52 protein-coding genes, 1 tRNA gene and 1 pseudogene (1 of these 54 running past the window's edge) are annotated in these 55,958 nt (G+C 62.8%); 28 read left to right on the top strand and 26 right to left on the bottom strand.

All coding sequences use genetic code 11. From position 1 onward, the window contains the following. The first annotated feature begins 35 nt into the window (after positions 1-35). From KNJ79_RS00005 to KNJ79_RS00040, 7 genes are all read left to right on the top strand, one after another. The gene (locus tag KNJ79_RS00005; RefSeq protein ID WP_317152354.1) at positions 36-920 is read left to right on the top strand and encodes a PglZ domain-containing protein; all 885 of its coding nucleotides are present in this window, start codon (positions 36-38) and stop codon (positions 918-920) included. A 7-nt stretch (positions 921-927) separates the two neighbouring features. Continuing rightward, a complete protein-coding gene (locus KNJ79_RS22560; RefSeq protein ID WP_317152355.1) occupies positions 928-1,614 on the top strand; it encodes an anti-phage BREX system Lon protease BrxL in 687 nt (228 codons plus the stop codon). Next, positions 1,538-3,010, top strand: a complete 1,473-nt coding sequence (gene brxL, locus KNJ79_RS00015) for a BREX system Lon protease-like protein BrxL (RefSeq protein WP_317152356.1) — start codon at positions 1,538-1,540, stop codon at positions 3,008-3,010. The genes KNJ79_RS22560 and brxL overlap by 77 nt, the downstream gene beginning before the upstream one ends. Positions 3,011-3,106: 96 nt before the next feature. Then, positions 3,107-4,462 (top strand): IS1380-like element ISKpn23 family transposase, encoded by a 1,356-nt coding sequence (locus KNJ79_RS00020; protein ID WP_003168745.1) that lies wholly within the window; start codon positions 3,107-3,109, stop codon positions 4,460-4,462. Between the two features lie 388 nt (positions 4,463-4,850). Further along, a complete protein-coding gene (gene sul1, locus KNJ79_RS00030) occupies positions 4,851-5,690 on the top strand; it encodes a sulfonamide-resistant dihydropteroate synthase Sul1 (protein ID WP_032072921.1) in 840 nt (279 codons plus the stop codon). 374 nt (positions 5,691-6,064) lie between these two features. Further along, positions 6,065-7,876 (top strand): ATP-binding protein, encoded by a 1,812-nt coding sequence (locus tag KNJ79_RS00035; RefSeq protein WP_317152357.1) that lies wholly within the window; start codon positions 6,065-6,067, stop codon positions 7,874-7,876. After that, on the top strand, positions 7,782-9,680 hold the full coding sequence (locus tag KNJ79_RS00040) for an ATP-dependent helicase (RefSeq protein ID WP_317152358.1): 1,899 nt from the start codon (positions 7,782-7,784) through the stop codon (positions 9,678-9,680). Before KNJ79_RS00035 ends, KNJ79_RS00040 begins: the two co-directional genes overlap by 95 nt. Before the next feature lie 87 nt (positions 9,681-9,767). Here the strand turns inward: KNJ79_RS00040 and KNJ79_RS00045 are convergent, their stop codons facing one another. Further along, positions 9,768-11,084, bottom strand: coding sequence for a tyrosine-type recombinase/integrase (locus tag KNJ79_RS00045; RefSeq protein WP_317152359.1), 1,317 nt, complete (start codon positions 11,082-11,084; stop codon positions 9,768-9,770). A 131-nt stretch (positions 11,085-11,215) separates the two neighbouring features. Here KNJ79_RS00045 and KNJ79_RS00050 point away from each other — a divergent pair. Further along, positions 11,216-11,309: transfer RNA gene (locus tag KNJ79_RS00050), tRNA-OTHER, on the top strand. A gap of 9 nt (positions 11,310-11,318) precedes the next feature. On the opposite strand, the gene KNJ79_RS00055 is transcribed toward KNJ79_RS00050, so the two are convergent. Further along, positions 11,319-12,284 carry a hypothetical protein gene (locus KNJ79_RS00055; RefSeq protein WP_077031326.1) on the bottom strand — a complete coding sequence of 322 codons (966 nt, stop codon included), beginning with the start codon at positions 12,282-12,284 and terminating at the stop codon, positions 11,319-11,321. A 269-nt stretch (positions 12,285-12,553) separates the two neighbouring features. On the opposite strand from KNJ79_RS00055, the gene KNJ79_RS00060 reads away from it, so the two are divergent. The 4 genes from KNJ79_RS00060 (at position 12,554) to KNJ79_RS00075 (ending at position 16,502) form a co-directional block, all read left to right on the top strand. Then, positions 12,554-13,354: a hypothetical protein gene (locus KNJ79_RS00060; protein WP_156878261.1), complete on the top strand. Its 801-nt coding sequence runs from the start codon at positions 12,554-12,556 to the stop codon at positions 13,352-13,354. 568 nt (positions 13,355-13,922) lie between these two features. Further along, a complete protein-coding gene (locus KNJ79_RS00065; protein WP_198040405.1) occupies positions 13,923-14,066 on the top strand; it encodes a benenodin family lasso peptide in 144 nt (47 codons plus the stop codon). Positions 14,067-14,130: 64 nt separating this feature from the next. Further along, positions 14,131-14,772 (top strand): lasso peptide biosynthesis B2 protein, encoded by a 642-nt coding sequence (locus tag KNJ79_RS00070; RefSeq protein ID WP_067179626.1) that lies wholly within the window; start codon positions 14,131-14,133, stop codon positions 14,770-14,772. A 122-nt stretch (positions 14,773-14,894) separates the two neighbouring features. After that, positions 14,895-16,502, top strand: coding sequence for an asparagine synthase C-terminal domain-containing protein (locus KNJ79_RS00075; protein WP_317152360.1), 1,608 nt, complete (start codon positions 14,895-14,897; stop codon positions 16,500-16,502). On the opposite strand, the gene KNJ79_RS00080 is transcribed toward KNJ79_RS00075, so the two are convergent. From KNJ79_RS00080 to KNJ79_RS00115, 8 genes are all read right to left on the bottom strand, one after another. After that, a complete protein-coding gene (locus KNJ79_RS00080) occupies positions 16,492-18,678 on the bottom strand; it encodes a prolyl oligopeptidase family serine peptidase (RefSeq protein WP_083720954.1) in 2,187 nt (728 codons plus the stop codon). The two genes, KNJ79_RS00075 and KNJ79_RS00080, sit on opposite strands and share 11 nt — an antisense overlap. Before the next feature lie 10 nt (positions 18,679-18,688). After that, entirely contained in the window at positions 18,689-21,217 is a 2,529-nt protein-coding gene (locus KNJ79_RS00085; RefSeq protein WP_317152361.1) for a TonB-dependent receptor, read from the bottom strand. A 98-nt stretch (positions 21,218-21,315) separates the two neighbouring features. Continuing rightward, a complete protein-coding gene (locus tag KNJ79_RS00090) occupies positions 21,316-22,269 on the bottom strand; it encodes a FecR family protein (protein WP_317152362.1) in 954 nt (317 codons plus the stop codon). 56 nt (positions 22,270-22,325) lie between these two features. Continuing rightward, positions 22,326-23,120 (bottom strand): RNA polymerase sigma factor, encoded by a 795-nt coding sequence (locus KNJ79_RS00095; protein WP_082737020.1) that lies wholly within the window; start codon positions 23,118-23,120, stop codon positions 22,326-22,328. Positions 23,121-23,185: 65 nt separating this feature from the next. Continuing rightward, positions 23,186-23,782 (bottom strand): GntR family transcriptional regulator, encoded by a 597-nt coding sequence (locus KNJ79_RS00100; protein WP_077031320.1) that lies wholly within the window; start codon positions 23,780-23,782, stop codon positions 23,186-23,188. Beyond that, a complete protein-coding gene (locus KNJ79_RS00105) occupies positions 23,779-24,645 on the bottom strand; it encodes a phytanoyl-CoA dioxygenase family protein (protein ID WP_077031319.1) in 867 nt (288 codons plus the stop codon). Before KNJ79_RS00105 ends, KNJ79_RS00100 begins: the two co-directional genes overlap by 4 nt. Further along, entirely contained in the window at positions 24,642-25,268 is a 627-nt protein-coding gene (locus tag KNJ79_RS00110; RefSeq protein WP_067186751.1) for an acyl-homoserine-lactone synthase, read from the bottom strand. Before KNJ79_RS00110 ends, KNJ79_RS00105 begins: the two co-directional genes overlap by 4 nt. 147 nt (positions 25,269-25,415) lie before the next feature. Continuing rightward, positions 25,416-25,832, bottom strand: coding sequence for a MerR family transcriptional regulator (locus KNJ79_RS00115; RefSeq protein WP_077031318.1), 417 nt, complete (start codon positions 25,830-25,832; stop codon positions 25,416-25,418). A gap of 77 nt (positions 25,833-25,909) precedes the next feature. Between KNJ79_RS00115 and KNJ79_RS00120 the strand changes: the two genes are divergently transcribed. Both KNJ79_RS00120 and KNJ79_RS00125 read left to right on the top strand, forming a co-directional pair. Continuing rightward, positions 25,910-26,260 carry a mercuric transporter MerT family protein gene (locus KNJ79_RS00120; protein WP_077031317.1) on the top strand — a complete coding sequence of 117 codons (351 nt, stop codon included), beginning with the start codon at positions 25,910-25,912 and terminating at the stop codon, positions 26,258-26,260. Continuing rightward, positions 26,253-26,477, top strand: coding sequence for a GDCCVxC domain-containing (seleno)protein (locus KNJ79_RS00125; protein ID WP_077031316.1), 225 nt, complete (start codon positions 26,253-26,255; stop codon positions 26,475-26,477). Before KNJ79_RS00120 ends, KNJ79_RS00125 begins: the two co-directional genes overlap by 8 nt. 81 nt (positions 26,478-26,558) lie before the next feature. Here the strand turns inward: KNJ79_RS00125 and KNJ79_RS00130 are convergent, their stop codons facing one another. Next, a complete protein-coding gene (locus KNJ79_RS00130) occupies positions 26,559-27,293 on the bottom strand; it encodes a LuxR family transcriptional regulator (RefSeq protein ID WP_077031315.1) in 735 nt (244 codons plus the stop codon). Positions 27,294-27,779: 486 nt separating this feature from the next. Here KNJ79_RS00130 and KNJ79_RS00135 point away from each other — a divergent pair, with 486 nt between their 5' ends. The 7 genes from KNJ79_RS00135 (at position 27,780) to KNJ79_RS00165 (ending at position 37,841) form a co-directional block, all read left to right on the top strand. Continuing rightward, positions 27,780-28,202 carry a DUF2958 domain-containing protein gene (locus tag KNJ79_RS00135; RefSeq protein ID WP_077031314.1) on the top strand — a complete coding sequence of 141 codons (423 nt, stop codon included), beginning with the start codon at positions 27,780-27,782 and terminating at the stop codon, positions 28,200-28,202. A 103-nt stretch (positions 28,203-28,305) separates the two neighbouring features. Beyond that, entirely contained in the window at positions 28,306-30,411 is a 2,106-nt protein-coding gene (locus KNJ79_RS00140) for a ParB/RepB/Spo0J family partition protein (protein WP_089216924.1), read from the top strand. Positions 30,412-30,561: 150 nt separating this feature from the next. Then, the gene (locus KNJ79_RS00145) at positions 30,562-31,053 is read left to right on the top strand and encodes a hypothetical protein (RefSeq protein ID WP_077032458.1); all 492 of its coding nucleotides are present in this window, start codon (positions 30,562-30,564) and stop codon (positions 31,051-31,053) included. Continuing rightward, on the top strand, positions 31,046-31,552 hold the full coding sequence (locus KNJ79_RS00150; protein ID WP_089216923.1) for a hypothetical protein: 507 nt from the start codon (positions 31,046-31,048) through the stop codon (positions 31,550-31,552). The genes KNJ79_RS00145 and KNJ79_RS00150 overlap by 8 nt, the downstream gene beginning before the upstream one ends. A 145-nt stretch (positions 31,553-31,697) precedes the next feature. Continuing rightward, complete coding sequence (locus tag KNJ79_RS00155) at positions 31,698-32,342, top strand: antitoxin of toxin-antitoxin stability system (protein WP_077031312.1); 645 nt, start codon at positions 31,698-31,700, stop codon at positions 32,340-32,342. A gap of 91 nt (positions 32,343-32,433) precedes the next feature. After that, positions 32,434-36,792, top strand: coding sequence for a strawberry notch family protein (locus tag KNJ79_RS00160; RefSeq protein WP_317152363.1), 4,359 nt, complete (start codon positions 32,434-32,436; stop codon positions 36,790-36,792). An 11-nt stretch (positions 36,793-36,803) separates the two neighbouring features. Then, positions 36,804-37,841: a DUF7146 domain-containing protein gene (locus KNJ79_RS00165; protein ID WP_317152364.1), complete on the top strand. Its 1,038-nt coding sequence runs from the start codon at positions 36,804-36,806 to the stop codon at positions 37,839-37,841. Positions 37,842-37,888: 47 nt separating this feature from the next. On the opposite strand, the gene KNJ79_RS00170 is transcribed toward KNJ79_RS00165, so the two are convergent. The 4 genes from KNJ79_RS00170 to KNJ79_RS00185 form a co-directional block, all read right to left on the bottom strand. Next, positions 37,889-38,578, bottom strand: a complete 690-nt coding sequence (locus KNJ79_RS00170) for an RES family NAD+ phosphorylase (protein WP_317153967.1) — start codon at positions 38,576-38,578, stop codon at positions 37,889-37,891. A gap of 4 nt (positions 38,579-38,582) precedes the next feature. Continuing rightward, positions 38,583-38,966, bottom strand: coding sequence for an antitoxin Xre-like helix-turn-helix domain-containing protein (locus tag KNJ79_RS00175; protein ID WP_058818178.1), 384 nt, complete (start codon positions 38,964-38,966; stop codon positions 38,583-38,585). Between the two features lie 163 nt (positions 38,967-39,129). Continuing rightward, positions 39,130-40,176 (bottom strand): nucleotidyl transferase AbiEii/AbiGii toxin family protein, encoded by a 1,047-nt coding sequence (locus KNJ79_RS00180; protein WP_317152365.1) that lies wholly within the window; start codon positions 40,174-40,176, stop codon positions 39,130-39,132. Next, positions 40,173-40,820 carry a DUF6088 family protein gene (locus KNJ79_RS00185; protein WP_058818214.1) on the bottom strand — a complete coding sequence of 216 codons (648 nt, stop codon included), beginning with the start codon at positions 40,818-40,820 and terminating at the stop codon, positions 40,173-40,175. Before KNJ79_RS00185 ends, KNJ79_RS00180 begins: the two co-directional genes overlap by 4 nt. Positions 40,821-41,308: 488 nt before the next feature. Between KNJ79_RS00185 and KNJ79_RS00190 the strand changes: the two genes are divergently transcribed. After that, the gene (locus tag KNJ79_RS00190; protein ID WP_058818176.1) at positions 41,309-42,250 is read left to right on the top strand and encodes a DUF2493 domain-containing protein; all 942 of its coding nucleotides are present in this window, start codon (positions 41,309-41,311) and stop codon (positions 42,248-42,250) included. 63 nt (positions 42,251-42,313) lie between these two features. After that, positions 42,314-43,240: a nucleotidyltransferase gene (locus tag KNJ79_RS00195; protein ID WP_317152366.1), complete on the top strand. Its 927-nt coding sequence runs from the start codon at positions 42,314-42,316 to the stop codon at positions 43,238-43,240. Between the two features lie 10 nt (positions 43,241-43,250). Here KNJ79_RS00195 and KNJ79_RS00200 read toward each other — a convergent pair whose 3' ends face one another. The 3 genes from KNJ79_RS00200 to KNJ79_RS00210 form a co-directional block, all read right to left on the bottom strand. Continuing rightward, complete coding sequence (locus tag KNJ79_RS00200; RefSeq protein ID WP_317152367.1) at positions 43,251-43,418, bottom strand: hypothetical protein; 168 nt, start codon at positions 43,416-43,418, stop codon at positions 43,251-43,253. A 67-nt stretch (positions 43,419-43,485) separates the two neighbouring features. Next, on the bottom strand, positions 43,486-43,710 hold the full coding sequence (locus KNJ79_RS00205) for an EexN family lipoprotein (RefSeq protein WP_286750106.1): 225 nt from the start codon (positions 43,708-43,710) through the stop codon (positions 43,486-43,488). 122 nt (positions 43,711-43,832) lie between these two features. Beyond that, positions 43,833-44,033, bottom strand: a complete 201-nt coding sequence (locus KNJ79_RS00210; RefSeq protein WP_313911678.1) for a heavy-metal-associated domain-containing protein — start codon at positions 44,031-44,033, stop codon at positions 43,833-43,835. 149 nt (positions 44,034-44,182) lie between these two features. On the opposite strand from KNJ79_RS00210, the gene KNJ79_RS00215 reads away from it, so the two are divergent. Both KNJ79_RS00215 and cueR read left to right on the top strand, forming a co-directional pair. Beyond that, positions 44,183-46,717: a heavy metal translocating P-type ATPase gene (locus tag KNJ79_RS00215; RefSeq protein ID WP_313912070.1), complete on the top strand. Its 2,535-nt coding sequence runs from the start codon at positions 44,183-44,185 to the stop codon at positions 46,715-46,717. Further along, positions 46,714-47,190: a Cu(I)-responsive transcriptional regulator gene (gene cueR / locus KNJ79_RS00220; RefSeq protein WP_317152368.1), complete on the top strand. Its 477-nt coding sequence runs from the start codon at positions 46,714-46,716 to the stop codon at positions 47,188-47,190. The genes KNJ79_RS00215 and cueR overlap by 4 nt, the downstream gene beginning before the upstream one ends. Before the next feature lie 135 nt (positions 47,191-47,325). Here the strand turns inward: cueR and KNJ79_RS00225 are convergent, their stop codons facing one another. The 6 genes and pseudogenes from KNJ79_RS00225 to KNJ79_RS00250 form a co-directional block, all read right to left on the bottom strand. Beyond that, positions 47,326-48,024 (bottom strand): hypothetical protein, encoded by a 699-nt coding sequence (locus KNJ79_RS00225; RefSeq protein ID WP_317152369.1) that lies wholly within the window; start codon positions 48,022-48,024, stop codon positions 47,326-47,328. Continuing rightward, positions 48,021-51,152, bottom strand: a complete 3,132-nt coding sequence (locus tag KNJ79_RS00230; RefSeq protein WP_317152370.1) for an HsdM family class I SAM-dependent methyltransferase — start codon at positions 51,150-51,152, stop codon at positions 48,021-48,023. Before KNJ79_RS00230 ends, KNJ79_RS00225 begins: the two co-directional genes overlap by 4 nt. Next, positions 51,149-51,439, bottom strand: a complete 291-nt coding sequence (locus KNJ79_RS00235; protein ID WP_317152371.1) for an XRE family transcriptional regulator — start codon at positions 51,437-51,439, stop codon at positions 51,149-51,151. The genes KNJ79_RS00230 and KNJ79_RS00235 overlap by 4 nt, the downstream gene beginning before the upstream one ends. Before the next feature lie 220 nt (positions 51,440-51,659). Then, a pseudogene (locus KNJ79_RS00240) lies at positions 51,660-52,172 on the bottom strand (cation diffusion facilitator family transporter); the annotation flags it as partial. A 10-nt stretch (positions 52,173-52,182) separates the two neighbouring features. After that, positions 52,183-52,455: a metal/formaldehyde-sensitive transcriptional repressor gene (locus tag KNJ79_RS00245; RefSeq protein ID WP_082737021.1), complete on the bottom strand. Its 273-nt coding sequence runs from the start codon at positions 52,453-52,455 to the stop codon at positions 52,183-52,185. A gap of 119 nt (positions 52,456-52,574) precedes the next feature. Then, a complete protein-coding gene (locus KNJ79_RS00250) occupies positions 52,575-52,826 on the bottom strand; it encodes a DUF7662 domain-containing protein (RefSeq protein ID WP_067179688.1) in 252 nt (83 codons plus the stop codon). A gap of 347 nt (positions 52,827-53,173) precedes the next feature. Here KNJ79_RS00250 and KNJ79_RS00255 point away from each other — a divergent pair, with 347 nt between their 5' ends. Beyond that, positions 53,174-53,494: a DUF736 domain-containing protein gene (locus KNJ79_RS00255; protein WP_067179691.1), complete on the top strand. Its 321-nt coding sequence runs from the start codon at positions 53,174-53,176 to the stop codon at positions 53,492-53,494. Positions 53,495-53,569: 75 nt separating this feature from the next. Here KNJ79_RS00255 and KNJ79_RS00260 read toward each other — a convergent pair whose 3' ends face one another. Further along, entirely contained in the window at positions 53,570-54,844 is a 1,275-nt protein-coding gene (locus KNJ79_RS00260) for a type II toxin-antitoxin system HipA family toxin (protein ID WP_310256066.1), read from the bottom strand. Then, positions 54,834-55,184, bottom strand: coding sequence for a helix-turn-helix domain-containing protein (locus tag KNJ79_RS00265; protein WP_291674662.1), 351 nt, complete (start codon positions 55,182-55,184; stop codon positions 54,834-54,836). Before KNJ79_RS00265 ends, KNJ79_RS00260 begins: the two co-directional genes overlap by 11 nt. Before the next feature lie 344 nt (positions 55,185-55,528). Here KNJ79_RS00265 and KNJ79_RS00270 point away from each other — a divergent pair, with 344 nt between their 5' ends. Both KNJ79_RS00270 and KNJ79_RS00275 read left to right on the top strand, forming a co-directional pair. Next, positions 55,529-55,693 (top strand): hypothetical protein, encoded by a 165-nt coding sequence (locus KNJ79_RS00270; protein ID WP_170935594.1) that lies wholly within the window; start codon positions 55,529-55,531, stop codon positions 55,691-55,693. Positions 55,694-55,816: 123 nt separating this feature from the next. Beyond that, on the top strand, positions 55,817-55,958 hold the 5' portion of the coding sequence (locus tag KNJ79_RS00275) for a hypothetical protein (RefSeq protein ID WP_291674659.1). Its footprint extends 299 nt past the window's final position; only the first 142 of its 441 coding nucleotides appear in the window; the start codon lies at positions 55,817-55,819; the stop codon falls past the right edge of the window.

Here is a 55,958-nt window from a genome sequence, read left to right on the forward strand (position 1 = left end):
GAGACCGGGTAAAGGTTCTGGCGGCGAAGGATTTCATGAATCTGGGATCATCGGAGGGCAAAGACCTCTTCCGAGATCATGATGTCCTCTATCTGTATCACAACCAGATCGACGCGATTGGCGATAAGCTCACCACCGAGGAAAATGTCCCCGCTGCGGCAGAGACTGCCATCGAGGATCTGGTGAAGCTGGTGCGGAAGCTGACCTCGGCCAACTTCTCGAACATCCTGATCACCGCCGATCACGGCTTCTTGTGGCAACACAAGGCTCTGGAAGAGAGCGGCTTCGCGCTGAGCGACCCGGAAGGCGACATCGTTACACGCAACCGGCGCTATGTGATCGGGCAGGGCCTCAGCAGCAGCGGTGGCATGAAGAAGTTCACGGCCGCGCAGCTTGGCCTGGAGGGTGGTCAGGACATCCTGATTCCAAACTCGATCAACCGCCTGCGCGTCAAAGGATCGGGCAGCCGCTTTGTCCATGGTGGGGCGAGCCTGCAGGAGATCGTTCTGCCCGTTCTGCGTGTCGGCAAGCAGCGCAAGGAGGATGTCGGGCAGGTGTCGGTGCAGATCATTCCGCCACCCCGCGCTCAGATCACCACGGGCCAGATCCAGGTCACCTTCTATCAGGCGGAGCCAGTGACCGACAAGCAGCAGCCCCGGCAGGTGCATGCAGCCATCTTTGCTGACGATGGAACACTCATCTCTGACGAAGCCGAGTTGGAATTCGATTTCACGTCTGAGAACCCGCGTGAGCGCGAGCTGTCGCGGAGCTTCCTGCTGTCCAAGGCGGCAGACGCTTATAACAATCAGACAGTCTTCCTGAAGCTGCGAACGCGCATCGGTAAGACCAGCCATTTCGAAGATCACGCTTCGCAGCCGCTGCTGCTGAAACGCGGGATCAGTACAGATTTCGATTTCTGAGGTGCCGATGTCGACGCTTGATGACAAGATCAATGAGCATTTTGCCGGTTTCGTGGTCCGTAAGGACCTGGTGAAGGCCGTGAAGGGGAACGCCATTGTCCCCACCTATGTGCTCGAATACCTTCTCGGCCAATATTGCGCGACCGATGACGAAGCCTCGATTGCGACAGGCATCGAAACGGTCAAGGACATCCTGCGCAAGCACTACGTCCATCGTTCCGAAGCGGGGCTGGTCCAGTCGACGATCAAGGAGCGCGGCCGCTACAAGGTCATCGACCAGGTCAGCGTGGCGCTGAATGAAAAGACCGATGCCTATGAGGCGGTCTTCGAAAACCTCGGAATCAAGCGGGTTGCCATCGACAGCGCCACGGTCAAGGCACATCCGAAACTGCTGGTTACGGGTATTTGGTGCATCGCCGATGTGCAGTACGAATTTTCGGAAGACAGCCGGATTTCTCCCTGGATCATCGACTCGCTGAAGCCGATCCAGATCGCCCGCGTGGACTATGACGGCTATCGCGAGACGCGGGACAAGTTCACCACGGAGGAATGGATCGATCTTCTGATGCAGAGCATCGGCTTTGATCCGTCACTGTTCGGGCGCAGGTCGAAACTTTTTGCAATTGTTGCGTCTGGTCCCCTTCGTCGAGCGCAACTACAACCTTATCGAACTTGGCCCCAAGGGCACGGGTAAATCGCATATCTATTCCGAGTTTTCACCACATGGTCAGCTGATCTCGGGCGGTGAAATCACTGTTCCCAAGCTTTTCGTGAACAATTCCAATGGCCGGATCGGATTGGTCGGCTTTTGGGATGTCGTGGCCTTTGACGAATTTGCCGGCCGCGAGAAGACGGCCAACAAGGCGCTTGTCGATATCATGAAGAACTACATGGCGAACAAGCAGTTCTCTCGTGGTGTAAATCCGATGGGCGCCGAGGCCAGCTTCGCCTTCGTCGGCAACACGGACCATAACGTGCCTTGGATGCTGAAAAATACGGACCTGTTCGAAGCTCTGCCGCCGCAGTTCCACGACAGCGCCTTTATTGATCGATTGCATGCCTATCTGCCCGGATGGGAGGTCGACATCATCCGGGGTGAGATGTTCACATCTGGCTATGGGTTCATTGTTGACTATCTTGCCGAAATTCTGCGGCATCTGCGTGCCGAGGACTTCTCGCACCGGCCAGATCGCTATTTCACCATTCCGGTTCAGACCCATATCCGGGACCGCGCGGCGATCAATAAGACCATGTCCGGCCTGCTGAAGCTGATCTTCCCGAATGGAGGCGAGACGGAAGCTGAGGTCGAAGAGCTGCTGCGATTTGCGATTGAATGCCGCAAGCGGGTGAAGGATCAGCTTCTTCGGATCGACAGCACCTTTGAGAGTGCGGATTTCCACTACATCGCATCAGATGGCGCAAAGCGCGCTGTCACTACTCTCGAGGAAGAAGAGTTTCCCCAGTTCTACCATCGCCGATCGGCCGGCGATGGGGGGGACGGTGGAGCGGAACATGAGACCGTACCGATTGCGGCAGCGCCGGCTGTAGTGGCTTCGTCTTCTGCCGCACCTGTTGTGTCAGTTGCCCCTGCGTTTGTCCCGAAGCCTGGCCACGTTGTTTTCACGGAAAACCGCAAGGGCATCAGCTTCGACAAGATCTTTGGTCCCTGGACGGATGGTGCGACGCGGATCATCATCACAGACCCCTATATTCGGAAGTTCCATCAGGCGCGCAACGTCATGGAATTGATTGAGATGCTGATCCGGCGCAAACAGCCCGAGGATCAGGTCGCCGTGCATCTTGTCACGGCTCCGGACGATGGGAACATCCAGGAGCAGCGAGAATGTCTGGACGGGATTGCTGAGGCCTGCACAGGCACGGGCGTCGATTTCACCTGGGCGTTTGATGGGAGTGGAACGCTCCATGCTCGCGACATCACCACAGACACCGGATGGAAGATGGTTCTGGATCGTGGGCTGGACATCTTTCAGCCGACCCCTCGGAAGATGAACGGTTTTTCACTGGGGGAGCGGATGCAGGAGCATCGGATGCTCAAGGGTTTCTACGTGACCTATGTCAAAGATGAATAAAACCCACATTCCCCAAGTAAATCGCTGATTTTGCTGTCAGGATCTCAATATTTCCGATATAAATCATGGTGTTGATGGCCGTGAGGGGCGCGTTTGATGGATCACCCAGAGGGTGCGGGTTCGAAGCGGGCAGATCGGGTCGAGTTCGACCGCCGGGTGCATGTGGAGTTCCGAGGTGCGCAGCTCAGTTCCGACGGCGGCCTGCTGGTGATGCGCGAGCTGGATGACGCGCTCGGGCTGTCCGATCTGGCGGCAAAAGCATTGCGCGACACCCGGCGCGGCAAGAACACGGTCCACCGGCTTGACGGGTTGTTCCGGCAATCGGTGTTCGGGCGACTGGCCGGATACGAGGATGTGAACGACGCCGACCGCCTGGCCCTCGATCCGGTGATGCGCCAGGTCGTGGGTGGAAGGGCTGTCGATGCGCAAGCGGCCTCGGCCTCGCAGATGGGACGGTTCGAGACCGAGACACTGGCACAGCCCGAGAACCGTGCCGCGCTGGCCGACCTGAATGGCCAATGGATCGACCGGTTCCATGACCGTAACGGGCTGAAGTACATCGTTCTGGACATGGACAGTTCGGTCAGCCCCACCCATGGCGATCAGGAGGGCGCGGCCTGGAACGGGCATTTCGACTGCACCTGCTATCACCCGAACTTTTTGTTCAACCAGTTCGGCATGCTGGAGCGCTGCGCCTTGCGCCATGGCAACGTCCACAGCGCCGATGGCTGGCGGGACGTTCTCGACCCCGTCATCGCCCGCTACGCGGAGCGCGACCTTTGCGGCCGGTTCTTCCGGGCTGACGCCGCCTACGCGATCCCCGCGATCTATGAGCGGCTGGAAGAAGCCCGATTCTTCTACGCCATCCGGCTGCCTGCGAACAACGTCCTGCGCGAGAAGATCGCGCATCGGCTGACGCGCCCTGTCGGGCGACCTTCGCTGACCAAGGTCAAGCGCTTCTACGAAGACTTCGAGTATCAGGCGGCATCCTGGGACAAGGAACGCCGGGTGATCGCCAAGATCGAATGGCATCCGGGCGAACTGTTCCCGCGTGTCGGCTTCATCGTCACCAACCTGCCGATGGAGCCCGACTGGGTGGTGCGGTTCTATAACCAGCGCGGCACCGCCGAGCAGCACATCAAGGAAGGTAAATATGCCTTCCACTGGACGCGGCTGTCATGCCGGAAGTTCCGCGACAATGAGGTGCGACTGCAACTGCATGCGCTGGCCTACAACCTGGCCATCTTCTTGCGCTGCATCGAGTTGCCCGAGACGATGGCCGACTGGTCGTTGACCAGCCTGCAACTGAAGCTGATCAAGATCGGGGCACGTGTCGTCCGCCATGCCCGCGCCATCACCTTCCAGCTGGCCGAGGTGGCCGTCACCGGTCCGATGGTCCGCGCCATCCTCGCCGCCATCCGCCGATTGCGAGCGCCTCCGCTATGCGCATGACCGCCATCCACGCCCAAACTGAACGAAAACGGCAGGATGGGTCTGTCCGCTGCGCTGAAAAACACCGCCACCAGGGCACAACACGGCGGCTTCGCGGGCCGATCTGCCCTGTCTCAGCGCCTTGCGCGCCCGACGACGCCGCTCGGGACGGAAAATGATTGTCCTGCGGTCGGATTCAGGCTAAACTCACGTCAGACGGCATGCCACTTGGGGAATGTATGCTAAGTGGAGCACCACTAGGGAGCGTAGCGTAAATGGCCGTTCGCCTGGGCCCGCCGAGTCAGCTCGGTGAAACTTCCACGTGGAAGTCGCCAATGTGCCACGGCGTCATTGCTGCCTTTTTGCTCGCCCGATCCCCATCGTGGAAGTCGCTGCGGAGGCCGACGCCATGGTGACGGTGTTCGGCATTCTGAATCTCACCGAGGACTCCTTCTTCGATGAGAGCCGGCGGCTAGACCCCGCCGGCGCTGTCACCGCGGCGATCGAAATGCTGCGAGTCGGAGCAGACGTCGTGGATGTCGGACCGGCCGCCAGCCATCCGGACGCGAGGCCTGTATCGCCGGCCGATGAGATCAGACGTATTGCGCCGCTCTTAGACGCCCTGTCCGATCAGATGCACCGTGTTTCAATCGACAGCTTCCAACCGGAAACCCAGCGCTATGCGCTCAAGCGCGGCGTGGGCTACCTGAACGATATCCAAGGATTTCCTGACCCTGCGCTCTATCCCGATATTGCTGAGGCGGACTGCAGGCTGGTGGTTATGCACTCAGCGCAGCGGGATGGCATCGCCACCCGCACCGGTCACCTTCGACCCGAAGACGCGCTCGACGAGATTGTGCGGTTCTTCGAGGCGCGGGTTTCCGCCTTGCGACGGAGCGGGGTCGCTGCCGACCGGCTCATCCTCGATCCGGGGATGGGATTTTTCTTGAGCCCCGCACCGGAAACATCGCTGCACGTGCTGTCGAACCTTCAAAAGCTGAAGTCGGCGTTGGGGCTTCCGCTATTGGTCTCGGTGTCGCGGAAATCCTTCTTGGGCGCCACCGTTGGCCTTCCTGTAAAGGATCTGGGTCCAGCGAGCCTTGCGGCGGAACTTCACGCGATCGGCAATGGCGCTGACTACGTCCGCACCCACGCGCCTGGAGATCTGCGAAGCGCAATCACCATCTCGGAAACCCTCGCGAAATTTCGCAGTCGCGACGCCAGAGACCGAGGGTTAGATCATGCCTAGCATTCACCTTCCGGCCGCCCGCTAGCGGACCCTGGTCAGGTTCCGCGAAGGTGGGCGCAGACATGCTGGGCTCGTCAGGATCAAACTGCACTATGAGGCGGCGGTTCATACCGCGCCAGGGGAGCGAATGGACAGCGAGGAGCCTCCGAACGTTCGGGTCGCCTGCTCGGGTGATATCGATAAAATTGTAGTCTACAGCATCGCTGACGTCGCGTCTTTGTCCAACCATGATGGGTCAATTTGCGTGAACAGTGGCCGCTCGAGATAGAAGTGAGGTTTAGCATCGGGTTTCAAGGAGAGCCCAAGCAAAGGGGGTAAATGTGAGGGCTTGTCGGATAACGATAAATAACTTCAGGGGCGTTAAATCCGCGACTTTGCTGCTGCCGCAGCATGGTGTGCTTATCGGTGACAATAACACCGGCAAGACAACCATACTCGAAGCGCTTGATCTGGTCCTTGGGCCTGACCGGCTCAATCGTCAGCCGCCTATCGATGAACACGATTTCTTCCGGGGGACGTATCTTCTCGCGCCTGCTGCGCCTGCTGCGCCAGCGGCCGAAGCGGCTATTGACGGCGGCGATGGGGAGCTTCCGGCACCGGAAACCGACGTCGAACCACCGAGGATCGAGATCGAGGTGACCGTTGCCGACCTCACCGACGAGCAAAAAGGGAAATTCGGAGACTACACCGAATTTTGGGACGGAGCGACCGACACCTTCTACGACGAGCCGAATCCGGCCGGTGTGGATGCCGCCACCATCACCGAAGCACTGCGTGTCACGTTCCTCGGCTGGTACGATGCCGAGGAGGACGATTTCGAGGGGAAGACCTATTTCACCCGCAGCCTGACCGAGAGCGACCGGCCCGAGCCGTTCTCCAGGAAACACAAGCAGGTGTGCGGCTTCCTCTACCTGCGCTCCCTTCGCACAGGTTCACGCGCACTGAGCCTGGAGAGAGGCAGTCTGCTCGACATCATCCTGCGCCTCAAGGAAGTCAGACCACAGATGTGGGAGGCCACCCTCGGCACCCTGGCGGGCATCTCGGTCGCGAGCGATCCGAAGCTGGGCATCTCGCCCGTGCTCGAGAGCATCAACACGGCGCTGAAGAAGTACGTGCCAAAAGAGTGGGGCGTGGAGCCCCATCTCAAGGTCTCTAATCTCACCCGCGAGCATCTGCGCAAGGTGATCACGGCCTTCATCGCTACGGGTGACGGAGACCATGCGGCGCCGTTCTATCGACAGGGCACGGGCACCATCAACATGCTCGTCCTGGCAATGCTCTCCCAGATTGCCCAAGACAAACAGAATGTCATCTTCGCCATGGAGGAGCCGGAGACTGCAATCCCGCCCTACGCGCAGAAGCGTATCGTTCACGAGGTGCGGAAGCTTGCGTCACAGACGCTCTTCACGTCTCACTCCCCCTATGTTTTGGAGGAGTTTGCGGTCGAGGAAACTGTGGTGCTCGGGCGCGATGGAGAAGGGGTACTGGGACAAAAGGCAATTATCCTCCCGGATAATGTGAAGCTGAAACGCTATCGGCAGCAGTTTCGTACGCGCTTCTGCGAAGGATTGCTTGCCCGTCGTGTTCTTGTGGCGGAAGGCGCCACAGAAACCTCGGCCTTCCCTGTCGCGTGCCGCCGCCTGGCGGAGCTCAAACCCGATTCCTACGCATCCCTTGAGGCGCTCGGCGTATGCATTGTTGATGCCGGCGGTGAAACCGACATCCCGGGCATGGCCAAGCTGTACCGAGACCTCGGAAAACGGGCTTTCGCGATCTGCGACAAGCAGAGCGACGCCAACAAGGACCTCATTGAGGCGCAGGTCGATCTGCTCTTGATGCACGACGAAAAAGGCTTTGAGGCCATGGTGCTGAAAGGCACCACGGAGGCCGCCTTGAAGCGGTTCACCAAGCTGATCGACTGGCCCCAAGACTTGGCTCAGAAATATCCCGATCCGGAGGCGCAGGCCGCTGCCGCCCTGACGGACTATTTCGCCAAGTCGAAGGGGAGCTGGGGCATTGCCGATTTTCTCGCGCAATGCAGCGAGGCTGAGATTCCCCAATGGCTCCGGCATGCGGCGGTCAAGTTGAAGGATGCTTGTCTTCCTGCGCCTGCGGGCGGTGACCAACCTGCAGCACCCGTCGCTGCGGAGGAGCACCTGGAAGCGGTCGTACATGGAACTGACTAAGGGCCAACAGGATATCATGGAGGCGGGCGGTCATCTCCTGGTCACAGGCGGGCCGGGCTCCGGCAAGACCACCATCTCCATCCTCAAGGCGGCGCAGATTGCCGAGTGGGACCTTCGCCCCGGTCAGAAGGTCCTGTTCCTCAGCTTTGCCCGCGCCACGGTTTCCCGCGTGGTCGAGGCGATCGAGTACGAGCAGCAGATCCCGCCCGCTCAGAAGCGCCTCATCGACGTGGAAACCTACCATTCCTTTTTTTGGCGCATCCTTAAGGCACACGGCTATCTCATCGGGCTGCCGCGGCGACTCTTCATTCTCACGCCGCCCGGTGAGGCTATCGCGCTCTCGGCCGCCCGATCAGGCTTCCCCGTCCGGAATCTAACGGACGCGCAGAAAGCAGCAAAAAAGACCGCGGAAGAGACGGAACGCGCCCGCCTTGCAACGGAAGACGGCCGCGTGTGCTTTGATCTTTATGCCCCCTATGTGGGCGACCTTCTCCATGGCAGCGCGCGTATCCGACGCCTTATCGCCATCATGTACCCTGTCATCATCCTCGATGAGTTCCAGGACACCAACGAGGCGCAGTGGCGTGTTGTCCAGGCGCTGGGCGAAGTCTGCCGCCTGATCGCCTTGGCGGATCCGGAGCAACGCATTTACGACTGGATCGGCGCCGATCCTGCCCGACTCGACCATTTCCGGGAAGCCTTCAAGTCGACGGAAGTGGACCTGAGCACAGAAAATCACCGTAGCGCCGGAACCGAGATCGCTCTGTTCGGTAATGACGTGCTCACCGGGAAATTCCGGCAGGATTCCTATAAGGGCATCGACTTCGATGTCTTCGACCCGTTTCCCGATCCGGCGATGACCAAGCTCGTGACGACGGTTTACAAGGCGCGGAAGCGTCTCGTGGACGCGGGTGTCGTCAATTGGTCGCTAGCCATCTTGGTGCCGACAAAAAGGATGACGCGCCTGGTATCCGATGCCTTCCGCCAGCCACCTGCCGGCATGGCCGAGGTGCCCCACTCAGCGGTCATTGAGCTGGAGGCGGCCATTCTCGGCGCGGAAGTCATTGCCCTCCTCATGCAGCCAGGCGTCGACCAGCATTTCGGTCAGTTCATCGACCTGATATGCAGCTACTTTCAGGGCAAAGGCGGCGATGAGCCGACACAGGGGGCGCTCAAGGAAGCCGCGAACATCCGCAAAGCATACGACGAGTGGCTGGCCTGTCAGGCGGCAGGCAAGGCGATCCGCAAAAACAGCATTCTCGTCAAGATGATTGTCGCCTACGAGGACGCCCGTGCCGTTGTGCTGACGGGTGATCCCGACAAGGATTGGCGCGCTGTGCGGCGTGTTCTGGAGGATGGGAGTTGCACGCGCCTGAAGGAGATTGGGCAAGAGGTGCGCAATCTCCGCATTCTGGAGCGCGGCACCCAACTTCGTCAGGAACTGTCCCAGGATTGGCGTGACAATGGCGGCTATCGCAATGCCCTGGCTATCACGCGGCAGGCTTTCATTCAGGAGCACTTTTCGACGAACGCGAAGCCCGAATCCGGGGTCGTCGTGATGAACATGCACAAGGCCAAGGGAAAGCAATTCGACGAGGTCATCATCTTTGAACACTGGCCGATCAAGCGAAAGGGGCAGCCGCCCTACAATGGCGACAGGATAGTGCGCTTCAATTCCAGGGAGCAGATCGACGATCAGGCGCGGCAGACTTTCCGTGTCAGCGTGACCAGAGGCAAACGGCAGACGACCATTTTGACCCCCAAAGGCGATCCCTGCGTTCTCCTTCTGGGGGACAATAGTTAGATGGCACTCTATCGCATGCCTGAATCCAGAAGCGCAAATTATGCTCAGTCTTATAAAGTGGTCCAACCTAACGCGGCCCCGGGATAACTACTCAATGGCGTTCTGAAGAAACTGCTCAAGAGATGTCTTTCTCGCAAATCTGTCAAAGGCATAGGCAGTTTGTTTGAATTCCTTGCCGTCCAGTAGGCCTTGAATATACCCCGAGACAGTGTCGGCCGCCATGACGAGTGTGTTGTCCAGCGTATGGACATATCTACTGGTCACCGAACTGTTGGCATGGCCAAGGAGTGCTGCAATTGTGATCTCACTGAGGCCAAGATCATTGGCAATGCTCGCAAAACTGTGCCGAAGGACATGGGCTGTGATCGTCTCAAGTGCAGTCCCGGCGAAGATCTTCTTCCACTTGTTGGGAAAGGCGCCATACGCCTTGCCACCCCGCGATCCAGGAAACACGTAATCTCCCGCAGCAACTTCGCGCTGCATCTCCAGGAACTCGACCACCGGAAGGCCAATCGGGCGGATCGACGCGCCTTCCTTTGAATCCGACAGTCGTAGGCAACTGTTCGAGAGGTCCACGTCGCTCCACCGCAAAGCGATGATTTCGCTGCGCCGACAGCCGGTCAGAGCAATCTGACGCACTATGTCGGCCATCATAGCAAGATCGGGGTCTGTTGCCGCACGCTTCAGCGCCTCACCCATATCCCGATATTCAGCGGTGCTTAGGCGCCGGTTTCGAACCTGATCCTTTGGTTTCTTGATGCCATGGGCAACATTTCGCTCCACAATCCCGGCGTCATTTGCATAGGTAAGAATCCCGCCGAGTAAGCCGACAGTACGACTTGCCGCCCCTGGTCCTCCGCGAAGAATGGATTTGCCGCGAAGGTTCTTGGTCTTCCTGACCGCGCGCGTTTTCCCGATCAGGATGTCGTTCATCATCTTCGTCACATCAGCCTTACTCAGATCGCGCACGCGCTTTTTCCCGAGGACCGGGATGATGTGGCCATTGATTCTGCCGATATCGGTAGTGATTGTTGCTGGCTTCTTGGGCCGACCACGTTTGCCCTGGATAAGACCCGCATGGAGATCGCCGATATAGCGTTCGCAAAGCTCCTTGATCGTCATGGCATTTCGGTCCTCCAGCTTTTCTTCAGCCGGATCGTCGCCTTGAGCCACGCGCCCGAGTTGTGCCTTCGCCTCGCGTCGTGCAGTCTCGGGCGTCCAGATACCGTGAAGGCCGATAGTGAAGCGCCGGGAAGATCCGTTGCTTCGATATTGGATCACATAGCTGCGCTTGCCCGACGCGAAGACTCTCAACCCGAAACCGGGTAGATCATCGTCCCAGATGACGTAGTCGTTGGGCTTGGTTATGGCGCTCTCAACAAGCCGTTTCGATATCTTTGGCATGGAATTTATCCTTTCCAGTTGGGCTCTCGCGTAAGCACCACGTAAGCACATGGGGGAAAACCACAGCGTAGAGCCGGTTACGTTTTTCCGTCGTGATGCGCTGGAAAGTAAAGTTATTTCAGTGCTTTATCGCACTGTAGCGTAGTCCATCGCACGTTTCGGATAGACTGCTAATAATTGCTCCGAAGGCGAAGGTCACAGGTTCGAATCCTGTCGGGTGCGCCACTTTCAAGATTACGGCAGAGATTTTCGAAGCTTTTCGAGCTTTCGAGCAACGCCGATTCGGGCATCGATGCTCAACGCCTTCCCATAAGCGTCCACCGCCTCCTGGATCGCGCCTTCCTGTTCGTGCCATTCGCCCAAGAGCCGCAAAGCATGCGCTTGCAGCGTGCGCTCAGAACCTTGCGCCGCGACATGCAAGCCGGCCAAAAGTGCCTCTCGCATCCCGCGATCCATTGGCTCTTCTGACGCGAGGACCATACGAATGACATGAAGATCGCCAGCGCCGATGCGCTCGGTCTGCCAGCCCTTGCGGTCGAGCATAGCCCCGTCGAAGTCATAGCCGACACGGCCGGCGTTCGTCCGTAACAAGTAGACGTGGCGACTGGTCGTATCGAATTCATAACCGTCCGCCCAACCTGTCTCGACCTCCCAGCGGGCGATTTCATCGCCCTGTTCGAGATCGAAAAGAATGTAGCGGCAACTGTCGGTGCTGCCGGGGGCATTTGCGGTCTGACAAATAGCGATGCGTCCATCGTCCGACAGGCCGTTGCTTATCAGATTGGCGGTCAGTTCCTTTTCGACCAGCTTTGCACCGTCGGCCCCGAAGGCTACGAACCGACCCTTGAGGCCATCGCCGAACAAGCGGTCGTGGATGATGAAGCTGCCATTGTTCGCGGTCTTTCCATCCGTGGGACGCTCGAGCCGTCCCGTTGCGACAATTTCATCGCCGTGAAGCAGGGACCAGGAACCATGGCCTTCGTGGCGGTATCCACCTACCGTACCTTCAGGATTTCGGTCCGCCCAAATCAGGTGAAAATCTCCATTGGGGGATGCGGCATGATGACCGAAGAACCCGATCGACTCGATCCGGACGAGGTCGTGCCCAAACTTCTGCATGCGAAGACCCGTTGTCTTTGGGCGCGTGGGCAGTTCGCTTTGCGTTTCCATTCCAAAGAGCCGCCGCAGAAATGTCTTCATCCCATATTCTCCGTCTCTCGGCGCGTTGCTACTGCCGAGAGGTGCAGGGGTGGCCCGCTCGATGCAAGAGGGCTCAAGCTCCCAGTCCGCCTTCTTGCCGATTGACTTGTCATCAGCGCTACGCCAGATTTCTCGTAGGCCTTCAACAGGGGCCTGCCGCCTGCATTTGCGAAGCCACAATGGCACTGTTTTGATCACTGACCCATCGCATTTCGTGGCTTTGGGGGCGGTAGCAGGCGACGCCGGTCCGAAGCCCACGGAGACCTGCGATGATGTTTCAATATTCCACCCTCGCCGGGCTGAAATCGCTCGCCAAGCAAATCCAGGCGGAGCAATCGGTCCCGCGGCACGATGCGCTCGACCTCGCGGCATGTGCCGGCGGGTTCCAAGGCTATGTCGATGCGAAGCGGAAACTTCCTAGCCGATCCATGCTCCACAATGTCACGGTTCGTCAGAACTGGTGGGGCTATGAAACAAGGGAAAGCGGCACCGCGCAAATCGATCTCAAATTGCGTGTGCCACTGACCGAGTTGGTGCGGCGTCACCATCTGACGGGCTATCTGGGCGCCTGCAAAGTCGAAGACTCGGTCTTTCTCGAACGGACGGGCCAGCAGCGCCACGCCAATGAAACCCAATGGTATATCGGCCGGATTGCCCGTGCGCTGCAGTTCATGGACGCAACCGGCCTCAAACCCTCAAGCGCCCGCAGATGCTATCCGACGCACGAGTATGACAGTCGTCCGCCGGTCGCGGATCACGATCATTGCTGGTTCGATCCCGACGCGCGAGTCCATATATTGTCAACCGAACCCTATCCTGGGCGGTCCGAACGAGGCGAACCCCGACAGATCGAATGGGAACGGCGGCATGGTTGGAGCACCATGTACGTCGACTGGGGCAGCATTTATGGAAACGGCACGGAGTTCATCCTTTGTTGCCCCGCAGCCTACGCCGAAGTGCTTTCGGCCAAGGTGAAGATTCTCGAATGCTCGCCGCCGGCCGTCGAGGATGAAGCGGTCGTAATCGAGACATTTGATCCCGCCGCGCGCAAGGTCGTCATCTTCGACTAGGCTTACCGGAAAGGAGCGGGGCTGTAGGCGCGCTCTTTCCCGCCGGCCTGGCGGCCGGCTCCTGAGGGCGCGGCACCTGATGTATCGGGCCCCGCCGCACTCTGAACCGGCGGCATTTCGAAATTGCGGGCGTTGAAAGCCGACATGCCCCGGCTTTCCGCCCGCACTCAATTGGGCGACATGGCCGCCTTGTTGCAGGGTGCGATTCATTGAACCGGCCGCTCGCTGGGCGCTCGCGGTTCGTCGGCCACGGTTCGGCGTCGATGTTGCGCTCAGAAAAATACATCCAAATCTGGGGCCAGTTTCCGTTGCGACAACTCCGGTTTCGCCCAGAATATCTTCGCGCCTTCTCAATGAGGCGCGTGACCGGGTTCCGTCACGCATGTCCAGGCGAAAGCTAAAGGTGACGGTATGCGCTCCCGACGCGCGTTTCCTTTGCGCGGTCACTCCTTTTCGGATCGAGAACCGTGTCGATTATAAACGGATTATAAAATGGAAGCTGATTTCATCGAGCCATAACTTCCCATTTGCGACTCTTTCGGTCGCGATTTTGGGAAGGAAGAAAGCGATGAAAAACTTGCAGAACAGTGACGAACTGATCGATCTCGGCGCGATCAGCGTCGAAACCCGCGGCATCGAACCCGTGGGTCCGCGGGACGAGGACACGAACCAGCACTATCTGTTCGTCGGCGGCATCACGACCGACGACTGACAGCAAGCGGCGTGCCGCTTCCAGGCGGCACGCCGTATGCGCGTCTATCGATCTGGCAGTTCAAATGGCTCTCGCGCTTCGTTCCGGCCTCCATTATCGTCGATTTGACGCGGAGTATGTCTTCTTCGACCTCGCCGCGGATCGCTATTTCCTGCTCTCGGGCGTCGCCGCCAACCGCTTTGGCCGCTTTGTGTCGGGAAGGGCGAGCGCAGCCGATCATGAGCACCTCCTCGCCAGCGATATTCTTGCCGAAGGTTCCGGGAGGGCGATGCGAGATGGCTGCAATCCTGCAACTGTAACGGCGAGCCTGATCGACGCACCGCTCGCCGATGCGCCGCTCGGCACGGCGGTTGCAAGCGTCTGGGCACAGGCGCGTGCCCGCAGAGATCTGAGGCTCCGCAGCCTTGCGGACATCGTAGGCGCATTTGGCGACAAACGATTCAACCTCTCTTCGAGGGATGATAAGGTCTGCGGTGAGATCGCGGCGGCCTTTCTGCGAGTTCGCCGCTACGCACCGGCAATCGACCAGTGCCTCGCCCGCGGCATCGCCATGAAGCGAATGCTGATGCGGCGCGGCTGTGCGGTTTCACTCGTGTTTGGTGTGACCATGCCGTTCGCAGCGCATTGCTGGGTGCAGGCTGGCGAAACAGTGCTTACCGACCCGCTCGATATCGTTCTTCACTATCAGCCGATATTCGCCGTCTAATGGCCGGCGGCTTCCAAATTGAAATAGAGCGCCAGGTTGGAAGCGAGTTTTCCGCTCGAAGCGGCGCGATGCGACCTCCAACCTTTGCATATGCTGGCGTCCGCCTTTGGTCCGACGAGCCAATGATCCAGATCGATCCGCAAACCATCATCATCGGCCATCTTTTTTCGCGAGGCCCGCCAAGCAGGCGGATTGTCAGCCTGAGTCCCGGCGAAGGCCAGCGGCTAGCGGCCGACAAGGCCCGGTTACTGCTTGATGGCTACTGGGGCGGTTATTTGATGGTTCGCATCGATGAGGCGGGCGCTGTGAGGATCCTGCGAGATCCGTCCGGAGCACTCCCCTGCTATTTTCTGTGCGAGGCGGATCGTATCACTCTTGCGGGTGACATCGCGGACCTTGCGTCGCCCGCGCCTGGTCAGGTCGATTTCGAGGAGATCGCACGCGTCATTGCCAGCGGCGATGCGCGGGGGCGACGAACTTGCCTCAGGGGCATCGACGAACTCATTGCCGGGGAATGCATCGTCATTGATCGGAGCCATGTGTCGATCGAACCCTGGTGGACGCCATGGGATCATGTTGATCCGCCGCTCGAGATGGAGGTTGCCGACGCGGCGGTCCGGCTTCGCGAGACCATAACGGACTGCGTTGGAACTTGGGCAAGCTGCTTTTCGTCAATCCTGCTCGGAGCATCGGGTGGCCTCGACTCCTCGATCGTCGCTGCGGCCGCCGCGCCGAGGGCGGACCGCCTTACTTGCCTGACACTATTCGGACCTGATTTCGACGGCGACGAACGTCGCTACGCCGCCGCGCTCGCTGACTCATTGGGGCTCGATCTTCGCGAAGCGTCGCGGGAGATCGGGGACATTGATATCACCCGCGCCGCCGGCCCGCATCATCCTTGGCCGGTCGTCCCGCTGGGCGCGCAAACGAACGAGGCGATTCATCGTCGGCTGCAAAAGGAGCTTTCGATTGACGCGTATTTTACCGGAAATGGGGGCGACGGCATCCTGTGCAGTATCCGCAGCGCGGTGCCTTTTCTCGATCGGTTTCTTGCGGAGGGGCCGAGATTGGCGCTGTCGGATACGCTTCGCGATATCTGCGTCCTGACTGGCGCCGACAAGATGACCGTTCTGCGCCATGCGTGGAGCCGGTATCGCCGCGCTGGCGGCCGACACGTCGTGCAATATAATGCCTCCGGCCTCTGCGCCGAATTCGTAGCGCGTATCGAGGCAAGCGGGGCCACACATCCCTGGCTCGCGGCGCCGGACGATGTCTTGCCGGGAAAAACGGTTCATGCTGCTTATCTGATGCGCACGCAGCAAGGCGTGGAACTCTACCCCCGCGCTGTTTCGCCCCCGCATATCGCGCCGCTGCTATCGCAGCCGATCGTTGAGCTTTGCCTGTCCATTCCGACCTGGATGTGGATATCCGGCGGTCTCAACCGAGCGGTCGCGCGCAAAGCGTTTGAGGGACGGCTTCCCGCCATTATAACGCGGCGGACCCAGAAGGGTGGTCCCGGGGGCTTCGACCTTGCAATTTATCGCCGGAACCGGGCTGCACTTCTCGAGCATCTTCGCGGCGGTCTCTTGGTAGACGCCGGCATCGTCGATACGACGCTGCTCGACGAACCCGAGGACCGCAGTTGGCGCGGCACCGAACGCATTCAACATATTCTGGCGCTCGGCGCCGCCGAGAGCTGGGCGCGTTGGTGGAGCGCACCTAGAATTTAGGCGGTGGGCCGCAGGTGTGTGGTGCTTCCTTCGCCATTCGGTCCCATTCCGCCAGCCGCTCCGGGAAGGGAGCGTCGCCGTCGCGGATGCCAAGCAGCCAATAATCGAACCAGGCCATATTCTCGCGCATCGCAAGGAGACGGTTCGACGGAATATGAAACAGATGGGTTTCATCCGATGCCGAGCTCGATCCGGGATAGTAGCTGAGCTGCGTCGGCACACGCTCGCTGCGCAACGCTTCGAATAGTTGGGCCTGCGACGGGGATGCCGAGGCTACTTGCTGCAACACGGGCGTACAGACTTTGGCGGCGTTCAATGATGGCGCAAAGCGGCGATATTGAACGATATGGTCGCTGAGCGGCGAGCCGCCATAAACTGGGTTATAGCTATCCCCCGACGATGCGTAGCCCGCGGGCTCCAGGAAGCCGCCGTCGCCGCTCGACGCCGCCCGAAACATCGTCGACTGGGTGACGGCGACATTGACCACCTGCGATCCGCGGCTGTAGCCGGCGAGGCCGACCCGGTTCGGATCGACAAGTCCTGCGGCGGCAAGCTCGTTCACCGCATCCTCGAAACTGTGAACGCCGTTGATCCAGATGAGGCGCTGCAATGTTTCGGGCCCGGGCGGCCCGCTCCCGCGAATCCAAGCCTTATAGGCCGCCAGCAACGCATCGGCCTGCTGCGGCCAGGGGTCGTTGATGAGCAGGACGACATAGCCGCGCTCCGCGAACAGCTGAACCGGATAATTCCACTGGTTTCCTTGGTCGAAGAAGCGGTCATCGGCGTCGCTGCCATGCGTCACGATGATCGCGGGGTAGCTTTGTCCCTTACGATAGGCGCGCGGAAAAATGACATAGCCTGTCGCCTTGTAACCATGCCGGTTGACCCAGGTGCGCGGCTGCACGGAAAGCGGAGCGATCTCCTCGTGCCGCGGCGATATCGCTGCGATGGGTGCGATCTTTCCATTGGCGAGATGAACCCGAACGAGCGCAGGCGGCCGCGTCATGCTTTCCTGGACGCAAAGCGCCAGAGTCAAATCATCGTCGAACCCACATCGCGTCAGGCTCCCTTGACCCGCGATCTCCCGAACACCGTGCTTGTCGAGCATAGCAAGGCCGTACCGCGGATTTCCGAAGCTTCGCGTCCCAAGGACGACATGTCGCCCATCCCGGCTGACCTTGATGCCCGCTGACCGAAGGTCGCCAATCGTGAAGCCAACTCGGCCGTAGCTATGGCGTGGTCCGCCGGGGAGCGTTTCGATCAATTCGGGCCGGTCCCCGTTTCCCGATGTGGCAAGTTCGCCGCCACGCGGGCCTTTGAGAAGCCAGAGGGTTTGGAGATCCTGCTCGTTCGCGAGGATGCGCATCTTTCCGGTTTGACGATCCCAGGCGCGAACTTCGAATTCGCCCCCGCCGGTGCCACCAGGCTTCTCGACCCGAAACTGAATCTCGTCGCCGTGCCAGAGGATATTGGCGCCGGCGTACATTGCCATGCGGTCGCTCGAGGGCCGCGTCATGACCTTGATGCTGTGCCCGTCAGGCCCGCGCAAATAGAATTCGACTTCGGCCTCGGTCGTCGATCGCCGCCGATTGCTCATCGCGCTGACTTCTTCATCGAACCGGACGCGCGGCGATGTCGGTCTCGCCTTGAGGAGTGAATACCAGAGCCATTGCCCATCAGGCGACCAGGCATAGGCCAATACGCCCACATGATGTGGAACGGTCCCACCGCCCACGGGCAGGGACAGGTCAGCGCGACCGACTGCTACGGTCGCCGGATTGACGATCAGGGGTGCGATCGATCCCGCGTTATCGATCCGGTACAGTTGCAGCCCTTCGCCGATGTCGAGAAGACCGCTCCAATCGTCCGTTCCCGGAATGCGTTGGAATAATTTCGCGATGTTTGCGTGTCGCAGGTCGCGCTGCGCTCCGCCGGCAGTATCGACAAGCCGGATCACGGCCTGCGGTCGTCCAGCCTTCTCATCGGCAATTTCCGCAGCATAAATCGCGAGGCGCCCGTCGCGCGAAAGCGCGATCTCGTTCACTTCCGGAACTAGGAGAATATCCTCGAGTGTCCATGGACGCCCGATGCTCTCCCCTGCCGCTACAGCAGGGGAGAGCGTTGCGGCGGCAAGGGTCGCCGCAACGGACAAACCGGTTTTGAAGGCATGCATCATGCCGCCCTCCTCACCAGTCACGGCTGATCGTCAGCCCGAAAAAGCGGCCGATCGCCGAATAGTTGGTGGAATCAAAGGGCGTGTCGCTGGGCGATGCTACCGCCGTCCTGTCAGGCTTTGCGTTGAAGATATTGAGCGCGTTTACGGATAGCTCGGCGAGGTCGCCGATCTTGATGCGGGCCGCGAGATCGACGGTGGCCACAGGCGAAACCTTTGCCGGCACCGCGCGCCGGCGGTCTGTTACCCCGCCGGTAAAATTCACGAAGGACGCGATCGTGAAGCGTTCGTCGCCGAAGGTCGCGCCTCCGCGTGCGCGAAAGTGCGGCGAATTGAAGATCGTGCCCGCGAGGTCGGTGACCGGAAGGCCGGGCAGCAATTGCTGCCGGCTGTCGAGCCAGGTCGCATTGACCGTGACGGTCAGCGCCCGCCCGCCGCCCACAGGCGCGCGGTAGCGAAGCGAGAGGTCGGCCCCCTCATAGCGTTGCGATGCGATATTGCGGTCGCGGCCATCGATGAGCGCGATGACGTTGGCGGGATTATAGGGCCCGCCGGTTGCGTTCCCGAGCGGGTCCGATGCACCGACGATCGCCGCGTCGAGCTGGGCTGCGGAAGGATTGAAGGTCACCAGGCTCGTGAAGAGGGGATTGGTCAATATCCCCAGCGGTGAACCGAAGGGCGGGGCGACACGGTCGCGATAATCGATCCGGAACAGGCTCGTCACGATCTGCAGCCGCGGCGAAGGCTGGAAGGTCGCGCTCAGCGTCATATTCTCCGAGCGCTCGGGGCCGACGTCGGGGTTCGGCCCGCCGATATAGAGATAGGTCGAGCCGGGCGGGAAAAGCGTGCCATATCCCGTCACTGGCAGCAGCACGGGCGTATAGCCGCTATATTGCTGATTGAGCGTCGGCATCTTGAAGGAGCGCCCCCATGAAACGCCGAGGCTGAGCTCCGGCGCCGGCGCATAAACAAAACCGAGCTTTGGCGTGACGATGCTGCCCGAGTCGGAGTAATCCTCCCAGCGGAGTGCGGCGGTAATCGACGCGCGATGCGCGAAAGCGAGGTCCTGCGCAGGGCCGGCGAGCGGCACGAAAAGTTCGCCGTAAGCGAAGCGGTTTTCGCGCGTTGGTGCGAAGTTGCGCCCCGCGACCAGTGCCACGATGCGGTTGCTTCGCCAGCCGCCGCCTGCCGCGAGCCTCACGTCACCCCCGGGAAGGGTGAACAGCGGACCCTCGATGCCCGCTTCGACACTGACGCTCCGATTGTCGAAGATCCGGATCGATCGAGCTTCGACGTCGTTGGTGAAGTTCTGGGTGACGCCATAGGTCTTGTCGGTGCCGTAAAAGCCGGTGAGCCGAGCAGTCCACGCACCGCCGATTTCGGCTTCCAGCGTCGGCGCCACGCCGAATGTCTCGAATTCATTGTCGACAACGAGACCCCGGGTCGTAATCGGCCGGTCGGCGAGCAGCCCGCGCACCGATTGCATGTCGCCGCGTTTGTAGATGACATCGGCTTTCAGCCGAAGGCTGGGCGTCAATTCCTGGTGCCCGCTCAATAGCAGGCTGTGCCGCTTCAGACTGGGATAAAGGGTCGAGGCGGGGTTGCTGGTCGCGGTGTAGCTGCGGTCGCGCGCGAGAATCGCGCTGTTGTCGAAATAGTCGTAAGTCGCCATGAATCCGCCGCCCGACCATTTGGCGCCGCCGAGCAGATTATATTGCTGCTGGAAATTGCCCCCATCGGTGGAGCCGCCAAGCCGGGCGCTCGTGGTGACGCCCTCATAGTCCTTGCGGAGGAGGATGTTGACGACTCCCGCGACGGCGTCGGCGCCATAGATTGCCGAAGCACCGTCGGCGACGATCTCGATCCGCTCGACCGCCGCAGTAGGTATCGCGCTGATATCGATCACGCTTTGCGTACCGCTGTAAGCAAACCGGTTGCCATTGAGCAGCGTCAATGTGGCGCTGGGCCCGATGCCCCTCAGGTTGAAGGTCGATGCCCCGTTGACGTTGACGTTCTGGTTCTGTGTGCCTTGCCCCGAACCGATACCGGGGTTCTGGCCGCCGCCGAAATTCTGCGGCAGGCTGCGCGCAACCTCGCCGAGATCGGCTTGACCGCCATTGCGGATATCTTCGCTCGTGACGCGGATCACCGGGGCTGCGGACGGGGCGCCGGAGATCCGGCTGCCGGTCACGACGATGTCTTCTTGCGCCGGACTGCTCTCGGACTGCGCTCGCCCCAAAATGATGACCGAACCACGCTCGAAGCGCGGGGTCAGCCCAGTTCCGCGCAGCAGGGTCTCGATTGCTTCGCGCGGGGTGATGTCGCCCTTGAGCGGTCGGGTCGTCCGGCCCGCGAGATCGGCACTTGATGCGTAAAGTTCGATCCCAGCTTGCTCGGCCACTTTTCGCAACGCATCGCCGAGATCCTGCGCTGGCAGATCGAAGCTCTGGCGATCCTGCAGCTGAGCCGCCGCGGCAACGGGATGCAGACAGGCTACACCCACCATCAGCGACAGGCAAAAACGAGATTTTCCGGACATCATTATACTCCCCCTGGGTTGTGACCGGATGCTTGGGCACACGGCCATTGGGGGAGCGATGACGCCGGGTCGGCGACCGCCTTAGGGGAATGATGAAATAATTATCGTTGGCGAAGGTGGATGCCGTCGGTGCGCTTGACGGTCTCCAGATCGAACAATTGGCCGAGCCGCTCGGCCACTCTCTCGGGCTGGCTGATCCTGAACCGGCCCGACGCTTCGAGCCCAGCGGTTCTTGCGTCGTCGACAATGATTGGCTTCACCGCGTAGCGGTTGGCTTCCGCAATGAGCTGATCGAGCCGGACCGAGCGATAGTCCGCCCAGCCAGACGGCCATTCGCGGCTGCCTTGCTGTGTCGGCGATGCGGCCGGTAGCTGCTCCTTGCCGCCGGGACCGTAGGTCACGGACCGTCCCGATGGCAGGACTTGGGCGCGCGGGTTGCCGGTTTCAGGGGCGCCGCCAAAGCGAATATCGGCTTCGCCGCGCAGCACCGTCACGCTGAGCGCGCCATTTTCCTCGAAACCGATATCGAATGCCGCATCCTCGGCCGTGACCACGCCGCCGCCCGCCTCGACGCGCAGTGGCTGTTCATTGTTGGTCACCGAAAGCCGGACGCGCCCTTTGGCAAGCCGGAGATGGCGCGTCGCTTGCGCAAATGAGACTTCGAGCCGGCTATCGGTATCGAGCACTGCGGTTGAACCATCGGCAAAGCGGAAGCTGCGGATTTCCCCGCGGCGGGTTACCAGCGGCTCGGCCGCGCGCGCCGTGAGCGCACCGTCTCCGAGCGGACCGGAGAGCGGAGCCCCGCCAGCGCCGAAAGCCAGAAATACCACCGCAGCGGCGGCGATCACGGCTCCCGCCGACAGCCAGCGTCGCGCGGCCGGGCGTCGGCCGCGGCGCTGTTCGGTTTGCGCAGTGCCGTGACGCGGCGAGGATTTCAGGATCGCCGAGGCGGCGAGCTTCTTCGTGATCCGTTCATAGGCCGCCTTGTGGTCTGGCGAGGCCGAAAGCCAGGCGTCGAACTCGCCGCGGTGCGCCTCGGGGTTCTCGCCGCGCATCTTCACGAGCCAGGCGTGCGCTACCGTGTCGACCGGATAATCGTCAGACGCCTCACTCATTGGCCGCCGTCCACCACCTTCGCGATAAAGCCGAGCGCCCTCATCATATGATATTCCACCGTCGCGATGCTGATGCCGAGGCATTCATGTATCTCACGATAGCTGAGTTCGTCGACCCGGTGCATCAGAAACACCCGGCGTGTCTTTGGCGGCATGGCGTCGACCGCCTCTTCATAGAGCCGGAGAAGGTCGTCGGCTTCCATATTCCATTCCTGCTGCGGCGGGCTGGCGGCGTCGCTTTCCTCCTGAAAGGAAAAGAAAAGCGCGGGGTTGCGCCGTTGTCTCCGGGCACGGTCGATCAGCAGATTCTGCGCTATGCGGCGAAGGAAGCCGCCGGGATTGGCGAGGCTGTGGCGCTGCTCGCTGCCCGCCGCGCGCGCGAAAACTTCCTGCACGAGATCCGGCGCTTCTTCAGGCCCCGCCTTTCGGCGAAGAAAATGAAAGAGCCAAGGACCATGCGCCCGAAAAGCGTCATCGAGGTCGCAAGCCTCCGCCGGTGCCATGACTGGCCGGTCGTCGGGATGCGCGTGACAGGCCGACGACACCGAAAAGGGGTGGCGCTGCTGTGACAATTTCTTGGAGGAAAAGGAAGACAAGGGACACAGCCGACCGGCACGAGACAGCAGTCCGGCGCTTGCCGGGCTATCGATCTCCCAACGCTGTGCCGCCGTTGGGCCGCGCGAGGGCGACCTGGTCCGGATCGGCCGCCTGTCCGGCAAGGACGGGCGTTCATAATGGCTGGCGATATTATCGCACGGGCGTTGCCAGATCGATCCCGCACCCCGAATCATGTCAGCATGGCCGCGCAAAGACAAGGATTATGGGTGGAATCAGGCGCTGAGCGCCGGGTCCGGCTCTATGACGCGCCTCCGAGTAGCCGGGCGTAGCTGGCCGCTTCGCCGGCGCGGCGTTCGTGATAGCGCAGCAGAAGGTTGCGCGTCCCGTGCGGCGTGCCGCTTGTCAGCGCGGCCGCGAGCGCATCGAGTTCCGCGGCTGTTTCGCCGACAAGCTGTTCGTCGAGGTGCCGCGCCAGATGGAGGCGGTCGCCGAGCGCAGTGATACTCGCGACCAGTTCGCCATTGCCCGACCGCGCGGCCATTTCGATGAACAGCCCGGCGGTTCGGTCGGGATAGTCGCCATCCTGCGGATCTGGCGCCGCGCGCCCGCGCGGGGTCGTCGCAAGCGCCGCGAGCAGCAGAATGAGGTGGAGTTCGAGCATGTCGCGATATTCGGTCTCGGACAGGCGGTGCGCGTGAAATCCGTCTCCATGGGTGAAATCGACCATGCGCTCGCCCGCCAGACGGTAGAGGCAGTCGCGCACCGGTGTCACGCTGACCCCGAGTTGATCGGCGATCTTCGCCGACTCCAGTCGGCTGCCGGGCGCCCAGCCGCCCGCCATCAACCGGCGCTTGATGGCCTCATAGGTCGGCTCGACGACATGCGCGGGGCTCATGCGCCGTTCCGTTCAGCCGCTGCGAAGTCTGCCAGCATCTCCATCTGGTCGGGACGCAGCCCATCGACCGCGCCGATATGCTCCGGGACTTCGCCTCCGAGCAGAACCGAGGGGCATTGGCCTTCATAATTGCCAAGATTGGGACGGTGCTGGCGGTAGCCTGCGAGCGCGGCGAGTTCGGGCGGGAAGCCGCGCGCGACCTCGGGTGGATAGGCGAGCCACAAATTCTCATAGGGCTTGAGCCAGCCGAGACTGTAGCCGATCACGACGCCGCGACGCACCTCGTTGGTGATATTGGCGCCGGCGCCATGCGTGGTCGAGCCCAGAAAACAGATCGCGGCGCCCGGCTCGCACGCTGCGACAATCGGTTCGCCAGGGTCCGGCTTCGCCATGCCCTCCGCGCCATGGCTGTGCGGATAGATGTGCGTCGCGCCATTGTCCGCAGCGAAGGGAGTGAGCGGCCAGATCACATTGACCAGAAATTCATGCGCCCCCTTTTCGCCGGCCCACATATCATGGTCGCGGTGCGGGAATTGCCGGATTTCACCAGGATGGATTTCGATCGCCTGCGCGACATTGAGCTGGATGCTCTCACAGGCCTCGCCGAGAATGGATTCGACCGCCGCGAGGATTGTCGGCTCGAGTGCCAGAGCCTGCGCCCAAGCCGAGCGCTTCATCAGCGCACCGAATCTTTTGGTGCGATGACCGTAGAAGTCGCCGCGCCCAAACGGTGTCGCGGCGAAGACCGGATCGAGATCGGCGTCGAGCGCCGCAATCGCATCCGGGGGAATCAGGTCGGGGACGATGCAATATCCTGTCCGGCGCAGTTCGCGGGCAAGATCATCGGACGCAAGACCGGTCATGCTTCCGCCTCCCCATCGTCGTCGGCGAGGCGGAGCGAGAGCGGCGCATAGACGCCGCCGCGCTTGAGGTCGTCCAGCACATGCGCGTCGATATGGATGTGCAATGCCATCAATCTCCCGCCCGGATCCGCGGCCTTCGGCACGAGCGCCTCGCATCTCCAGCCGAACTCCCGTACCTGATCGAACCAGCACAGGTCGGCGACGCCGGTATAATCGGTGATGCCTTCGCGCAGCGCATGCTCTGCAAGGGCGGTCACCAGCTGGTCGCGCGCGGCGCGGCGCGATGCTGCGTCCTGGTCGCGGTCGAGGCAGAAGCGGCTGATCTCGCAGACGGTTGGACCGCGCGGCACTTCGCCCGCGCACAGATGGGCATAATGCTCACCGAGAAGATGCGCGCCCTCGGTCGGGAGCAGCCGCGCCGATGCGCGGTGACGGCCATCGGCATCGAGAAGAATGAGGTAGCGCGCCGCCGGCGTGTCGAACTCGTCGAGCTCATATTGGCCGGCGAGCACCGGCAGGTCCCATTTGAGCAGGTCGATAAAGACGCTTTTGCGCGCGGCGAACATGGCGCGCAGCGCCGCATTCCCGGGCGCGGCAGGCGCCCGCGGGGTCGTGTCGATCATGATGATTCCTCGGCTGTTTGGTGCCGGGAATCAGATCATTTTCGGTGGACTGCGCGTATCCCAAGATATGAGGATGATTTGCGCGATTCCTTGAACCCTTGGTAGCGGAGCCTGTGGTTCGTCGTCACACGGGCGTCATCCGGACGATCAGCCGTGCGGTGTTCCGGCGCGAAGCGTCTGGAGCAGCGGACAGGCGGGATCGTCTCCGGCCTCGCAAGCCCGTACCGAAGCGGCGAGGACACGCTCCATCCGCTTGAGATCGGCGATCTTCGCGCGCACATCCGCAAGGTGCGACGAGGCGACGTCGCGCACCTCGGCGCAGGCAGCCTGGCCTCCAGTCGCGAGTTGGAGCAGCGCCCGCACCTCGTCGAGGGTGAAGCCAAGCTCACGGGCCCGGCGCACGAAGCCGAGGCGCCCTACATCCTCCTCGCCATAGCTGCGGTAGCGACCGCGCCGGAGCGGAACGTCGAGGACGCCGATCCGCTCATAATAGCGGATCGTTTCGATGTTGCAGCCTGTGCGGCGCGAGAGTTCGCCGATCTGCATCGCGCTGGTTGCGGCCATCGCAAAAATACCTCTTGAGTCTGTAGCTGCTACAGATGCTACGGCGTTCCCTCACACCGCACAAGGAACCGATCCCAATGCAGAATCGACCCAAGGGTATCGACGCCGGCGCGTTCACCTTAGCCGGCATCGCCGCGGCTTTCGGCGTTGCGTCCTGTTGCGCGCTGCCCTTCCTTCTGGCCTCCGCGGGGATCGGAGCCGCATGGCTCGGCGGCATCGCCATGGTGGCCATGCCTTATCGCACGCCGCTTCTCCTGATCGGGGCGGCATGCCTCATTCTCGGCGCCTTCCTGCTCTTCCGCCAGCAGCGGGCGGCCGCGCGCTGTGGCCCCAGCGGTGCCTGCACGCTCCGCTGGGTGCGCATCCTGACGCTTGCCGGCCTCCTGCTTGGCGCGGCGCTGCTGTGGGCGGGCTATCATTATGTCTGATGCTGGCCCCGAACTTCGTTCGACGATCACCTGTCCGCAGTGCGGCCATCGCGAGACGGAAACGATGCCGACCGACGCCTGTCAGTTCTTCTATGACTGCAAGGGCTGCGGCGCGGTGCTGAGGCCCGAGCCCGGCGACTGCTGCGTGTTCTGCTCCTATGGAACCACGCCCTGCCCGCCGATCCAGATCGGGGGCAAGGGCGCTTGCTGCGACTGAGCGGCACGCCCTCGCCTCGGCTGTCATGCCGGGCCTGCCTGCCTCCATGCTGAACATGGGGACAAGTCGCCGTTGACGCGGTCAGCGCGCGTGCCACCAGTCATAAACGTCCCCGAATCCGATGAGGCCGTCGAAGAGCGCGCATAGGGTCAGCATCTGGCCGCAATGCACGTCGTAGCGGTCGCGCGCCGTCTTGAGATGCTGGACGACCGTCACTTCACCGATCCCGAGAATGACCGCCACCTCGGCCGCGGTCTTGCCGCGAGCTGTCCATAATACGCATTCGCGCTGCCGTTCGCTCAGCGTCGCCCGGCTTTTTAGCGGTACGGTGCCGACGAGTTGGCGTGCCGAGACGATCGCGAGCGCGCCGATAATTTCGGCAATGCGGAGCATATCGTCCTGGAGCTCGCTTTGCGGGCGCAGGACGAAAGAGCAGGCGCCGCTGGCCTCGCCGGGAAGGTGGCGCGGCACCGTATAACCATCGGCGAGACCATATTCGCGGCCGACATGGAGCATTTGCCGGTCGCCGCGGGTCAGGGGGATATAGCTTTCGATCTCGTCCCAGCGGAAACCGGTCATCGACCGTTCGCCGGCGCGGCGCACCGGATCGGCACCGCCGAGATCGAAGCCGACATAGACCTTGGCCCAGGCGTCGGGGTAATTGTGAACCAGCAGGGATGCCGGCTCGGCATTGCCGCGCCGGTCATAGGCGAGCGCGAAATGGTCGAAGCCGAGGCGCATCGATGCGCGCGCGAGGGCTTCGAAGAGCCCGTCCTCATTCGTCGCCGTGGAAATTTCGAGGGCGAGTTCCTCCATCAAACAAAAATGCTTCACTGTGACCGTCCGGTCGCCGGCACGTTCCCAACCCGTCGATCCCGCGAGCCGCTCCCTGGGTCGCCGGTCCCGGTTCCTCTCCGGCACGGACGACAGATGGGACATTATGCGACTGGTCCCGGCCCTCGGCGAGGCGGGCTTTTGCCCTAACCCCTGCTGCGCGATGGCGATCGCTTCCCGGTCCTAATCGATTGGCCGGAAACGGGAAAGGCGCGGGTCCCGGAAAATTGGCCCCAGATCTGCATCTATTTCCGGTTCGCCGGGCGCTGCCGCGCGGCGCCCGGAAAGAGAGCGAGAGGAAGGAACGGGTCCTGGCGAGCGGATCGAAGGAGGCGGGAGTGGCCCTGCCTCCGGTCCGCCGCGGAGACCTTGCATGACATATCATTCCTTCTTCCCGCACTTGGCGCTCGCGTGGCCCGTCCGCCCGACCGGCGTGTACGCCCCAACCCTGGCCGGGAGGGCGGCGGCATGAAACTCCTGACCCCCGATCTCGCGGCGCGACTACGCGCCAACGACGCGGCCCATCGCGCCGCCGTCGCGCGCGGCGGGCGCGAACCCGACCCGGCACCCGTCGTGCGCTTCTTCAACCCGGTGGGCTCGGCGACCTGGCTCGCGACCGAGATGGACGAGGACGGGATCCTGTTCGGCCTTGCCGATCTCGGCTTCGGATGTCCCGAGCTGGGCAGTTTCGCGCTCGCCGAACTCGAAGCAGTCCGGTTGCCCTACGGCCTCGGCATCGAGCGCGACCTCGGCTTCACACCGCATCATCCGCTCTCCGTATATGCGGCGGCGGCTCGCAGCGCGGGCTCGATCCTGCTCGGCGAGCGGAGTTTGCGCGAAGCGGCGGCGCGGATGAGCGGGCGCGGCTCCCGAATTGCCGGGTGCGGATAGGTCCGCCTGCGGCGGCCCCAAAAAGGGAGAGGAGGGCCGGTTTTTCGTGACGGGCTTGGAAGCCGGGAGAGTGTCTCGCGGCGGCCCGTCATGGAGAATGGCCATGGCCAGAACTGCCGCCAAAATCACCCTCAGCCCGTCGCGCGATATCCCGCTCGACCGGCTGGTCCTGTCGCAGTCCAATGTCCGGCGTGTGAAGGCCGGTGTGTCGATCGATGCGCTCGCCGACGATATCGACCGGCGCGGGCTGCTCCAGAGCCTCAACGTCCGGCCACTGCTCGGCGCCGACGGCCAGGAAACCGGCCGGTACGAGATACCGGCCGGCGGGCGCCGCCACCGCGCGCTGGAATTGCTGGTGAAGCGCAAAAGGCTCGCGAAGGATGCGCCGATCCCCTGCGTCGTGCGCGTCGCCGACAATGACATCCTCGCCGAGGAGGACAGTCTCGCCGAAAACAGCTTTCGCGAGCAGCTTCATCCGCTCGATGAGTTTCGCGCGATGCTGGCGATGGTCGAGAAGGACACCGGGATCGAGGAAATCGCCGCGCACTTCCACACCACTCCGGCCGCGGTGCGCCAGCGGCTCAGGCTCGCGGCTGTCTCGCCGAAGCTGCATACCCTCTATGCCGATGATGCGATGACGCTCGACCAACTGATGGCGTTCACCGTGTCGGACGACCATGCGCGCCAGGAAGAGCTGTGGGATCAGCTCGAACACAGCTTCAACAAATCGGCGGCCTATATTCGCCAGAAACTGACCGAGAACAGCGTGCGCGCCGCCGACAAACGGACATGCTTCGTCGGTCTGGGCGCCTATGTCGAAGCCGGTGGCGGCATCGTGCGCGACCTGTTCGAGGCCGATGGCGGCGGCTGGCTCACCGATCCGGCGCTTCTCGACCGGCTGGTCGACGAGCGGCTGAAGGCGGAAGGCGAGCGTATCCTTGCCGAAGGCTGGAAATGGGTGACGACCTCGATCGACCTGCCGTGGGACGCCACGCGCGGCCTCCGCGAGATCGACCGCGAGGTGACCCCGATGAGCGAGGATGAACTGGCGCGCGTCGCCGCGCTTGAGGCCGAAGGCGAGGAACTTGAGGGTGAATGGGCCGATGCGCCGGAGGTTCCGGCCGAGGTCCACGCGCGGCTCGATGCGATCGAGACCGAGCTTGGCGCGCTCGCGGACCGGCCGGAGCTTTTCGATCCGGCCCAGATGGCGATCGCCGGCGCTTTCGTCTCGATCGACCGGGACGGGTCGGTGCGGGTCGAGCGCGGATTTGTAAAGCCCGAGGACGAGCCGGAGGCGGAAGCGTCCGAAGACGAAGCGCACTCGGCTGCGGGCGGCGATGCCCGGTCCGCCGGTCCGGACGCAGGCGACGAGGCCGCAGTGCCCGCCGACGATGGTGCGGACGAGGAGGCGGAGATACTCCGGCCTCTTCCCGATCGCCTCGTGTCGGATCTGACGGCGTGGCGCACGCTCGCGCTTCAGGACGCCTTCGCACAGGATCCGGCGACCGCCTTCGCATCGGTTCTCCATGCCCTCGTTCTCGGCTGCTTCTATTCGAGCAGCAGGGAAAGCTGCGTTCAGGTGTCGCCGAACCGTGTCTATTTCACGAACGCGCCGACCAATTTGCGCGATTGCGGCCCCGCGCAGGCGATCGACGCGCGCGCGGCCGAATGGAAGGAGCGGCTCCCGCAGTCGGACAAGGATGTGTGGGACCATCTGCTCACGCTCGATGGCGAGGAGCAGACGAAGCTGTTCGCGCATTGTGCGTCGCTCTGCGTCAACGCGCAGGCCGAGATCGTGCCCAAATATGACAATGGCCGGATCTCGGCGCATGGCGTCGAGCGCCGGATTGCGCACAGCCATGTGCTGGCGCAGGCGGTGGGGCTCGATGTGCTCGCCGCGGGCTGGCGTCCGACGGCCGATGGCTATTTCCGCAGCGTGACCAAGCCGCGGATCCTCGCCGACGTCGCCGAAGCGCGGGGCGAGAATTTCGCCCAGATGATCGACCATCTCAAGAAGGCCGACATGGCGCGCGAAGCCGAGCGGTTGCTCGAAGACAGCGACTGGCTCCCGGCGCCGCTGCGCACCCCCGGTCTCGAGCCCGCGGTTCCGGATGCGGCGAATGATGACGCCGCGGACGCACTCCCGCCGGGTCTCGCCGACGTGCTCGATGACGATGTCGCCGGCGGCGATGCGGTCGCGGCCGAATAGTCGCCGCGAGGCCAGGCAGGTCCAACCCGATCCCAAATTTGAGAGCCCGGCCGCGTGCCGGGCTTTCCTTCTTCTGGAGAATTGAAATGTCCAATCTTGTCAATGAACTGGCGCCGGTGACGATGTCGGGCGCAGACCATGGAGGGCGTCATGGCTGACCGCGTCCCTGTTTCGATCACGATCGGCGGCCATGCCGACCAATCGACCTTCGCCGAGCTTGCGGCCCTGATCGCGATGGAGGGCCTGTCGACCGAATGGGATGGTCCATCCTTCGAGCCCGGCCATCGCACTATCGGCGAGGCGGTGTCGCTCCACGCGCATGAGGTCGCCTGGGGCCGGGTCGAAGCCCTCGAAAGCTTCTGTGCCGAGAAGGGGCTGCCGTTTGTCCGCTGGTCGGGGAGCTATCCCGGCGAATGGAGCGCCGAACGGATCGTCTTCCGCGGTGCGGGCACGATCGATTCCTACATGGTCGATGAATCCGACCGCGTCATGATCGACCGCTATCTGGTGAACGAGCGCGGAAGCATCGCGGCGGTCCTCGCCTATTTCGACGCCGCGGCATTTGTCGTGCCGCCGCTGGTGGTCGAGGGCGATCCCCCACCGGTGGATGCGGCTGCTGTGGAGGAGGCCTGTCATGGCTGACTATTTCTCCCAGACGGTCATCCAGCCCGATGTCCCGGTCGCGGCCATGACCGTGCTCGAGCGAAGGATCCTTGGCGAAATCTTCGAGCATGAGGATATGGGCGACGACGTCTATTTCTTCGCGAGCGCGGGTCCGAACGACTTTCTGTTCCTGTCGGTCGATGAGGCGAAGACGCTGCTTGCGGAAAGCAAGGGCGTTCAAAGCTGCACCGCCGAACTGGTCGAAAGGGAGCTCGGCGAATGCGAGGCGGGGACGACCGAACTCGAGATCGATGTGTCGATGTTCGGCTATGAGGCCATCCTCCAGGACATCGTGCGGCGATCGGAGACACTCGATCATTTGCAGGTGATGATGGCCTGGACCTGCTCGAAGATGCGCCCCGATGGCTTCGGCGGCATGGCCAACTTCATCACCGCCGACGACATCGACACGATGTCGACGACGGGTTTCCTTGAAGAAGCTCTTGGCCGGCTTCAGGGCGAACATCCTCCGCGCTGATCGATCCAGTGCTGACAAACCGACTGAAAGGCCCGGCTCTGTGCCGGGCTTTTCCTTTTTGGGGAGGTAGGTCCTTGTTTGGGAAGGCAGGCATGTCCGCCTCCCTTTTTCCCACCTCTTCGACCCGTTCAAAGGAGGCAAGCCGATGCCCGAGATTGTCGAAACGACCATATATGGTCTCGAAGAGCTTTCCGAGGCGGCAAAGGATCGGGCCCGCGCTTGGTATCGCGAGGGCGGCTTCGATCATGATTGGTACGATGCTGCCTTCGCCGACTTCGAGCGCATCTGCGACCTTGTCGGCGTCGAACTGGCGACGCAGCGGGTCCGCCTGTTCGGCGGCGGCACGCGCGCGCGAAGCTGTATCTGGTTTTCGGGCTTTGCGAGCCAGGGCGACGGTGCCTGCTTCGAGGGTGTCTATCGCTACGCCAAGGCCGCGCTGAAGAATATCCGCGGCTATGCGCCAAAAGACGCCGAGCTTCATCGCATCGCCGGCGCGTTGCAGGCGGTCCAGCGCCGGAACTTCTATCAGCTTTCGTCGGTCGTCGCGCACCGCGGCCGATATCATCACGAATATAGCATGGCGATCGCTGTCGAGCGCGATGACCCGATGTTGCGGGAGATGACCGCGGATGCGGAGGATGAAATTGGCGAAGCACTGCGCGATCTGGCGCGCTGGCTCTACCGGCAGCTCGAGCGCGAGTTCGATTATCTGAACTCCGATGAAGCCGTCGACGAGGTGATCCTGGCCAATGGTTATGGCTTCACCGAAGCCGGGGACCGCTTTGGCTGAGAGGAAGAGGCGGGCCGGAAGGGGATAGCCCCAGGGTCCAGGAGAGAGCGCCTGGCGGCTGCCCTTCAACGCCTCTCCAGGATATTCCGCCATGCGAACCATTTTGCCCGACGCCGAAGCCGGCGCCGCCCCCATTTCCTCATCTCTTTCCTCACCTGCGGCCACCCCTGCGGCGCGGCTCTTCGATGCGGCCCAGCGCCTTCTTCCGCTGCTCGAGGACGGAACGCCCTTCGACACCGGGCAGCTCCGGATCGCGATGACGTCGGCCTACGGCCAGACCGATGCCGAGGGCGCATGGGACTGGAAGATGGCTTATGATGCGTGCGAGGCGGCGCAGGTCCTGCTGCTGCGCCGCTACGGGCGCGCGCTGGCCGCTCGCGGCCGCGCGCCGCAGCGCCAGCTCGCCATGTGGCAGCGCATCGCGGCGCGTGTCCCGACCCAGACGCGGCGCTCCGAGGAGGGGCAGTCCTTCCAGCAATTCTCGACCCCGCTGCCGCTCGCCTTCGTCGCCGCTTTCGCTGCCGCGATCCGGCCCGGCGATTGCGTGCTCGAGCCCTCGGCGGGGACGGGAATGCTCGCCGTGCACGCGGGTCTTGCCGGCGCGACGCTCGCGCTCAACGAATTCGCCGAACTGCGCGCGGGCTTGCTCGAGCTGCTCTTCGCGCCGACGCTGGTCAGCCGTCACGATGCCGCGGCGATCGACGACCGGCTCGATCCTGGGGTCGCGCCCGATGTCGTTCTGATCAACCCGCCATTCTCCTCACTCGTGAATGTCGATCGCAAGATGAAGGGCGCGGCGCTTCGTCACATCGCCTCGGCGCTGGCGCGGCTGAAAGACGGCGGCCGGCTTGTCGCCATCGTGGGTGCCGGCTGCTCGCCTGAGGCGCCGGCATGGCGCGGCGCCTTCATCCGCTTGCAGGAAAGCGCCACGCTTCGTTTCTCGGCGGCGATCGCCGGCAAGGTCTTCGCCAGGCATGGCACGACGATACCCACCCGCCTCATCGTGATCGACAAGGTTCCCGCGGGCGATCCCGCGCAGCTTCCACAAAGCCGCGGCGAAGCCCCCGACCTTGCCACATTGCTCCAATGGGTCGAGGAGGATCTGCCGCCGCGCCCGGCACCGCCCGCTTTGCCCGTTGCACCGGCGACGGCGGTGCAGGCCCGAGCGACGGCGAATGTTGATGACGCATGTGCCCGGGCTTCGGCAAAGGCTGCGCCGCCCGGCGATGCCGGCGTCGAGCTTGGCTATGAAACATTGGACTGGGTGCCGCCCGAGGGCCAGCTCGGCGACACGATCTACGAGCCCTATGCACTTCAATCGCTCTCCATTCCCGGGGCGAGGCCGCATCCCACCGCGCTCGTCCAGTCGGCCTCGATGGCATCGGTCGCGCCCCCCAAGCCTGTCTATCGACCGCATCTGCCGGCGCATCTCGTCAGCGAAGGCGTGCTGTCCGACGCGCAGCTTGAATCGATCATCTATGCGGGCGAAGCCCATGGCGGGCATCTCTCGGGTGCGTGGACGGTCGATGCCACCTGGGACGTCGTCGGCGCCGCATCCGATGACGCGGAAGGCGCGGTGCAGTTCCGGCGCGGCTGGTTCCTCGGCGACGGCACCGGCGCGGGCAAAGGCCGGCAGGTCGCGGGCATCATTCTCGATAATATGCTGAAAGGCCGCCGCCGTGCGCTCTGGATCTCGAAGTCGGACAAGCTGCTCGAAGACGCGCAGCGCGACTGGTCGGCGCTGGGGCAGGAGAAATTGCTCGTCACGCCGCTGTCGCGCTTCCGGCAGGGGGCACCGGTGAAGCTCGGCGAGGCCATTCTCTTCACCACCTATGCGACATTGCGTTCGCAAGGGCGCGAGGGGAAGGCGAGCCGGATCGAGCAGATCGTCGAATGGCTCGGCCGCGACTTCGACGGCGTCATCATCTTCGATGAAGCCCATGCGATGGCCAATGCCGCGGGTGGGAAGGGCGAACGCGGCGATCAGAAGCCTTCGCAGCAAGGCCGTGCCGGGCTTCGCCTCCAACATGCGCTTCCCGAGGCGCGCATCGTCTATGTCTCGGCGACGGGTGCCACGACGGTTCAGAACCTCGCTTATGCGCAGCGTCTGGGTCTCTGGGGCGGCAGTGATTTCCCCTTCGCATCGCGTGCCGATTTCGTCGCGGCGATCGAGGACGGCGGGGTTGCGGCGATGGAAGTGCTCGCGCGCGACCTGAAGGCGCTCGGCCTTTACGCGTCGCGTTCGCTCTCCTTCGACGGCGTCGAATATGAGCTGCTCGAACATGCGCTGACGGGCGAACAACGGCGCATCTACGACAGCTATGCCGCCGCCTTCCAGGTCATCCACAATAATCTCAATGCCGCGATGGAGGCGGCGGGGGTGACGAGCGCAGAACATGGCACATTGAATGCCCAGGCCAAGTCGGCGGCGCGATCGGCGTTCGAGAGCACCAAGCAGCGCTTTTTCAACCATCTCATCACCGCGATGCAGACGCCGAGCGCGATCGCGAGCATCGCGCGCGATCTTGAGGCGGGCCATGCGGCGGTCGTTCAGATTGTCTCGACCGGCGAGGCGCTGCAGGAGCGGCGGCTGGCCGAGATCCAGGCGGACGAGTGGAACGATGTGTCGGTCGACATCACGCCGCGCGAATATGTGCTCGACTATCTTGCGTCGAGCTTCCCGGTCCAGCTCTTCGAGCCCTGCACCGACGGCGACGGCAATCTGTCGTCGCGCCCGGCCTATGACGGCGACGGCAATATGATCGTCAGCCGCGAAGCCTGTCGGCGCCGCGACGCGATGATCGAGAAGCTGGCGTCGCTGCCGCCCGTGCCGGGCGCGCTCGACCAGATCGTCCAGCATTTCGGGACCGCTATGGTGGCCGAGGTGACGGGGCGCTCGCGGCGGATCGTGCCGCGGGCCCGCGAGAGTGGCGACGTCCGTTTCGCGGTCGAGAACCGTCCGGGCAGCGCCAATGTCGGCGAGACCCATGCTTTCATGGACGATGAGAAGCGAATTCTCGTCTTTTCGGAAGCCGGCGGCACCGGGCGCTCCTATCATGCCGACCTTGGCGCGAAGAACCAGCGCCGCCGTATCCACTATCTGCTCGAGGCGGGCTGGAAGGCCGATGCCGCGATCCAGGGCTTCGGGCGCACGAACCGCACGAACCAGAGGCAGCCGCCGATGTTCCGCCCGGTATCGACCGACGTGAAAGCGCAGAAGCGCTTCATCTCGACGATCGCGCGGCGGCTCGACACGATGGGCGCGATCACGCGGGGGCAGCGGCAGACGGGCGGCCAGAATATGTTCAGCGCGCACGACAATCTGGAATCCTTCTATGCCCGCGACGCGCTCCGCCAGCTCTACATGCTGATCGTGCGCGGCAAGGTGGAGGGCTGCTCGCTGCTCTGCTTCGAGGCCGCGACCGGGCTGTCGCTGCTCGATGCCGAAGGCGGGATTCGCGACGAACTGCCGCCGATCACCACCTTCCTCAACCGCATGCTCGCGCTCACCATCGACCTACAGAATATCCTGTTCGACGCGTTCGAGGGGCTGCTCGTCGCCCGGGTCGAGGCGGCGATCGCGGCGGGCAGCTATGAGGTCGGCCTCGAGACGCTGCGCGCCGAGAGCTTCATCGTCACCGATCGCCGGACGATCTACACCCATCCCGGCACCGGCGCCGAGACTCAGCTTCTGACGATCGACCGGATTGACCGCGTCGTCCCGCTCTCGCTCGGCAAGGTGCTCGATCTCGCTCGGGCTGAAGAAGCGGCGTTGCTGGTGAACGGGCGTTCGGGCCGGGCAGCGGTCAAGCTGCGCGCGCGCAGCCTCGTCGACGACGAGGGTGCGGTGCATCGCCGCTTCCGCCTGATCCGCCCGATGGAGACTGTACTGATCCTCGCCGAGCAATTCGGGGCGAGCCACTGGACTATCGTCGATGCGGAGGCGTTTACCGCGGCGTGGGAAGCCGAACTTCGAGAGCTTCCTGAATATGAAACCGGCACGCTCCATATGGTCTCGGGGCTCCTGTTGCCGATCTGGCGCAGCCTGCCGAACGAGTCGACACGGGTCTACCGCCTGCAGACCGATGCTGGCGAGCGCGTGATCGGCCGCCGCGTATCGCCCGCATGGGCCGCTCGGATCGTCGATGACGGGCCGCCGAAGCTGTCGGCCGAACAAGCCTGGTCGATGTTGCTCGCGGGCGATGCCGTTTTCCACCTCGCTGAGGGTCAGCGCGTCGCGCGCGTCCGGGCCATGAACGACTGGCGGATCGAGCTTACCGGTTTCAACGATCTGGGTATCGAGCGGCTGAAGGCATTTGGCTTGATTTCGGAGATCGTCTCGTGGAAATTGAAGCTCTACGTGCCGGCAGGGGCTGCTGGCGCCGATGTGTTCGCCCGGCTCGTCGATCGGTTTCCGATCGAGCGGGTCAGCGACCGCAAGGCCGCCTGAAGGAGCCCCGCATGGAAAGCCCAGCCCGTGAACTCGCGCGCCGTCTCGGTGAGAATGCCGAGGCGGTGTGCCGTCACTATCTTTCGAACGGTCGCCGTGAAGGCCATTATTGGCTGGTCGGTGATGTGAACAACGCGCCGGGACGGAGCCTTTATGTTCGGCTCAGCGGCAGCGAGGGCAAGCCGCGTGCCGGAAAATGGACCGATGCGGCGACCGGCGATCATGGCGATCTGCTCGACATCATCGCCGCGAGCTGCGCGCATATGAGTCTCGGCGAAACGCTCGCTGAGGCGCGGCGCTTCCTGAGCCTGCCTCCGCCTGATCCGGTGAAGCGCAACCTGCGTCCGCGGCGGGCGAGCCCGGGAAGCAGGGAGGCGGCCGCGCGGCTTTGGGCGGCGTCCAAACCCATCGCCGGGACGCTGGTGCGAACCTATCTCGCGGGCCGCGCTCTCCGGCGGAGCGGGGATTTGCCGGCGCTGCGATATCATCCGCATTGCTATTATCGCCGGTCCGAAGAGGATGCCCCATCGGTCAAGCCGGCATTCCCGGCGATGATCGCCGCGGTGACCGATTTGGACGGCTCGCTCATGGGCGTTCATCGCACCTGGCTCGATCCGGCACAGCGGGCCAAGGCGCCGGTGGCCTATCCGCGGCGCGCGATGGGACATATTTTGGGGCATGGCGTTCGCTTCGGGCTGGCGGGAGAGGTCATGGCCTTCGGTGAGGGCATCGAAACCATGTTGTCATTGCGCGAGGTCGCTCCAGCATTGCCGCTCGTTGCCGGTCTCTCCGCCGCTCATCTCGCGGCGCTCCTGTTCCCGCCATGCCTGCGGCGGCTCTATGTCGCGCGCGACGATGATCCCGCCGGGCGCGCCGCCTGGGTGGCGTTGACCGAGCGCGCAATGCCGCTTGGCATCGCGGTCCACCCGCTCGAGCCGCAGCACGACGATAACAACACCGATCTTCGCCGTTTCGGCTCGGCGCGGCTGGCAGAAAGGCTGCGGTCGCAGTTGACGCCTGTCGATGCGGTGAGATTTCTTGGACGATGATTGCTGACGAAAAGGGTTCGGCTTGGGGCCGCGGCTATCGCGCCCTTTCAGCTATCGAGGCTCTTCTTTTCGTAGATGGTCGTGATGGCCGTGCCGTCCCACATATAGCAGAGATGCCGTTCCTGCCGGCAGTTGGACAGAAGGCGCGGCCGGAAGGCGGCGGCGCATTCGCCGCCGGGATGGCGGACGCTCTGGTAGAGGATACCGTCCGAACCCGCATCGCGGAGCTCCGCCCCGAACCCTTGCGCATGGATATAGCTGTCCGGATCGTAGAGATGCGCATGGCTGTCCGCGAGACCGCGAATGTCGTGGAGACCGGCCTCGAGGTCGACGGCATAGACGCGCATGTCGATCTCCTGGGCGGGCTCGTCGGTCGCGGCGAGGAATCTGGCGCGGTGGTGCCGGGTTTCCGCGATCGCTGTGTCCAGCGTGAGGCCGGCGTAGAAGACACCGAAGCTGCCATCGGTGAAACGGCTGCCCTCGGGATTGAGATGGGTGAAGGCCGCCATGATCGGCGTCGTGCCGGGACCCGAAACACGGTCCTCGGGCGGCACCAGCGCGAGCACACCGACTTCGTCGCGGAGGCGGTCGTTGGTCATCGCCTCGATCTGGAAGACCGCTTCGAGATCGGCCGGATCGGCCACCTTCTCGAACAGGCCGATCGGCGGGAAGCGGCTGGGGATGATGCGATAGCAGGGCGACCAGCGCGTCGCCGTCACCGGAATGTCGAGCGGCATGGGCTTAGCCGCGCTGCCCGTCGATATATTGCCGCACGACATAAAGGTCCGAGACATTGCCGGACACCATCCGGTCGAGGGCGGACTTGCCGGCGAAGCTCTTCGCCTTGTTCGGCTTGCGGACCCATTCGTCGGCGGTCTGCGGCACGAGAATCTGCAAGCCTTTGTAGATGCCCATCACATAGGAAATCCGCTCGAGCGCATCCTTCGAAAGCGCCGCGACCTCGCCGCGTTTCCAGTTATGCAGCGTCGAACGGCTGTCGAGCCCGAGGACCGCCATTTGCTCGCCTTCATTGAGCTTCCACGCCTCGGCGATGTTGAAAAAGGTGCGCAGCGCCGGGCCGGTAAGATCCTTCCGGTCGATCGTCTTGGCTGATGCCGTTGCCATGTCGGGCTCCTTTCATGGCTGATATGTTCCTTTATTGAACAAAAGTCAATTTTTTATCCGAAATGAAACAAGTGTTGATAGCCATGAGGTGGTTTGGCCCGCGCAATGGCTTCTAGTCGCTGTTATGGACGCACTGCTCCAGCTGTAGTGCGCTGCTTGATCGCTATTTCCTGGCGTTGAGTTGACGTTCGAGTGCAGCGACACTTTCGACAATGGCATCAAATTCGGGCGGCTCGCCGAAGATCATCGTCGCCATGGCGCGATAATCCTGTCTGAGATCGTCGATCATGCCGTCCTCGGGGCAAAGGACGAATGTCGGCGGTTGCGCCGATGCGAGATCGAAATCCGGGCGATTGAAGAACATGCGCGCATGGGCGACGCAATCCTCGCCGAGTGTCCGGTCCTCGATCGCGCTTTGACCGACGGGCGACTGCATCAACTGGTGAAGGTCATAATAGTGGCGCGACACGCGCTGGCCGTTGCCACGCAATTGTCCCCGGATTTCATACCATCGCCGCAGCCCGTGCAGGATGACGACCTTGTCCCAGAAGGTGCGTTCGGCATCGACGATCGTCACATTGGGGACGCCGAGATCGATCGTGGGCAGATCCTCGTCAACATAGGGCGCGATGGTTCGGCGGCTATTGGGATCGAGCGCCGATTTGGCGCCCGATTCAATCTTCACGCTCTTCGCGATATAGGCATCTTCGGTGGTGACGCTGGGATAGGCCACCAGCAATGTCTGGCGATCCTTTGCGTCGGGGATGACCTTGATCGCGCCGACCTTGAGCCCGGCCCGCTCACAGCATTGGGCGGCGATGACGGTCAGATGATCGAGGAGTGCGCCGTTGATATGGGCCTCGCACGCGTCCCGGATCGCATCGAGCGCGGCCTCGCGCTTCTTGCGGCTCAGCGCCGCGAGCTCGTCGATCGTCGCGGGGACGCCAAGGTCGTCGCGAAAGACCGTGACGTCGATATCTTCCGAGAATCGCCGGATCAGACCGAAGCCTTTCGAAAGCGACGTCCCGCCCTTGAACAACAGCCGGGGGCCATCGGGCAATCCGTTGAACAGCGCGTCCAGCGTCCAGCACACCCAGAAGTCCTTTTCGACATTCTGCGGCGTGGTGCCTAGGCGCTGCGCGGCGGTGATGAAGAGGCCGCTCCGGGTTCGCGTCCCTGCACGCAGAACTTCGTCGAAACCGGGGTTCATGCGCCAGGTTCCTGACGGAAGACGAGCGGGCGCAGCAACTCCTGCATCCAGACGGGCAGACTCGTCATGCCCGCGGCAAGATCAGTGCGGAGCGTTTCGCCATGAACGGGATCGTCGAGCAACTGCACGAGCCGCTCGCGCCATTGGTCATTCTCGTCGCCGAGCATCGTGTCGCGCAGCCAGTGCAGGGCCTGAACGATCCGCATCGCCGGTCTCCCGGCCCAGAACAGCTTGCTTGCCGCCGTCGGCTTGAAAATGATGGCCATATTGCCGAGCTTGATCGTCTTCAGGCCCGTTTCGGCATGAACGATGATCTTCGCCGGCACGGCGTTGGTGAAACCGAGGTCGTTGGCGGCGGTCATGCCATCGACGAGCACGCGGATCTGGTCGCGGCGGGCAACCGCGTCGATCACTGCCTTCGGACTGGGCGGATTGGCCTGGTGGGTCAGCTCATTATGCGCGGGCCTGTCATAGAGGCCGCGGTCGATCCTGCGCAGTTCGTCCGATTTTGCGAGGCGCTGCAGAGCCTTATCGACGGCCTCCCGACTCCCGAGATCGAGAAAATCGCTGGGGGTCCATACGCTGCCGGGCACCTCGGTACGATCGAGGATCGCGGCTTTCAATCCGGATGCGGGCTTCTCCATGTCCGAAATATATAGCAGTATTTCGGACAATTGCCAGTGGAGTTGTCCGAAAAACATAGCGGGATTTCGGACATGCCCCCAGCCGCCTTCACGCGTCGCTCTGATTAGGCAAGACTTTTTTGGGGCGAGTTTCGTGACCGTTGCCGCGCCGGACCATTTCCTGTGGAAGGCTGCGCCGCCTGCAAGCGGCTCGCCCTGTCGGGATGGATAGAGTGATCACTCCCTTCTCCCAGGGCAGCCGCGCCTCCGGCCTTCGCTGGAGGGCGACTGCGGCATCGGGCGCGGGCCTCGCAATGGCTTGGCGTGCGGCCATTTTCCGCCGGGGCTCTGCCCCTTTGCATCGCGAGGCAAAATAGCCTTCGCCCGCCATCCTTCGCTGCGCTTCGGCCGCCCGGGCTCTGCCCGTGCGGTGCGGACCCGCACCCGCCGCCGCAAAGGCGTCGCTGCGAAGGCCGCGAGAGGCGCGGCCGCCAGATGCGAGAGATGACATGACCGACCTGTCCGACTTTCCCGAACGCGGCGAACCGCATGAACCCGGCGCCAGCGCTTATCTTCTTCAGGAAATGCAGCTTTACGGTCACCGTCCCTATGAGGACGAGCCCGATAGCAGGCCGCTTCCCGACGATCGGCTCGCTGGCGGCGCCGTCGCCGACATCTTCGACGCGATGACTGGCTGCCTCGTCGACACCCGCATCGAGCCCGATCTCGAAGACCTGCTCTGGAACATCGTCAATATCTTCCACCGTGCCGGCGAGCGGATCGAACGCGACCTTGATCGCAACGAGCAGGCCCAGCGCGAGCAGCAGCGCGAACAGGACGGCAGCGAAATCCGCTCGGTCGAACTCGAGCGCAAGATCGCCGAAGGCATCACGATGATCGAGCGCCGCGATACGATGGAATTTTTCCGCGAATGCGCCGCCGAGCAATTCCGCCTTCATCTCCGCAAAGCCTGGATGCCGCGCACCGGATCGCGCGCCCAGCACAAGACGCTGACTGCGTCGATGATCGACAGCCGCGATTTCCTCGACAAGCGGCTGCGCGAAAAAGCCGCGGCATTGATCCCCGAAGGCACTCGCGTCGCCTTCAGCGGCGGTCCCGCCTGCAACGATCACCAGCATATCTGGGCCGCGCTCGATCGTATCCATACCCGCCATCCCGACATGGTGCTGATGCACGGTGCGACGCCGACCGGGGCCGAGCGCGCCGCCGCTTGCTGGGCTGATACCCGCCGCGTGCCGCAGGTCGCTTTCCGGCCCGACTGGAATCGCCACAAGAAGGCGGCCCCGTTCAAGCGCAACGACCGGATGATCGATGCGATGCCCGCCGGGCTCGTCGTCTTCTCGGGCACCGGCATCCAGGACAATCTCGTCGACAAGGCCCGCGCGTTCGGCATCCCCGTCTGGGATTTTCGCGTGCCGCCCGAAACTTGACGGCAGATTTGGCTGCAACATAGCTTGCCATCGGGCGAGCGGACTTACAGGGTGAGAATAGTCATGCGAACCGATCTCGATCATCTACCGCCGAACAAGCAGCGCGAGCTCGAGCGCGTGAAGGCGATCATCTTCGAAGAATTCGAGGATGCGATCGCGCTTGCGACGATGGGCTGGAAGAAGAAGGGCCGGATCGAAAAGCTGATCCTCTACGGCAGCTATGCGCGCGGCGGCTGGGTCGATGAGCCGCATACCGCCAAGGGCTATCGGTCGGATTTCGACCTCCTCATCATCGTCAACGACAAGCGCCTGACCGAACGCGTCGATTTCTGGCTGAAGCTCGAGGACCGGCTGATCCGCGAACTTGCGATCGACAAGACGCTGCACACGCCGGTCAACTTCATCGTCCACACGCTGCAGGAGGTGAACGACGGGCTCGCGCATGGCCGCTATTTCTTCATGGATGTCGCGAAGGACGGCATCGCGCTCTACGCATATGATGACAAGGAGCTGCACAAACCCAAGCCGAAGACGCCCGAACAGGCGCTCGCGATGGCGAAGGAATATTTCGACGAGTGGTTTCCGGGAGCGATGCGGAAAGCGAAACTATCGCAGGATGCGATGGATCAATCGTTCCACAAGGAAGCTGCGTTCCTTCTCCATCAAACGACCGAAACGCTTTATCATTGCGTCCTTCTGGTCTGCACCTTCTACACCCCACATGTTCACAACCTCGGTTTCCTCCGCACACAGGCTGAGCGGATCGATATGCGGCTGGTCAATGCCTGGCCGCGCGAAACCCGGGCAGATCGCGCCCGCTTCGAGAAGCTGAAGGAAGCCTATGTAAAGGCGCGCTATTCGAAACATTATCGCATCACCGAGGAGGAGCTTCTCTGGCTCGGCGGCTGCGTCGAGGAATTGGGGCGCGCGGTCCATGCGATCTGTTCGGAGCGTATCGCGGAGCTTGAGGAACGGTGCCGCCCGGCATGATCGCCGGGGACTAGTCGGCCGCGCCTTCGGCTATTCGCAGCGCATCGGCAATCATCGCGGCGAGCGATTCCTCGGCCTGGATGCGGGCGACATGGTCTTTCGACTCCAGGTCGCGGCGAACCCATTGCGGAGCTCGTTCGACGGCGCGCAGGACGATGCTGGTCAGTTCATCGATCATGCGGGCGCTATATCGGAACGTGTCGGACTAGCAATCGCCAACGGTTAGGTGCGGCGATCGTGTTGGCTTAATCCTTGCCCAGGAATCGCTTGAAGCGCTCGCGGCCTTCGACCGTCTGCACCGCGACGTCGGCGTTCGTGCATTCGTCGCCGCGCGTCGAGCCGGCCCGGCAGTCGGCGACCACCTTTCGCGCCTCGTCGAGATTCGCCTCGAAATATTGGGTGCTGCGCGGCTCGCTTTGGCCGCAGGCGGACAGGATCAACCCGAGTGACAGGATAGCGGAATGTCGCAAATTCATTCTCCAGCCAGAAAATGGGAAGGAGAATATACCCGCCAAGACCTTGGGCGAAAGGCGAACTGGAACCAGATCTGGTTCTATTTCCCCAGGTCGATCAGTCTCTTGGTCCGCCCTTCCTATGCCGCCTGCGCTTCATAGCCGGCTTCGCGGATCGCAGCGATGAGCGACGCGCTGTCTGCGCCGGTTTCGACGCTGACCCGCCTTTCGGGAATGTCGGTTTCGACCTCGGCCGCGGTATCGATGCCCTGGATCGCTTTGGTGATCGAGCGCGCGCAGCCGCCGCATGTCATCCCGGGGATATTGAAACGGATCGTCATAGTGCCTCCAAACTTCGATTGAAGCTCGAAGATGGGGCTTGCCATCGTGACAAGGTCAATGCCCCCGAAGTGCATTTTCTTCCCCTTGACCTTCCCATCGTTGGAAGCCCCACATTCCGGTCGAACGAGCAGATCCGGAGAAAAATATGATGTCCGATGTTATCGAGTTGAGGCGGAAAAGCGATGCTCCCACCACGGGGCCGGAGCGTCTGAGCGTCGCCGTCGCCGGCATGACCTGCGCCTCCTGCGTCGGCCACGTCGAAAAGGCGATCGGCAAGCTGCCGGGCGTAACCGGGGTCGCCGTCAATCTGGCGACCAACCGCGCCGACGTGACATTCGCTGGAGCGTCCGATCCCGGCGCTGTCGTGCAAGCGGTCGAGCGCGCCGGCTACGAGGTGCCCGAGGCCGATGTGGAAATCGGCGTCGCGGGCATGACCTGCGCGTCGTGCGTCGGGCATGTCGAAAAGGCGCTGTCCAAGGTGCCGGGCGTCAGTAGCGCCACCGTCAATCTGGCGACCGAAAAGGCCAGCATTCGTTATCGCGCCAGCTTCGCGTCGCTGGAAGATCTGGAGGCGGCGATCCGTGGCGCCGGTTATGAACCGCGCCGGATTGAGAGCGACAGCGCATCGCCCGATCAGGAAGCTTCGGCGCGCGAGCAGGAATTGGGCAGCCTGCGCCGTTCGCTGTTTCTCGCGGCGGTGTTGGCACTGCCGGTGTTCATCCTCGAGATGGGCTCGCACCTCATCCCCGCCGTCCATGATTTCGTCATGGGTACGATCGGGATGCAGACGAGCTGGCTGATCCAGTTCGTCCTCACCACACTGGTGCTCTTCGGGCCCGGGCTGCGCTTTTTCCAGAAGGGCGTTCCCGCGATCCTGCGCGGCACCCCCGACATGAACTCGCTCGTCACCTTGGGGACGAGCGCCGCCTGGGGCTATTCGCTCGTCGCAACCTTTGCTTCCGGCGTCCTGCCGTCCGGCACCGCCAACGTCTATTATGAAGCGGCGGCGGTGATCGTCGCGCTGATCCTGCTTGGCCGCTATCTCGAGGCCAAGGCCAAGGGGCGGACGTCGGAGGCGATCAAGCGGCTGGTTGGGCTTCAGGCCAAAACCGCGCGCGTCGTGCGCGATGGTGCGGCGCTGGAAGTCGCGCTTGCCGATGTTCGTGCCGGCGATATCGTTCAGGTCCGCCCGGGCGAACGCGTGCCGGTCGACGGTGAAGTCGTCGACGGCAGTTCCTGGGTCGACGAGTCGATGATCACCGGCGAACCGGTCCCGGTCGCCAAGTCCGCAGGGGCGCCCGTCGTCGGCGGCACGATCAACAAGACCGGCGCCTTCACCTTCCGCGCGACCAAGGTCGGCGGCGACACCGTGCTGGCGCAGATCATCCGCATGGTCGAGCAGGCGCAGGGATCGAAGCTGCCGATCCAGGCGATGGTCGACAAGGTCACTGCATGGTTCGTCCCCGCCGTGATGGCGATCGCGGGACTGACCTTCCTCGTCTGGCTCATCTTCGGCCCCGATCCGGCGCTCACCTTCGCCTTGGTGAATGCGGTCGCGGTGCTGATTATCGCCTGCCCATGCGCGATGGGGCTCGCGACCCCGACCTCGATCATGGTGGGAACCGGGCGCGCCGCCGAACTGGGGGTGCTGTTCCGCAAGGGCGAAGCGCTCCAGACGCTGCGCGATGTGTCCGTCGTGGCGCTCGACAAGACCGGCACGCTGACCAAGGGCCGCCCCGAATTGACCGACCTCGAACCGGCCGCAGGCTTCGGGCGCGATGAGGTGCTGGCGCTGGCCGCCAGCGTCGAAAGCCAGTCCGAGCATCCGATCGCCGAAGCCATCGTGGCGGCCGCGAACGCGCGGGGTCTAGACGTTCCATCGCCCGCGGCGTTCGAAGCAATCCCCGGTTATGGCGTGTCGGCAAAGGTGGGTGACCGCGAGGTCCAGGTCGGCGCCGACCGTTTCATGACCAGGCTGGGGCACGATGTCTCGGCCTTTGCCGTCAAGGCCCGCGAACTTGGGGCGATGGGCCGCACGCCGCTCTACGCGGCGATCGACGGCAAACTCGCCGCGGTGATCGCGGTCGCCGATCCGGTCAAGGACACGACGCCCGAGGCGATCCGGGCGCTCCACGCCCTCGGGCTTAAGGTCGCGATGATCACCGGCGACAATCAGGCGACGGCCGATGCCGTTGCGCGCACGCTCGGGATCGACGAAGTCGTCGGCGAAGTGCTGCCCGACGGCAAGGTCGATGCGATGAACCGGCTGCGTGCTGGCGGCCGCAAGGTTGCGTTCGTCGGCGACGGCATCAACGACGCCCCCGCGCTTGCCGAGGCCGACGTCGGCCTAGCGATCGGCACCGGCACCGATATCGCGATCGAGTCCGCCGACGTCGTGCTGATGTCGGGTGACCTGCGAGGGGTGGTCAACGCAATTGCGCTGTCGAAGGCGACGATCCGCAACATCCAGCAGAACCTCTTCTGGGCATTCGGCTATAATGCGGCGCTGATTCCTGTCGCCGCGGGGGCGCTCTATTCGCTGAACGGTACGTTGCTGTCGCCGGTGTTCGCCGCCGGCGCGATGGCGCTGTCGAGCGTCTTCGTGCTAAGCAACGCACTCAGGTTGAAGACCTTCCGGCCGGTGATCGCCGCCGACAAGGGAAAAGAAGGAGAGGCGGCATGAACATCGGTCGCGCCGCGAAAATATCCGGCGTCTCTCCAAAGATGATCCGCTATTACGAGCAGACGGGTCTCATTCCCAAGGCTGCGCGTCAGGACTCGGGCTACCGCGACTACGACGACGCTGACGTGCACCGCCTGCGCTTTATCCGGCGCGCGCGCGATCTCGGTTTTACGGTGGAACAGATCGGCGAGCTGCTGGGCCTCTGGTCCGACCGAAGCCGCGCTAGCGCCGACGTCAAGGCTTTCGCGCTCGAACATATCGAACGGCTCAAGGAAAAAATGGCCGAGATCGAAGCCATGGTGCGGACGCTTGAGACGCTGGCGGATCACTGTCACGGCGATGATCGACCCGACTGCCCGATCATCGAAGGGCTGGCGGAGGAAGGCGAGGGGATGCCGCGTCTTGAGCCGCGCGAACCCCGACGCTTCGGCAGGTCCGGTGGGCAATCGACGCGGCAGCAATCAGTTGGCTGAAACTGACGCGCTGACGCAGTTTTGGGATTTCTTGGGCGCTTCTCGGACGCAGATCAGACCATTTTGCTCCCCATCTTCACCGTTTGGAGCATCGAGGGCAGGCACCCGCAAGCTACGTCGGGTCGAATAAGCAGCCTACAACCCGCGCGCGCCATCGGCGACGTCGGTTTTTGCACGCTTGAGGCCAGGCCATGCTAGGATCAGATGATAGCAATCAAAGCGGGCAGGATAGCCTTTGCCCACAGGTACTGTCCGATCATGCCGAGACAGGCTGCCAGGTTTTCCCGGATGCTCGGCGAGCGGCTCCAACCTGCAGCCTAGCGCGGTCTCTATCGCGGCCAAGGCATCCGCGCTCTCGCCTTCCAGCAGATAGCCAAGCATGGCTCCAGAATTGGAAAAGGGGCCATAGCGACACGTCAGAAATTCGTCGCGAACGTCCTTTACGTAGGGCGCGATCTTCTTGGGGGTCTCCATGATCTTGGCCTCGAGCGGCCACATGATTCGCTCATCAGCACGGAGGACGAAGGCGAGGTCATATTGCGGCGGTTGGGCTGGCGGCGGTCGCATTGTCTCGTGCTCATAGGGACCATGCTGTATATAAAAAGGCTCGTCGCCAGACATAGCTTTTCGAATACGCGGTTCCAGTAGCTGGGTGATACTGCGCTCGAGATCTCGGTTGTCGATGACGGGCGGCGCGGCGCGCATGTCCGCATAGCCCGCCCAAACCAGTCCGACGAACTGCTTCGAAGGATTGGCCATCCAGGCACGTGCCAGCGCAATAAATGCCGGATCGGCGGATGGCCCATGCGCTGCGACGATCCCGGCGCCGGTCAAAGGAGCAGGTCCTCCGTCGCTGGTTCGCTCGCGGCCTGCCAGCTGAACAGGTCCAGAGAAATGTTGTCGCCGTCGATCAGGCCAGCGCTTCTCGTCCAGAACCGTTTCTCATCGGGCTTCGCTATATAAATCGTCGGGAGGCCATTTGTGACCTGATACACTCGCGCGACCCGATGCCTGAAGAGGCTACCTGCATCTTGCGCATCCAGCTGTTTCAACTGGTCGAGCAGCGCCTGGCTCTGGATGTCTTCAACCCGAGTCGCATCGGATTCCGAACCGAGGGATAACGAGACGAGACGATATGGCGTGGCATCGGCGGCACGGAAGATGATTGTCGAAACAGTCTTGTCCTGACCGAACCCCGCCTTGAGCACGCGGGTCAGATAGGTGCAGTAGTCGAGGAGATCCCTTTCCGCCCCATCATCTGCGTGCTGCGTCGGCAAATGCCCCATGGCATCGTCGCCGCCTAGAAAATCGCCGAGCGTGAACGTGATGGCATCCTCGACGAGGACGCGTTCGGCATCGGAAAAGTCGAACAGGTCGAACATGCGCTCGTCGAGCACATCGCGATTGGCGACATCGTCGAGGAGCCCCGGTCGCGGTTCGGGTATGGGGAGGTTGAGGATTTCATCGCGCGACAATTTGGGGCGGTAAGCAGCGAACCTCCCGCTGGTGAGAAAATTATAGTAAACCGCAAGCTTGCTGTTGAAGGACAGACATGCAGCGTCGAGGGCATCGACTGCGCCGTGGACCGAAAGATAGCTCTGGTTGCAGATGATGCCGGCGCCTTCGCTCGAGCGGGTTCGGCGTGCATGGAAGCGGCCCGTAGGCCTGTTCCAACTATGCTTGACGAGCAGTTGCGGCGCCTCGAACGCGTCAAGCCCGGTCGAAGCGCGCGAATGGATCATGAGGTCGCGAGCGATCGGCAAACCGCTAGGATCGATCGTCAGGAGTGAACCCGGTTCGAACATCGTCGCGTCGAATATCCGGCGTCCTTCGAGGTGCGGTGCGGCCTTCGTCCCGTCACCGAACGTAATGCCCTGTTGGCTCGTGATGCCGTGCGAGGCTTTCAGCGAGGCGAGGCTGGGGTAGGATTGCAGTCGCCGCACGAGTTGTATGTCGCGGGCATGTCCCCACATCAACGTCGACCAGATCTGTCCATCGCGGGCGGCATCGGCGGCATCAAGGGTGCGCAGATCACCGGGTTCGATCACGATGGTGAACTCGTCAACGAGCGGTCGGACGTGCTTGGGGCTGATATACTGGATATGCTCACCCGCGGATGGAAGATCGCGCCGCAAGATTATGACGCATGCTGGGGCGGCCGAAGTTCTGGTCGTATGAGTCTTCCGCTTGAACATGCGGAAACGAAGAGCCGAAAGATTGTAGATCGTCTCGACGCGGTGCTTCGCGAACAGCCGCTGCCGAAACGCGCGCGCCCGTGGACTGATGTTGAACAGGAGCGAGTTGGCAGACTGGATGAGCGCAAGTCGCCCCGTCTCTCGGAGCAGCTGCGCGCCCTTCGCGAGAAACAGCCCGCCGATATCATTGTTGGGTATCGGCCAGCGGTGCTCGTCGTCGTTCGCCCATGTGCGGGCAGCTTCAGTGATCACGCCGTCACCCCAGGGGGCATTGCCTATGATAAGATCATAGCTGGCGGCGTCATTCTTCGTCTCGAAACCCTTGCGATCCTCTTCGAAGAAGTCAGCGCAAACCAGCCGACGGTCGCGCATCGAGGGAAAGACCACTTGAGTCCAATAATGGCGCGGCTCGATCTCGTCGCACATTGCGAGATACAGGCTGAAGCAGGCGACCCGCACAGCATGCGGATCTTTGTCCACACCGAAGATATTGCGTTCGAGCAGGCGCCGAAGGGTCTCTGCCCGGATAACTTCGGCAGGATTGGCGCGCTTCCAGCGATGGACGAGCCGCTGGAACGCCTTGACGAGGAAAATTCCCGATCCGCAGGCGGGATCGATGATCTTCAGATCCCACTCCATACCGTGCCAAGGCAGAATCTGATCGAGCACGAAATCCACTAAGTGTGGCGGGGTGTAGAAGATGCCCTCGTCGGACGCGCGCTCGGTAACGAACGTCTCGTAGATGCTGCTGATGAATTCGAGCGGGATAACGTCGAAGGCATATTGGGGCCACAGCGACAGCTGGCTGGACAGCATGTCGAGCGAACCGCTGATGAAATCGGCAAGGGTCGCGAGATGGCGCGGCGTCACCACCGCCCGCTCGCGCGCCCAGCCCGCGGCGCGTTCGTCAGGCCGAGTGCCCTTGCCGGGGAAAAGGTCGCCGTTGAATTTGGTGTTGAGCCAGTCAAACAGCCGATAGCTGTCCTCATAATCGGTCAGTATGCTGCCGAGCGTGTCATGACAACTTACGAGCACCCCGTCCTTGTAGAGGCGATGCAGCCGCGTGGCGGTGAGGGCGGGATTGCCGTCCTGGTCCTTGCGATCGAAGAGAAACTGGACGAAAATCACGCGCGCCAGAAGATCGTGGCAAATATCGTCGTCGGTCAGCCCTTCGTCGAACAGCACATCGCGGATATGCCGCAGATTGCGAAGCAGCATCTGATCAGCGCGTCCATCGCGGTCGAAGCGTTCCGGACGATCGCTGAAGAAGCGGCCCGAGACGAGGTTTACCCAGTGAAGCGCCTCGACCGCGCGGGCTTCGGCGTCATCGCGCTGTGTAGCGCGCAAGGCTGCAGCCGACACGCCTTCGACAAGATAGGCGTCGATCGAGCGGTCGGGATCGGGCGCCTCGCAGCAACTCCAGACTCGCAGCTGCGTAGGCTCAATTGTTATTAACGTCGGAGCGTGCGAGAAATTCCAGGCGAGCCGGTGGAGCTCGCGCAATGTGTCGGTGCCGATCGGGGCGGAGAAGGCGGCCACGATCGCGAGCGGCGGTTCCGAGGTGGAGGAAGCAGGGTCTGCGAGCAGCACGCCGACCTGCGCATCATGTGTCTCATCCCGAAGGTGGAGCGACCTGCCGATCTTGTTCTGGACAAGTTGCGAATAGACGGCTGCCCCAGCACCACTTGGCCTCAAGATTGCATTGGCATTCGGCCAGGCCAGAACACGGCCTGCTTCAGCGAGCGTGAGATCGATCGGTTTGCTCACGCTCCGAGTTCCAGCTGACCCTGTTTGTCACCGCCGAATTTGCCGATCGCGGATGCTCCGCGCGGCCGCTTCGGCGACAGCCCTAGCCGCGCGAAGGCCGGCGAAAAGGGTATGTTGCGAACATGAAGTTCGGCCAGCAGTACCGCGATGATGGCGAGATGATCCGGGACTTCGCCAAGCTTGCGGTTGTTGGAGATGGAGTTCGGACGTCTGCCTAGCAATTGGGCGAACTTTTGAACACTCAGGCCCGCTTTGCCCAGCTCGGCGAGGAAGTCGTCATAGGACATGATCAGTGCTCGGACTCATGATTTTATGACATTTACACATTAAATCATGTGCGTCCAGCCCCAGTCCAGCCAGCGCGGCCGTGGCTCGCCTCTGGCGGCCGGCGGAAATATTGCTGTTTGACCAACCCCTGCGACCGTTCGCTCAATCGGGAGCCACGGCAGGGCGAACTGATCGTCAAGATTGGCAGTATAGGTCTGTGCGCTCCGAGAACAACGCACGATGATGATCGTCCTCGGGGTGCGCATGTTCGCGATGATGATGGTGGTGATCGGAACCTCCCATCAGCAGCAGCGCGCTCACGATGTTGACCAGGAGGCCCAGCACCGCAACCAGCGCGGCATTGCCGAAATCGACGCGCACCGGGTCGATCAATCGGGTGACGGATTCGCTCGCGATACCGAGCGCGAAAATGCCGAGGATCAGCGCCGATGCGAAGCCGGTCAGGTCCCCGACCTTTCCGGTGCCAAAACTGAACTTGGGATTATTGCGGTGCTTTTTGGCATAGCTATAGGCGGCCGCCGCAAGGCCGAGAGCACCGGCATGGGTCGCCATGTGGAAGCCATCGGCGAGAAGGGCCATCGAGCCGGTGACGTAACCGGCAATGATTTCGGCGATCATCATCACGGCCGTAAGGCCGACTACCCAGAGCGTTCGCTGGGCGTTTCGATCATGGGCTGCGCCCAAAAAGACGTGATCATGTGCCGGATATTCGGCGTTTGTCGAAGCAGTCATACGGTCTCGCCTATTTGGAATATCGACGGATGACGGCAAGCAGGTCGTCTGCGCCAGCCGCTCGCTCCTCGTGGGAAAGCCCATCCGCAGCAACGTGTGCGGTGAGGTGCTGGGCGATGATTTCGTCCAGCAGCCCATTCACCGCGCCGCGAACAGCGGCGACGCGATGAAGAACCGTCGCGCATGGCGCGTCGGATACCAGCGCCTTCTCGACAGAGGTCACTTGTCCGGCGATGCGCCTGACTCTCGCGACAAGCTCGGTATTATCTTTCAGATGGCCCATAGCATAGCGGGGTAGGGTATAATTGCACCGAGGACAAGATGTCAGTTTGGATGGGCTGAGACAAAGGCCAGAACCTGGCCGGATGTGGTATCGTTCGAGGTCAGGCTCCGGACTGAGCCTTATCGCCGCTGGAAATAGACACGCTCCGCCGCCATGTCGGCGATCGCATCGAAGCCCGCTTCGCGCCAAGCCCGTCGGTGGGGAGGCTCGGCCTGCTCGGTCATGCACCACCATTGCGGGTCGGCCGCAGCGCGCGGCAACAAGCCGCGGACGATGCTCTCGATCTGGGCAAAGCTCAGTTCGACACCAGGGGCGTCGTTGCGGACTTTCCACCTTCGCAAAAAGGCCCCAAGCGCATCATATTTGCCCATGGCGGCATCCCCAATCCCGGCAACAATGGGTCAGGACAAGCTCTGACCCCTTAAACGCGCCTGCCGCTTTCAAGGCGCTACCGACCTGGCAGCGGATCGTCGTCGCGGAAAGACAGGTGGCGCGCGGTGCCACAAGTGCCTTTGTCCAATAGCCGATGAATGACGGCGGCAGCAAGTCTCCCCGGTCGATCGTCCACCCCTCTAGGGCGCTTTTCTGTGGGCCTCGGATCGCCTCCGGCCGTCAACCCCATTCGGGGTTCCCCGTCACGATGTTCCGGTGACGGCGGCTCCCGGCCCCTCGTGCAAGCGCCATCGGGATGGTCCCGATCAATCCAGGAGACTTTATCATGGCCACCATCGCAAATCTCACCGTCAAGGCGGACGGCAGCTTCGAAGGCTCGCTCGCCACCCTCAACGTCACCGCGCCGATCGCGATCGTCCCGAATGGTCGCAAAGCCAAGGACAGCGAACCCGATTACCGCATCGTCAGCCGCAAGAACGGCTTCGAGCTCGGTGCCGGCTGGAAACGCTTCTCGCAGAACACCGGCGCCGAATATGTGTCGGTATCGCTTTCGGCACCCGAGTTCGGCACCATCTACGGCAATATCGCCAATGCGCCGGGCGACGATCCGATGAAGAAGGTCATCATCTGGAACCCGCCGTCGTGATAGCCCGTACCGGCCCCGCTTTCGAGCGGGGCCGGTCGGCTTTGCACCGGCGCATCTTGTGCGCAGGGATCTCAGTCAGTTCGGCGCGGCTGCAAAACCCTCGAAGGCGAACGGGTTGAGGAACTGCCGCCGCCACAGGAACGCGCGCTCGGCGCCGCCGAGCGCTGCTTCGTCGCACACCGCATCCCAATGGGCCTCGATCGCGGCCTGCTGACCCGCGATGATGGCGCGCGCGCGCGCATCGTCGAGGTGAAAGACGGGTGCGGCCTCGAGACACAGCGACAATTGGCTGAACCGCCGGTTGCCGAGGATGAGCATCGCCTGCGTCGCCTCGCCGCCTGTGCGGCCTTGCGGGCAGATGTCATAGGCCGGCGTAAGCTCCAGCGTCCCGCCGTCCCAGAAGGCGGCATGGTTGCGCGCATGATCGTCGGTGTTTCCGCAAAGAATGTTGAATATGATGCGCGCATAAAGTTCGGCGAGCGTCGCGGCGGGATCGACGAACCGGTGACGTATCACAGTCGCGAGATCCTCATAGCTTGCATAACGCGCCTCGGTCTCGTCGAGGGCAAGGAGGGTGAGCGCCGACACCACGCCGCGCCGGGTCCAATCGTCCTCCTTTGGCGCGCGGTCGAAGCGCTCGACGAGCAACACATCCTTGCCGAGCGCGCGCGCAAGCTTGACCGGTGCGACATCGAGGCCCGCGCGCGCGGCGAGGCGCATCGCGACATATTCGGCTTTCACGACATTATAGATGTCGGCGGCGGCCGAAAATTTGGCGATATATTTTCGCGCGCCATCGTCGATCAGCGCCTTGGGGCGCGCGCCGCCAAGCGATGTGCCATGTTGCAGCGCTTGGTCGAGTTCGGGCGTGAGCGGCACGCCTTGCTCGACGCGCTCGGCCGACTCCATCAGTTCGGCGAGCGTCGCATTCTGCCGCTGGCGCGGTACATAATCGGTGGCCGACGCCTGGAAATCGAGCATGCCGATCCGGTCGGAGCCGGATTCGAGGAGATAGATCAACTCGTCCAGCTCGGCTGGAGCGAGCTCGCCTTCGTCGCGCCCGCCGATCCGGTTGATGATAACGCGGCGGCCCCACGCGTCGGGCGATCCGTCGCGGATCGCGCTTGGCAACTGCATCTTGCTCGCCGCCTCGATCAGGCCGGCGCGCAGCGGCAATTCGGGCGCGTAGATCGCGATGGCGTCCGCGCGGGCCAGATAGCTTTGGCCATAGTTGAAGGTGAGCCGGCTATCGCTCGCGCGCGCGAGCCTGCCCGCGACGACCGGCTCGGTTGCCCCGGGCAGCCATATCCAGACGAAGGCTTCGCCGGCAGACGCGACGTCAGAAGTCATCCTTCACCTCGGATCGCGGCTTGTGAACGGCCTTGGGAAGCAGGCGCAGCTTCGTTTCCTGCTCGGCGAGATGCCCGGCGAGACGGTCCCGGTCGCTGTCGAACAGCGCGACCCCGACGATCGCTGCCGCCTCGAAGACGGGGCCGATGGCGCAGCGCGGGTCGCCCTGCTCGATGCGGCGCATCATGTCGCGCGACACGCCGCTGCGCGTCGCGAGGTCTTCAACGCTCAGCCGCCGTTCGATCCGCCGGGCGCGAATGAGGCCGCCCAGCAGGCGCACAGCCTCGCGGGTGTAGCGCGAATAGCTGCGCGGGATTCTCTTGATTGTCTCGTCGGCCATCGACCATCCTTTCGGCTTTCTAGGCTGCAATCGCCGCAAAAGTCAAGATAATGGCTTACACATAAGCCTTAATTGTAATTATGACGTTTGTGTAAGTCATATTGCCGGAAATTCCGCATGGGTTCTCAGCTGCGGCACGGCGCTGCCCGAGGGTGCGGGCCATTCCCGCTCGAATGCCGCTGATCCCTGGGTGCGAGGCCAGGCCTCCTTCAATCAACCCGTAAAGGGTCCGCTACGCTCCGCGTGCGGCCGCAGCTTCGCTCGCGGTGATTGCGGCCTGCCCCCGACCGGCGGGGCGACTGTCGAGCGGGAATGGCCCGCTCCCAACGACAGGAGCTTGACCCATGCCGCTTTCCACTGCCCAATCGCTCGGCTGGAACCTTGCCCGCACGATGATGACCATCATCGTCCTCATCGAAACCGTCAAAGGCTATTCGGTGATGCCGCTCGACGAGTTCGACGGCGATCCCGACACGATCGTGTGCGAATATGACCCCTTCGGCCGCTGATCGCGTCCATCCCGGTCCGGGGCAGCGCCGCTCGCGGCACTGTCCTGGCCCGATTGCTGTGGAGACAGGCGGGCATATCACGCCGTCGAGGTCGTGGTCGGCGCGCCCGGCGGGGCGACGCCCATGACGCTGATGATCATCCTCGGCGGTATCGCCGCGCTCTATCTGATCGGGCTGCTGTTCCGGTTGGCGTCCTTGGCCTTGCCCGTCTGCCTCGGCCTTTGCGCCTTCCACCTCCTTCGCGATCAAGGATATGGATGGGGCG

It is taken from the genome of Sphingopyxis indica (assembly GCF_032879645.1).
Taxonomy (GTDB): Bacteria; Pseudomonadota; Alphaproteobacteria; order Sphingomonadales; family Sphingomonadaceae; genus Sphingopyxis; species Sphingopyxis indica.

Bases quoted from the DNA above. Each gene is read 5' to 3' on its own strand.
- KNJ79_RS00155 (WP_077031312.1), top strand. From the start codon at position 31,698: ATGCCCGAGATTGTCGAAACGACCATATATGGTCTCGAAGAGCTTTCC.
- KNJ79_RS00185 (WP_058818214.1), bottom strand. From the start codon at position 40,820: ATGGAGAAGCCCGCATCCGGATTGAAAGCCGCGATCCTCGATCGTACC.
- KNJ79_RS00180 (WP_317152365.1), bottom strand. From the start codon at position 40,176: ATGAACCCCGGTTTCGACGAAGTTCTGCGTGCAGGGACGCGAACCCGG.
- KNJ79_RS00070 (WP_067179626.1), top strand. From the start codon at position 14,131: ATGGCTCTCGCGCTTCGTTCCGGCCTCCATTATCGTCGATTTGACGCG.
- KNJ79_RS00145 (WP_077032458.1), top strand. From the start codon at position 30,562: ATGGCTGACCGCGTCCCTGTTTCGATCACGATCGGCGGCCATGCCGAC.
- cueR (WP_317152368.1), top strand. From the start codon at position 46,714: ATGAACATCGGTCGCGCCGCGAAAATATCCGGCGTCTCTCCAAAGATG.
- KNJ79_RS00060 (WP_156878261.1), top strand. From the start codon at position 12,554: ATGATGTTTCAATATTCCACCCTCGCCGGGCTGAAATCGCTCGCCAAG.
- KNJ79_RS00040 (WP_317152358.1), top strand. From the start codon at position 7,782: ATGCTTGTCTTCCTGCGCCTGCGGGCGGTGACCAACCTGCAGCACCCG.
- KNJ79_RS00165 (WP_317152364.1), top strand. From the start codon at position 36,804: ATGGAAAGCCCAGCCCGTGAACTCGCGCGCCGTCTCGGTGAGAATGCC.
- KNJ79_RS00045 (WP_317152359.1), bottom strand. From the start codon at position 11,084: ATGCCAAAGATATCGAAACGGCTTGTTGAGAGCGCCATAACCAAGCCC.
- KNJ79_RS00175 (WP_058818178.1), bottom strand. From the start codon at position 38,966: ATGGCAACGGCATCAGCCAAGACGATCGACCGGAAGGATCTTACCGGC.
- KNJ79_RS00115 (WP_077031318.1), bottom strand. From the start codon at position 25,832: ATGGCCGCAACCAGCGCGATGCAGATCGGCGAACTCTCGCGCCGCACA.
- KNJ79_RS00080 (WP_083720954.1), bottom strand. From the start codon at position 18,678: ATGATGCATGCCTTCAAAACCGGTTTGTCCGTTGCGGCGACCCTTGCC.
- KNJ79_RS00255 (WP_067179691.1), top strand. From the start codon at position 53,174: ATGGCCACCATCGCAAATCTCACCGTCAAGGCGGACGGCAGCTTCGAA.
- KNJ79_RS00110 (WP_067186751.1), bottom strand. From the start codon at position 25,268: ATGATCGACACGACCCCGCGGGCGCCTGCCGCGCCCGGGAATGCGGCG.
- KNJ79_RS00250 (WP_067179688.1), bottom strand. From the start codon at position 52,826: ATGGGCAAATATGATGCGCTTGGGGCCTTTTTGCGAAGGTGGAAAGTC.
- KNJ79_RS00210 (WP_313911678.1), bottom strand. From the start codon at position 44,033: ATGACGATCCGTTTCAATATCCCCGGGATGACATGCGGCGGCTGCGCG.
- KNJ79_RS00150 (WP_089216923.1), top strand. From the start codon at position 31,046: ATGGCTGACTATTTCTCCCAGACGGTCATCCAGCCCGATGTCCCGGTC.
- KNJ79_RS00055 (WP_077031326.1), bottom strand. From the start codon at position 12,284: ATGAAGACATTTCTGCGGCGGCTCTTTGGAATGGAAACGCAAAGCGAA.
- KNJ79_RS00245 (WP_082737021.1), bottom strand. From the start codon at position 52,455: ATGGGCCATCTGAAAGATAATACCGAGCTTGTCGCGAGAGTCAGGCGC.
- KNJ79_RS00140 (WP_089216924.1), top strand. From the start codon at position 28,306: ATGGCCAGAACTGCCGCCAAAATCACCCTCAGCCCGTCGCGCGATATC.
- KNJ79_RS00130 (WP_077031315.1), bottom strand. From the start codon at position 27,293: ATGGAGGAACTCGCCCTCGAAATTTCCACGGCGACGAATGAGGACGGG.
- KNJ79_RS00105 (WP_077031319.1), bottom strand. From the start codon at position 24,645: ATGACCGGTCTTGCGTCCGATGATCTTGCCCGCGAACTGCGCCGGACA.
- KNJ79_RS00270 (WP_170935594.1), top strand. From the start codon at position 55,529: ATGCCGCTTTCCACTGCCCAATCGCTCGGCTGGAACCTTGCCCGCACG.
- KNJ79_RS00160 (WP_317152363.1), top strand. From the start codon at position 32,434: ATGCGAACCATTTTGCCCGACGCCGAAGCCGGCGCCGCCCCCATTTCC.
- KNJ79_RS00120 (WP_077031317.1), top strand. From the start codon at position 25,910: ATGCAGAATCGACCCAAGGGTATCGACGCCGGCGCGTTCACCTTAGCC.
- KNJ79_RS00170 (WP_317153967.1), bottom strand. From the start codon at position 38,578: ATGCCGCTCGACATTCCGGTGACGGCGACGCGCTGGTCGCCCTGCTAT.
- KNJ79_RS00125 (WP_077031316.1), top strand. From the start codon at position 26,253: ATGTCTGATGCTGGCCCCGAACTTCGTTCGACGATCACCTGTCCGCAG.
- KNJ79_RS00235 (WP_317152371.1), bottom strand. From the start codon at position 51,439: ATGTCCTATGACGACTTCCTCGCCGAGCTGGGCAAAGCGGGCCTGAGT.
- KNJ79_RS00215 (WP_313912070.1), top strand. From the start codon at position 44,183: ATGTCCGATGTTATCGAGTTGAGGCGGAAAAGCGATGCTCCCACCACG.
- sul1 (WP_032072921.1), top strand. From the start codon at position 4,851: ATGGTGACGGTGTTCGGCATTCTGAATCTCACCGAGGACTCCTTCTTC.
- KNJ79_RS00020 (WP_003168745.1), top strand. From the start codon at position 3,107: ATGGATCACCCAGAGGGTGCGGGTTCGAAGCGGGCAGATCGGGTCGAG.
- KNJ79_RS22560 (WP_317152355.1), top strand. From the start codon at position 928: ATGTCGACGCTTGATGACAAGATCAATGAGCATTTTGCCGGTTTCGTG.
- KNJ79_RS00095 (WP_082737020.1), bottom strand. From the start codon at position 23,120: ATGATTCGGGGTGCGGGATCGATCTGGCAACGCCCGTGCGATAATATC.
- KNJ79_RS00075 (WP_317152360.1), top strand. From the start codon at position 14,895: ATGATCCAGATCGATCCGCAAACCATCATCATCGGCCATCTTTTTTCG.
- KNJ79_RS00260 (WP_310256066.1), bottom strand. From the start codon at position 54,844: ATGACTTCTGACGTCGCGTCTGCCGGCGAAGCCTTCGTCTGGATATGG.
- KNJ79_RS00085 (WP_317152361.1), bottom strand. From the start codon at position 21,217: ATGATGTCCGGAAAATCTCGTTTTTGCCTGTCGCTGATGGTGGGTGTA.
- KNJ79_RS00190 (WP_058818176.1), top strand. From the start codon at position 41,309: ATGACCGACCTGTCCGACTTTCCCGAACGCGGCGAACCGCATGAACCC.
- KNJ79_RS00065 (WP_198040405.1), top strand. From the start codon at position 13,923: ATGAAAAACTTGCAGAACAGTGACGAACTGATCGATCTCGGCGCGATC.
- KNJ79_RS00200 (WP_317152367.1), bottom strand. From the start codon at position 43,418: ATGATCGATGAACTGACCAGCATCGTCCTGCGCGCCGTCGAACGAGCT.
- KNJ79_RS00090 (WP_317152362.1), bottom strand. From the start codon at position 22,269: ATGCGCGGCGAGAACCCCGAGGCGCACCGCGGCGAGTTCGACGCCTGG.
- KNJ79_RS00265 (WP_291674662.1), bottom strand. From the start codon at position 55,184: ATGGCCGACGAGACAATCAAGAGAATCCCGCGCAGCTATTCGCGCTAC.
- KNJ79_RS00005 (WP_317152354.1), top strand. From the start codon at position 36: ATGAATCTGGGATCATCGGAGGGCAAAGACCTCTTCCGAGATCATGAT.
- KNJ79_RS00135 (WP_077031314.1), top strand. From the start codon at position 27,780: ATGAAACTCCTGACCCCCGATCTCGCGGCGCGACTACGCGCCAACGAC.
- KNJ79_RS00100 (WP_077031320.1), bottom strand. From the start codon at position 23,782: ATGAGCCCCGCGCATGTCGTCGAGCCGACCTATGAGGCCATCAAGCGC.
- KNJ79_RS00195 (WP_317152366.1), top strand. From the start codon at position 42,314: ATGCGAACCGATCTCGATCATCTACCGCCGAACAAGCAGCGCGAGCTC.